At 44.6% G+C, this 57,671-nt stretch carries 57 protein-coding genes and 4 riboswitches (1 of these 61 running past the window's edge); of the genes, 37 read left to right on the plus strand and 20 right to left on the minus strand.

Features of this window, described 5'->3' with window-relative positions; genetic code table 11:
- Positions 1–68: 68 nt before the first annotated feature.
- From RB160_RS19425 to rluF, 3 genes are all read right to left on the minus strand, one after another.
- The gene (locus RB160_RS19425) at positions 69–446 is read right to left on the minus strand and encodes a VOC family protein (protein ID WP_316572096.1); all 378 of its coding nucleotides are present in this window, start codon (positions 444–446) and stop codon (positions 69–71) included.
- Between the two features lie 55 nt (positions 447–501).
- Positions 502–1,362, minus strand: a complete 861-nt coding sequence (locus tag RB160_RS19430) for a helix-turn-helix domain-containing protein (RefSeq protein ID WP_316572097.1) — start codon at positions 1,360–1,362, stop codon at positions 502–504.
- Positions 1,363–1,602: 240 nt separating this feature from the next.
- Positions 1,603–2,310, minus strand: coding sequence for a 23S rRNA pseudouridine(2604) synthase RluF (gene rluF / locus RB160_RS19435; protein ID WP_316572098.1), 708 nt, complete (start codon positions 2,308–2,310; stop codon positions 1,603–1,605).
- Positions 2,311–2,635: 325 nt separating this feature from the next.
- On the opposite strand from rluF, the gene RB160_RS19440 reads away from it, so the two are divergent.
- Positions 2,636–3,013, plus strand: a complete 378-nt coding sequence (locus RB160_RS19440) for a hypothetical protein (RefSeq protein WP_316572099.1) — start codon at positions 2,636–2,638, stop codon at positions 3,011–3,013.
- Between the two features lie 69 nt (positions 3,014–3,082).
- Here the strand turns inward: RB160_RS19440 and RB160_RS19445 are convergent, their stop codons facing one another.
- Together RB160_RS19445 and RB160_RS19450 are read right to left on the minus strand one after the other, a co-directional pair.
- A complete protein-coding gene (locus RB160_RS19445) occupies positions 3,083–4,321 on the minus strand; it encodes an MFS transporter (protein ID WP_316572100.1) in 1,239 nt (412 codons plus the stop codon).
- Positions 4,322–4,483: 162 nt separating this feature from the next.
- Positions 4,484–5,815, minus strand: a complete 1,332-nt coding sequence (locus RB160_RS19450; RefSeq protein WP_316572101.1) for an MFS transporter — start codon at positions 5,813–5,815, stop codon at positions 4,484–4,486.
- Between the two features lie 148 nt (positions 5,816–5,963).
- Here RB160_RS19450 and RB160_RS19455 point away from each other — a divergent pair, with 148 nt between their 5' ends.
- The 15 genes from RB160_RS19455 (at position 5,964) to RB160_RS19525 (ending at position 18,380) form a co-directional block, all read left to right on the plus strand.
- The gene (locus tag RB160_RS19455) at positions 5,964–6,821 is read left to right on the plus strand and encodes a CPBP family intramembrane glutamic endopeptidase (RefSeq protein WP_316572102.1); all 858 of its coding nucleotides are present in this window, start codon (positions 5,964–5,966) and stop codon (positions 6,819–6,821) included.
- Positions 6,822–7,018: 197 nt separating this feature from the next.
- A complete protein-coding gene (locus tag RB160_RS19460; RefSeq protein ID WP_316572103.1) occupies positions 7,019–8,047 on the plus strand; it encodes a YeiH family protein in 1,029 nt (342 codons plus the stop codon).
- 192 nt (positions 8,048–8,239) lie between these two features.
- The gene (locus tag RB160_RS19465; RefSeq protein WP_316572104.1) at positions 8,240–8,458 is read left to right on the plus strand and encodes a spore germination protein; all 219 of its coding nucleotides are present in this window, start codon (positions 8,240–8,242) and stop codon (positions 8,456–8,458) included.
- A 67-nt stretch (positions 8,459–8,525) separates the two neighbouring features.
- Positions 8,526–8,768 carry a spore germination protein gene (locus tag RB160_RS19470; RefSeq protein ID WP_316572105.1) on the plus strand — a complete coding sequence of 81 codons (243 nt, stop codon included), beginning with the start codon at positions 8,526–8,528 and terminating at the stop codon, positions 8,766–8,768.
- 25 nt (positions 8,769–8,793) lie between these two features.
- Entirely contained in the window at positions 8,794–9,036 is a 243-nt protein-coding gene (locus tag RB160_RS19475) for a spore germination protein (RefSeq protein WP_316572106.1), read from the plus strand.
- A gap of 12 nt (positions 9,037–9,048) precedes the next feature.
- Positions 9,049–9,516, plus strand: coding sequence for an Hsp20/alpha crystallin family protein (locus RB160_RS19480; protein WP_316572107.1), 468 nt, complete (start codon positions 9,049–9,051; stop codon positions 9,514–9,516).
- A 47-nt stretch (positions 9,517–9,563) separates the two neighbouring features.
- Positions 9,564–10,025: an Hsp20/alpha crystallin family protein gene (locus RB160_RS19485; RefSeq protein WP_316572108.1), complete on the plus strand. Its 462-nt coding sequence runs from the start codon at positions 9,564–9,566 to the stop codon at positions 10,023–10,025.
- A 28-nt stretch (positions 10,026–10,053) separates the two neighbouring features.
- Entirely contained in the window at positions 10,054–10,560 is a 507-nt protein-coding gene (locus tag RB160_RS19490) for a hypothetical protein (protein ID WP_316572109.1), read from the plus strand.
- A gap of 241 nt (positions 10,561–10,801) precedes the next feature.
- Complete coding sequence (locus RB160_RS19495; protein ID WP_316572110.1) at positions 10,802–12,208, plus strand: sucrose-specific PTS transporter subunit IIBC; 1,407 nt, start codon at positions 10,802–10,804, stop codon at positions 12,206–12,208.
- 93 nt (positions 12,209–12,301) lie between these two features.
- Complete coding sequence (locus RB160_RS19500; protein WP_316572111.1) at positions 12,302–13,768, plus strand: glycoside hydrolase family 32 protein; 1,467 nt, start codon at positions 12,302–12,304, stop codon at positions 13,766–13,768.
- Between the two features lie 175 nt (positions 13,769–13,943).
- Positions 13,944–14,125: riboswitch (Lysine riboswitch) on the plus strand.
- Between the two features lie 103 nt (positions 14,126–14,228).
- Complete coding sequence (locus RB160_RS19505) at positions 14,229–15,074, plus strand: transporter substrate-binding domain-containing protein (protein WP_316572112.1); 846 nt, start codon at positions 14,229–14,231, stop codon at positions 15,072–15,074.
- Positions 15,075–15,146: 72 nt separating this feature from the next.
- Complete coding sequence (locus RB160_RS19510) at positions 15,147–15,881, plus strand: amino acid ABC transporter permease (protein WP_316572113.1); 735 nt, start codon at positions 15,147–15,149, stop codon at positions 15,879–15,881.
- 24 nt (positions 15,882–15,905) lie between these two features.
- Complete coding sequence (locus tag RB160_RS19515; protein ID WP_316572114.1) at positions 15,906–16,646, plus strand: amino acid ABC transporter ATP-binding protein; 741 nt, start codon at positions 15,906–15,908, stop codon at positions 16,644–16,646.
- A 111-nt stretch (positions 16,647–16,757) separates the two neighbouring features.
- A riboswitch (cyclic di-GMP riboswitch) is annotated at positions 16,758–16,846 on the plus strand.
- A 66-nt stretch (positions 16,847–16,912) separates the two neighbouring features.
- On the plus strand, positions 16,913–17,344 hold the full coding sequence (locus RB160_RS19520; RefSeq protein ID WP_316572115.1) for a coiled-coil domain-containing protein: 432 nt from the start codon (positions 16,913–16,915) through the stop codon (positions 17,342–17,344).
- Between the two features lie 109 nt (positions 17,345–17,453).
- Positions 17,454–18,380 (plus strand): HD domain-containing phosphohydrolase, encoded by a 927-nt coding sequence (locus RB160_RS19525; RefSeq protein ID WP_316572116.1) that lies wholly within the window; start codon positions 17,454–17,456, stop codon positions 18,378–18,380.
- A 97-nt stretch (positions 18,381–18,477) separates the two neighbouring features.
- Here the strand turns inward: RB160_RS19525 and RB160_RS19530 are convergent, their stop codons facing one another.
- Entirely contained in the window at positions 18,478–18,975 is a 498-nt protein-coding gene (locus RB160_RS19530) for a hypothetical protein (RefSeq protein WP_316572117.1), read from the minus strand.
- Positions 18,976–19,006: 31 nt separating this feature from the next.
- A riboswitch (cyclic di-GMP riboswitch) is annotated at positions 19,007–19,090 on the minus strand.
- 465 nt (positions 19,091–19,555) lie between these two features.
- On the opposite strand from RB160_RS19530, the gene RB160_RS19535 reads away from it, so the two are divergent.
- Positions 19,556–20,488, plus strand: coding sequence for an ImmA/IrrE family metallo-endopeptidase (locus tag RB160_RS19535; protein ID WP_316572118.1), 933 nt, complete (start codon positions 19,556–19,558; stop codon positions 20,486–20,488).
- 19 nt (positions 20,489–20,507) lie between these two features.
- The gene (locus tag RB160_RS19540; RefSeq protein WP_316572119.1) at positions 20,508–20,846 is read left to right on the plus strand and encodes a helix-turn-helix domain-containing protein; all 339 of its coding nucleotides are present in this window, start codon (positions 20,508–20,510) and stop codon (positions 20,844–20,846) included.
- Positions 20,847–20,909: 63 nt separating this feature from the next.
- Here RB160_RS19540 and RB160_RS19545 read toward each other — a convergent pair whose 3' ends face one another.
- The 4 genes from RB160_RS19545 to RB160_RS19560 all read right to left on the minus strand — a co-directional run bounded on the left by RB160_RS19545 (position 20,910) and on the right by RB160_RS19560 (position 24,613).
- Positions 20,910–21,722 (minus strand): ABC transporter permease subunit, encoded by an 813-nt coding sequence (locus RB160_RS19545; RefSeq protein ID WP_316572120.1) that lies wholly within the window; start codon positions 21,720–21,722, stop codon positions 20,910–20,912.
- A complete protein-coding gene (locus RB160_RS19550; protein ID WP_316572121.1) occupies positions 21,719–22,606 on the minus strand; it encodes an ABC transporter ATP-binding protein in 888 nt (295 codons plus the stop codon). The genes RB160_RS19545 and RB160_RS19550 overlap by 4 nt, the downstream gene beginning before the upstream one ends.
- A 404-nt stretch (positions 22,607–23,010) precedes the next feature.
- Complete coding sequence (deoD, locus tag RB160_RS19555; RefSeq protein ID WP_316572122.1) at positions 23,011–23,715, minus strand: purine-nucleoside phosphorylase; 705 nt, start codon at positions 23,713–23,715, stop codon at positions 23,011–23,013.
- A gap of 181 nt (positions 23,716–23,896) precedes the next feature.
- Positions 23,897–24,613 (minus strand): Crp/Fnr family transcriptional regulator, encoded by a 717-nt coding sequence (locus RB160_RS19560; RefSeq protein ID WP_316572123.1) that lies wholly within the window; start codon positions 24,611–24,613, stop codon positions 23,897–23,899.
- 254 nt (positions 24,614–24,867) lie between these two features.
- On the opposite strand from RB160_RS19560, the gene RB160_RS19565 reads away from it, so the two are divergent.
- The 10 genes from RB160_RS19565 (at position 24,868) to RB160_RS19610 (ending at position 37,304) form a co-directional block, all read left to right on the plus strand.
- On the plus strand, positions 24,868–25,887 hold the full coding sequence (locus RB160_RS19565) for a BMP family lipoprotein (protein WP_316572124.1): 1,020 nt from the start codon (positions 24,868–24,870) through the stop codon (positions 25,885–25,887).
- Between the two features lie 67 nt (positions 25,888–25,954).
- A complete protein-coding gene (locus RB160_RS19570) occupies positions 25,955–27,499 on the plus strand; it encodes an ABC transporter ATP-binding protein (RefSeq protein ID WP_316572214.1) in 1,545 nt (514 codons plus the stop codon).
- Entirely contained in the window at positions 27,483–28,550 is a 1,068-nt protein-coding gene (locus RB160_RS19575) for an ABC transporter permease (RefSeq protein WP_316572125.1), read from the plus strand. Before RB160_RS19570 ends, RB160_RS19575 begins: the two co-directional genes overlap by 17 nt.
- 3 nt (positions 28,551–28,553) lie before the next feature.
- Positions 28,554–29,507, plus strand: a complete 954-nt coding sequence (locus RB160_RS19580; RefSeq protein WP_316572126.1) for an ABC transporter permease — start codon at positions 28,554–28,556, stop codon at positions 29,505–29,507.
- A 62-nt stretch (positions 29,508–29,569) separates the two neighbouring features.
- Positions 29,570–30,856, plus strand: coding sequence for an NCS2 family permease (locus RB160_RS19585; RefSeq protein WP_396954749.1), 1,287 nt, complete (start codon positions 29,570–29,572; stop codon positions 30,854–30,856).
- 303 nt (positions 30,857–31,159) lie between these two features.
- Complete coding sequence (locus tag RB160_RS19590; protein ID WP_316572128.1) at positions 31,160–32,443, plus strand: NCS2 family permease; 1,284 nt, start codon at positions 31,160–31,162, stop codon at positions 32,441–32,443.
- Positions 32,444–33,091: 648 nt separating this feature from the next.
- Complete coding sequence (locus RB160_RS19595; protein ID WP_316572129.1) at positions 33,092–33,823, plus strand: sulfite exporter TauE/SafE family protein; 732 nt, start codon at positions 33,092–33,094, stop codon at positions 33,821–33,823.
- 193 nt (positions 33,824–34,016) lie between these two features.
- Positions 34,017–35,897 carry a molecular chaperone HtpG gene (gene htpG / locus RB160_RS19600; RefSeq protein ID WP_316572130.1) on the plus strand — a complete coding sequence of 627 codons (1,881 nt, stop codon included), beginning with the start codon at positions 34,017–34,019 and terminating at the stop codon, positions 35,895–35,897.
- 86 nt (positions 35,898–35,983) lie between these two features.
- Positions 35,984–36,030: riboswitch (PreQ1 riboswitch) on the plus strand.
- A 127-nt stretch (positions 36,031–36,157) separates the two neighbouring features.
- Positions 36,158–36,658 carry a preQ(1) synthase gene (queF, locus tag RB160_RS19605; RefSeq protein ID WP_316572131.1) on the plus strand — a complete coding sequence of 167 codons (501 nt, stop codon included), beginning with the start codon at positions 36,158–36,160 and terminating at the stop codon, positions 36,656–36,658.
- A gap of 13 nt (positions 36,659–36,671) precedes the next feature.
- Complete coding sequence (locus RB160_RS19610) at positions 36,672–37,304, plus strand: queuosine precursor transporter (RefSeq protein ID WP_316572132.1); 633 nt, start codon at positions 36,672–36,674, stop codon at positions 37,302–37,304.
- A 55-nt stretch (positions 37,305–37,359) separates the two neighbouring features.
- Here RB160_RS19610 and RB160_RS19615 read toward each other — a convergent pair whose 3' ends face one another.
- Positions 37,360–38,694, minus strand: a complete 1,335-nt coding sequence (locus tag RB160_RS19615) for a S8 family serine peptidase (RefSeq protein ID WP_316572133.1) — start codon at positions 38,692–38,694, stop codon at positions 37,360–37,362.
- 133 nt (positions 38,695–38,827) lie between these two features.
- On the minus strand, positions 38,828–40,543 hold the full coding sequence (gene abc-f, locus RB160_RS19620; protein ID WP_316572134.1) for a ribosomal protection-like ABC-F family protein: 1,716 nt from the start codon (positions 40,541–40,543) through the stop codon (positions 38,828–38,830).
- Between the two features lie 427 nt (positions 40,544–40,970).
- Between abc-f and RB160_RS19625 the strand changes: the two genes are divergently transcribed.
- The 4 genes from RB160_RS19625 to RB160_RS19640 all read left to right on the plus strand — a co-directional run bounded on the left by RB160_RS19625 (position 40,971) and on the right by RB160_RS19640 (position 45,265).
- Positions 40,971–42,089 carry an NAD(P)/FAD-dependent oxidoreductase gene (locus tag RB160_RS19625; protein ID WP_316572135.1) on the plus strand — a complete coding sequence of 373 codons (1,119 nt, stop codon included), beginning with the start codon at positions 40,971–40,973 and terminating at the stop codon, positions 42,087–42,089.
- Between the two features lie 252 nt (positions 42,090–42,341).
- Complete coding sequence (gene ypfJ, locus RB160_RS19630; RefSeq protein WP_316572136.1) at positions 42,342–43,196, plus strand: KPN_02809 family neutral zinc metallopeptidase; 855 nt, start codon at positions 42,342–42,344, stop codon at positions 43,194–43,196.
- Positions 43,197–43,235: 39 nt separating this feature from the next.
- Positions 43,236–43,739, plus strand: coding sequence for a cupin domain-containing protein (locus RB160_RS19635; protein WP_316572137.1), 504 nt, complete (start codon positions 43,236–43,238; stop codon positions 43,737–43,739).
- 389 nt (positions 43,740–44,128) lie between these two features.
- On the plus strand, positions 44,129–45,265 hold the full coding sequence (locus tag RB160_RS19640) for an IS256 family transposase (RefSeq protein WP_316572138.1): 1,137 nt from the start codon (positions 44,129–44,131) through the stop codon (positions 45,263–45,265).
- Between the two features lie 577 nt (positions 45,266–45,842).
- Here the strand turns inward: RB160_RS19640 and RB160_RS19645 are convergent.
- The 8 genes from RB160_RS19645 to RB160_RS19680 form a co-directional block, all read right to left on the minus strand.
- Complete coding sequence (locus tag RB160_RS19645; protein ID WP_316572139.1) at positions 45,843–47,522, minus strand: hypothetical protein; 1,680 nt, start codon at positions 47,520–47,522, stop codon at positions 45,843–45,845.
- Between the two features lie 411 nt (positions 47,523–47,933).
- On the minus strand, positions 47,934–48,119 hold the full coding sequence (locus tag RB160_RS19650; protein WP_316572140.1) for a hypothetical protein: 186 nt from the start codon (positions 48,117–48,119) through the stop codon (positions 47,934–47,936).
- Between the two features lie 219 nt (positions 48,120–48,338).
- Complete coding sequence (locus RB160_RS19655; RefSeq protein ID WP_316572141.1) at positions 48,339–48,995, minus strand: BA5345 family protein; 657 nt, start codon at positions 48,993–48,995, stop codon at positions 48,339–48,341.
- Between the two features lie 120 nt (positions 48,996–49,115).
- A complete protein-coding gene (locus RB160_RS19660) occupies positions 49,116–49,310 on the minus strand; it encodes a hypothetical protein (protein WP_316572142.1) in 195 nt (64 codons plus the stop codon).
- Positions 49,311–49,501: 191 nt separating this feature from the next.
- Positions 49,502–49,831: a tyrosine-type recombinase/integrase gene (locus RB160_RS19665; protein WP_316572143.1), complete on the minus strand. Its 330-nt coding sequence runs from the start codon at positions 49,829–49,831 to the stop codon at positions 49,502–49,504.
- A 17-nt stretch (positions 49,832–49,848) separates the two neighbouring features.
- Positions 49,849–50,205 carry a tyrosine-type recombinase/integrase gene (locus RB160_RS19670; RefSeq protein ID WP_396954750.1) on the minus strand — a complete coding sequence of 119 codons (357 nt, stop codon included), beginning with the start codon at positions 50,203–50,205 and terminating at the stop codon, positions 49,849–49,851.
- Positions 50,206–50,454: 249 nt separating this feature from the next.
- Positions 50,455–51,171, minus strand: coding sequence for a YebC/PmpR family DNA-binding transcriptional regulator (locus tag RB160_RS19675; RefSeq protein ID WP_316572145.1), 717 nt, complete (start codon positions 51,169–51,171; stop codon positions 50,455–50,457).
- 247 nt (positions 51,172–51,418) lie between these two features.
- The gene (locus RB160_RS19680; protein WP_316572146.1) at positions 51,419–52,663 is read right to left on the minus strand and encodes a GGDEF domain-containing protein; all 1,245 of its coding nucleotides are present in this window, start codon (positions 52,661–52,663) and stop codon (positions 51,419–51,421) included.
- Positions 52,664–52,933: 270 nt separating this feature from the next.
- On the opposite strand from RB160_RS19680, the gene RB160_RS19685 reads away from it, so the two are divergent.
- From RB160_RS19685 to RB160_RS19705, 5 genes are all read left to right on the plus strand, one after another.
- Positions 52,934–53,263, plus strand: coding sequence for an MGMT family protein (locus RB160_RS19685; RefSeq protein WP_316572147.1), 330 nt, complete (start codon positions 52,934–52,936; stop codon positions 53,261–53,263).
- Between the two features lie 287 nt (positions 53,264–53,550).
- Positions 53,551–54,858 (plus strand): ABC transporter substrate-binding protein, encoded by a 1,308-nt coding sequence (locus RB160_RS19690; protein WP_316572148.1) that lies wholly within the window; start codon positions 53,551–53,553, stop codon positions 54,856–54,858.
- A 243-nt stretch (positions 54,859–55,101) separates the two neighbouring features.
- Positions 55,102–55,962: a carbohydrate ABC transporter permease gene (locus RB160_RS19695; RefSeq protein WP_316572215.1), complete on the plus strand. Its 861-nt coding sequence runs from the start codon at positions 55,102–55,104 to the stop codon at positions 55,960–55,962.
- Positions 55,962–56,777: a carbohydrate ABC transporter permease gene (locus RB160_RS19700; RefSeq protein WP_316572149.1), complete on the plus strand. Its 816-nt coding sequence runs from the start codon at positions 55,962–55,964 to the stop codon at positions 56,775–56,777. The genes RB160_RS19695 and RB160_RS19700 overlap by 1 nt, the downstream gene beginning before the upstream one ends.
- An 89-nt stretch (positions 56,778–56,866) precedes the next feature.
- Positions 56,867–57,671, plus strand: the 5' portion of a protein-coding gene (locus RB160_RS19705; RefSeq protein ID WP_316572150.1) for a LacI family DNA-binding transcriptional regulator. The gene runs 215 nt beyond the window's last position; 805 of the gene's 1,020 nt are visible here — the first part of the coding sequence; it begins with the start codon at positions 56,867–56,869; the stop codon falls past the right edge of the window.

The following is a 57,671-nucleotide window of genomic DNA, read 5'->3' on the forward strand; positions in this document are numbered from 1 at the left end:
AATTTTTGCTTTCTTATTAGTGTCTACTTGACAGGGGTCACTTCATCATGCGGTCTCCTGCTTTATGTTTAAACCTCAAACTCGCTCATCAATGCATGGGTATTGCCTTCTGTATCCCTAAAAAACGCCATCCACGTTTCCGTTTGGCCCATTTTGGCGATAAGGTGCGGTTCGTCAATGAATTCTACACCCTTGCCTTTTAATGCATCGTAGGATTCATTAATATTTTCGACCGTAAAGTAGACAACCGAGCCTGGATGAGCAAATTCTTCGTTCTCCGGAGGGCTAAGGAAGAGGCGAAGGCCTCCGCAATCAAAGAATGCCAGATTGCCTGCCGTAAATAAAAGTGTCAGGCCAAGCTTTTCTTTATAAAACTGGACCGCCCGCTCCATATCCTTGATTGGCACCCCGATTTGACCCACTTTTTGAATTGTAGTTGTTCCCATTATTAATTTCTCCCTTCAAGTACTTTTCAATTTTAAGAATAAGCGATTATTGGGATTAGTTCTTATCCAAAATCACCTTTTTACGGAACTGTAGTGGGGAGTGCCCCGTGTGCACCCTGAACATTTTACTGAATGAAACCGGGTTGGTAAAGCCTAGTTCAAATGTGATATCCGTGATGGAAAGGCCGGGATTTTTTAAAAGCCGCTTTGCTTTTTCCACCCTGAGTTCGGATATGTGCTGATAAGGAGTTTTGCCAAAGAGTTGTATGTATGTTCTTAAAAGATGGTTGGCAGACATGCAGGAGATACGGGCAATATCATCCAGACTGATCGCCGTATCAAAAAACGATCGTATGTATTCATGGGCGATGCTGATTCTTCGGTACAATTCCTCCCGGGTCGAGCTGCGGACCGCATTAAGTGACTCGATCTCCTTGAGAGTTTCCAGCTGGCTAAAAAGAAGAGATTGCATTAACCCGTGGAATTGCTCCTCATAACCTAGGGGATCTTCTTTTAAAATGGTCAGGTTTTCTTTAAAGGCGGATAACCGGGTGGAAAGGCTGGTTGTCGAGGGATATGTTTTCTCAAAAAAGCCGATCGAATCTGAATCCTTAAAAGGATCGGTTAAAAGCGCATTTGAGGAGGTGGACATTGCCCGCAATACCTCTCCCGCGAATCCATCCCCGAAGAAAATGCAGAAGGATTCCACTTCTTCCCTTTGGTCAATCGAAATGGTGTACTCGCCTTCATTCAAGAGCAAGTACCTGTTTGCCTCCACGGCGAAGAAACCTTTATTTGTCTTGTATAGCGCCTTTCCGTTGGAAAAGGTCTTGATGGAAAGCTGCCCGGCGCCCTCCCAATGATATTGATTGCTTTTCGCATGTAAAACAAAGTTTGTTGAATGTTCTTTAGCCATGGCATCGACTCCGGGAGTTGGAATTTTCAGATAACAATAGTATACCATGAGGGGTGGCCAAGCGAGTATGATTTAGAGGAAGTAACTAGTTACATACATATGCTAATAGGGCAATCTATCTGGATGAAGACAGTTTTGGATGCGAAAACCGGATTAAAGTGTCTTCATACCCCGTGATACTCCATTTTCATTGAAAAACCAATAAAAGAGGGTCCGCACACTGTGCAAACCCTAAATCATTCACCATTCCTGCGGTTCATAATCCAATTCCGCAAAAAGGCGCGTTTTCTCTTTCTTTGTTAGGTCCCGCCATTGTCCGACAGGGAGGTTCCCTAATTCAATATTCATAATCCGGATGCGCTGCAGCCGGTATACTTCGTAGCCAAGTGCCTCGCACATACGGCGGATTTGGCGGTTTAGCCCCTGGGTGAGAATGATTTTAAAATCAAATTTTGATAGCTGTTCCACTTTGCATGGTAGAGTTTTCGTACCGAGGATTCTGACCCCTTCGGACATGTTTTTTAGAAACTCTGGGGTAATGGGTCTGTCGACGGAAACAATGTACTCCTTCTCATGCCTATTTTCCGATCGCAAAATTTCATTGACGATATCGCCATCGTTCGTCATGAGGATAAGCCCTTCTGAATCCTTATCAAGCCGGCCAATGTTGAAAATTCGCAGCGGGTGGTTGACCAGGTCGACGATATTGCCTTTCACATTCTTTTCGGTTGTGCTCGTGATGCCTACTGGCTTATTTAATGCAATATAAACATGATTCCTGGCAACCCGGATTTGTTCGCCGTTCACCCGGACATCGTCGCCCGGATTAACCTGGCTGCCGATTTTGGCGATTTTTCCGTTTATGGTCACTCTGCCATCCGCAATGAGTTTATCAGCGCCGCGCCTCGACGTTTTACCCGAGTCGCTAATGAATTTATTGAGCCGCAAGATGATACCATCCTTTTGAATGAAATAGTTCGCTTCTTATAAAATACAATGAACCAACTGGAAACGCAAAATTCAGTGTAAATTTAACCTTTCTTTCTCTTTAACCTGCAGCCCTTACAAATAAACTTGTGTTGAAGGATTGCCCTAAAGTCTTGTAGGTAAAGTGAGGTCCTTGCAACCTGGAACATGCCTTTTAAGGCAGCCCTCCCCATGAATAGCTGAACTGGCTTAGTAATGTAATTAAATTGCATAACTTGAAAGGACCAATAATATTAATCTAGTAGGCGAATGGCTTATATTTTGTTAATTGAAGGGGTGGTGTTAATTGAAGTTCCTGCAATCGAAGGCGTGGATTTTGTTGCTCCTCATTCAGTTATTAATGTTAATTATAAGTCTTTCAGGCGAAAATGGACCAGTTGGCGAAGGTTCGGTTTTACATGCCTATTTGTCCAACGACCAGTCGGAAACCGGTATTGAATTAAAGCTGCGTGGATCATTGGTTCTTGGTATGTCATTATTTGGTTTTGCGATTTTATTAAATGCCTTTCGGAAAGGGCTTCGTTGGTCTTGGTACGTTTGCTGGGTATATCCGTTATTCTTTGTCCTCCATATAATTGGGTTTGGAACTTTCATGCCTGACATTATCTTTTTGCTCATTTCATTGGCAGCGCTATTGTTGCCATATAAATTATTTTTTAAATGAAAGAAAGTTTTAAGGCAACCTCATCCATATGTTGGGGTTGCCTCTTTTTATAAAAATTATTCGGTGATGTTACTTCACATGGCCAATCGGATTTCCACGCATTCCGATGCATAGCAGGAACATAAGGATGCTGCAGCAGACAAACAGGCTGGAGACATTCCAAACCTCCGCCCATATCCCTGAAATGAATAACCCTAGTGGCAATGCCAGTTTCATGAGCATGGATGAAGTCCCCGCAACCCTACCCAGAAGGTGGTTCGGCGTAAATTCCTGTCGGAAGCTCAAGTAGTTGACATTGATGACGATGACAGCGAATGTCCTTATGAACTGCGAAATCCCGACAAGCCACCATGTAGTGGCAAAATTGAGGATCAGTGTCCCCGCAAGAACGAAATACATTGCATAAAGAAAAAGCTGCCCCCTTCGGAACCGTTTCTTCAAATGAGGCATAACGAGGGCACCCAAAAGACCGCCAACGGCTCCGATGCTCAGCATGAAGCCTACCTGTTCTTCCGTCGCATGCAAAAGGTCGACAGCATAAAACACGACAATGTTTCCAAGTCCATTAATGAAGTTTAACAATAGGATAATAATGGTCGGCGCCAGCAAAAGCTTATTTTGGATAAGCTCGTCCCAGCCTTCCTTCATTTCGCCACGAATCGAAGCCTTCCCTTTCTGATTTACCGGAATGGCGGTTTTCGGGATAGCTGTAAGCTGGACGAGAATAAGGGAGATCAATAATAAAACCAAATAGACGATGAAATTGGCTTCATAGGAAAGCCAGGCGATCATCATTCCGGCGATTCCAGGGCCAATCATGTTCATTAATGTGTTCGCGAATGAGAAATGGGAATTCGCTTCTGTCAGCTGCTCTTTTCCGAAGATTTGCGGAAATGCGGAATGCTGGGCATTGCCGAAAGCATATCCGGCTGTCGATATAATGAAACCTATCAGGTACATATGCCAGATTTGCAGTTGATCCGATACGAGCAGGAGCACAAGGGCAAGCATGCAGCAAACCTGGACGAGTGTCGTGGAGAACATAACCCCTTTCCGGCTGTAACGGTCAACAAGAACGCCAATGATCATTCCGAACACAATGTTAGGGATGAACTCGATTGCCCGCATTGTCGACATCGCGCTTGCCGATTGAGTCAGCTTGTAAATCAGCAAGGGCAAGGCGACATAATAAAATTGGAAGCCAAACGACCAAATAAGGCCGCTTGTCCAAAGTAGAAGAAAGTTTCGCTGCTTCCAAAGCGAAGGCTTTGGCTGTGGTTCTATTTCCGATTGAAAGGCGATTTCCATGAGAAGTGTATCCCCCTATGTTTTCTATATATTCATAGTGTTATATTCTCGAAAAATGGAAATATCCCTTTTTTAGAAAAAAAACCAGGGGGTTGTGAAACGGGAAAACCCCATTTCACCAGGCGCGAGGCAGGCCGCGCCGCCGAAATGGGGCTAGGAGAATTATTTGCTTACTGTAGCATCCCTCTTTTTCAAAGGGGTTTCGGAACCGGTTCTTAACCAGATAGCCGCAGGTACGAGCATAAGAGAGAGGATGCCGCCTGCGATTGAGAGAATATTGTAGCCTAATTGTGACGCAGCCAAACCGGCTCCTGCACCGGCCAGGGCTCCAGCAAGCGAAATTAAGACATCAACAGATCCTTGTGTTTTCGCTCGGGTATGGGAGTGTGTTGCATCAACGATGAGAGCAGTGCCACTAACCAAGCCGAAATTCCACCCGAGTCCGAGCAAAGCCAAGGCTGTTGTAAGCAGGAACATCGATTCGGGAGGGGCAAAGGCCGCAAGAAGCCCCGCTCCGAGCAAAGTAACGCCGGATGCAATGGCAATCGCACTGCGGCCGGCCTTATCGACGAGCTTGCCGGTAAAAAGGGACGGGAGATACATGAAGCCCGCATGTATGCTGATTAACAGCCCGACATTCCCGAGTCCATGCCCATGATGACCCATGTGGACAGGGGTGATAGCCATGATTCCGACCATGACGCTATGGCTGATAACCATAACGGCTGTCCCGACAAATAGCCCTTTTTTGCTTTGCTGCCTGGCAGAGGTGGCGCTGCTCTGGGTAGTTGCTTCGCTTTTTAGCGGTTCCATCGTTTTTGCCAAGAGGAGCGGATCGGGGCGAAGGAATATGAATAACACAAGCCCCGCAAGCGTAAAGGCGGCCGCCGAGAGGATGAATGGTCCTGCCAAAGGTGGAATGCCGGCCAGTTTGGCAATCCCGCTCATAGTCTGGATAAGGTTCGGCCCGGCAATCACTCCGAAGGTCGTTGAAACCATGACGGTGCTGACGGCTGTCGCACGTTGATTCGAGTTGGCTAGGTCTGTGCCAGCATAACGGGACAATAGATTGGTAGCAAAACCTGAGCCGTAAATAACCAGTGAAAGAAATAACAGGAGAATGCTGTTGGTCACAGCAGCCGCTACTACCCCTGCAGCGCCAAGGCCGCCGGCGATGAATCCCGCTGAAAGCCCAAGCCGGCGCCCATACCGCTGTGAGAGCCTTCCAACCAGAAACGCAGCACCTGCAGAGCCAAGGGTAAACAGGGCGGAAGGGATACCTGCGTAACGATCGGTGCCTAGCATATCCTGGGCAAGCAGGGCACCAACCGCAATGCCCGCGGCAAGCCCCGCACCGCCAAAGATTTGCGAGATAACGACAACCAGCAAGGTTCTCTTATAAAGCCGCTGTTGTTTTTCCGGTGAATCAAGATATGTATTCTTCAGTGCTGATTGGGTTTCTGCAGTATTGGGTTGTTTGGAAGTGGTCAGCATTTTTATCAGCCTTTCCGGAAAACGAATTCAGGCAATTATCCATTTCCGCCTTTTTGGAATTTTTTTAGGTAAAAAATCAATCTTAATTATAAAATTATAATATACATCCTGGTTAGCTGCTTATCTATTTAGGAAAGGAGCTGAAGGTATGAAGTGGGGGAAAATTTTAATCCATTGCATTGTCTTTTTGTCGATATTCCTGGCTGCGGCGATTTTTGTGAACCCGCTGACGGACGGAATAGGGAATGGTACAATCAGAATTCTTGTGAAGGAAAGTTTTCGGCTGTTGATGACTGTTTTATTGTTTTGGCTGTATACGAAGAAGGTGCTGAAAAAACCGAACGCCGGCTTTGGTATCAAATGGCCATTTAAGACGGACAAAGAATGGATTTTGATTGGGCTTGGAATGCCTTTTTTAGTAATCGTATTTTATTTCCTTATGCATTATTCTGTTTTTCAAATTCACGGGGAACTTTCTATCAAAACTGTTTTGACGTTGCTGGTTGGTTCGTTTATAGTTTCATGCTCGGCAGGCATCATAGAAGAAATGCTGTTCAGGGGCTATTTATTCAAACTGATAGAAGGGAAATGGGGAGCACTGGCAGCCATAGCGGCAACCTCGTTTTTGTTCGGGGCCCTTCATCTCCTAACAGCTGGCAGCCTGCAGTTGCTCGATGCATTGGTGATTTTGGCCGCTGGCACACTTGCAGGGGTTCTGTTTTCGTTAATTATGCATAAGACAGGAAACCTATGGAATGCAGCCGCGGTGCATATCCTATGGAATTTCGTTTTTAATCCAAGAATTGTAGGCTTTACCAAGGAAGCGAATGAAACTGGAGTGTCTCTCATCAATGCCCGTTTTGAAACGGACCATATATGGGTCACAGGCGGCGCATTCGGGATTGAAGCGGGCATCCCGTCAATGATTCTTTATAGTGCGGTCATATGGTGGCTTGTTATTCGAAAGCCTGGCTCTGATATAAAAGTAAAAAGCAGCTTAAATTAACGAAGGCTGCCCCTTGGTGTAGGATATATGGAGTATTCGGAGGGTTTTGTAAAACTCCAATTTCGTAAGGGTGGTAAACGTCTTTAACATGTCATAAATACACCTGTTCTTCCTCTTTTGTTAAAATGGTAATTTACTAATACTGATTCTTTCTATAAAGTGAATGTGTACAAACTTACGAAACAGGAAGTGACAGGATGGGGAAGGCATACGGGGAACAAATGAAGCAAAACAAGGCAAACGCCTTTTTAAAAGGGCTTGCGATTACACTTTTGATAGCGCTCGGGGCAAGGTTTTTATCAGGATTTCCGTTCCTGTCGATAATGGGCCAGCTTGTGATTGCGATTCTCCTGGGAATGGCATGGAGGGCCGCATTTGGATTCAAGGAAGAATTGAAGCCTGGAATAACCTTCACGAACAAAAAATTGCTCAGATTGGGAATTATTTTACTCGGAATGAGGCTGAACCTTGCGGACATTTACAATGCAGGGGGAAAGGTATTTCTTTTGGCTTCGCTGAACATTGTTTTCGCCCTGCTTGTGGTGTATGGTTTATGCCGGTGGTTTGGGGTTGAAAAAAAACTTGGCATCCTTACGGCGTGTGGAACGGCGATTTGTGGCGCGGCCGCGATTGTAGCCATTTCACCCCAAGTAAAGGCAAAAGAAGAAGAGACCGCTGTTGCGGCTGCCACTATAGCCATTTTGGGCACGTTATTTACACTCGCGTATACATTTTTATATACGGTTTTGAACTTGACCCCGTCAGGATATGGGGTATTTGCCGGTGGGACATTGCATGAAATCGCCCATGTCGTGGCCGCCGCGGCTGCGGGTGGAGAGGAAGCGGTTGACTTGGCGGTAATCGTAAAATTAACACGTGTCGCACTGCTGGTTCCAGTTGCACTGGCGATAGGCTTTTTCATGCAGCGAAGCGAAAAGGAAGGCGGTAAAAAAGCGATTTCGATGTCAATCATTCCGTGGTTCATCCTGGGATTCCTGGCCATGAGCGGCTTTAATACGCTAGGAATTGTGTCGGAAACCGTTGCAGGATATATCGTAACCGCGGCTTACTTGCTCATCGCGATGGCAATGGCTGCGTTAGGGATGAATGTCGAAATAAAGACATTCCGGAAACTAGGTATGAAGGCTTTTGCGGCTGGGCTTGTCGGCTCGGTACTTTTAGCGGTTTTTGGGTATTTGCTCGTACATTTTTTTCATTTGAATTAAGAAGGGACAAGCCAGGGGTTCTGGCTTGTTTTTTTTTCATGGCAGGCATGCGAAACGGTCAAACTTCCTGCTACTATTCGGCCAACCAGTACTGTTTTTCGTTAAGCCACGCGGACAGGTATACCTACTAACAACAGAAAGGGCTTTGGCATATAGTATTCCAAACCAAATTGTCTTTTAGGATGTGAGCCATTGAGAAATATAGCGATTGTCCACCGCATGAAAACGAATATTATTGCGCAAAACGGCAACATCAACATTGGTTCTACGTTACAAAACAGCCATACTTCCAATTTTAAAATTGCGGGGGCTTCCTTGTCTTTTGGGGATTTTTCTAAGGTTATTGAATATGGGAACAAGACAAAAGCAATCGACATCAATACGGGGCAATCAGGCGGAGAAGACGGGTGAACCTTCTTTTAACCAATTGAAGAACCTGGGCATATATATAACCAACGCCATGTTGGGAGGAGAGAGTATGCCCACGAATATCAATATTTACAGCATAAAAATAAACAACATATCCAATAATGGCTCCCTGAACATTGGAGACGCCCTTCATAACTCCCCTACAGCCAATACGAAATCACAAGGAACCAACTCCTCTTATGGTGATATTTCCCCAACAACATCAGGTATGGAAAATGTATTCATCGATCCGGATGTAAACGATCAAGGGGATGTTGCAAACCCAGCAAATGTGAATGCCAATCAGTATTGATGCGGTATTTTGAAAGGAGTACAAAATGCCTTATTTCATAAATATATTCAGCATGAAAACGAACGGAATTACAACCAACGGAAACCTAGATGTGGGAGCAGTTATTCACAATAGCCATACGGCGAATTCCAAGTATGTAGGTGCAAACATTTCATTGGGTGACTTGTCGCCGACTACATCATTTATGGGGGCTAACAACATTGATACTGATATAAGTGATCAAGATCAAATCGCCAATCCATCGCTCCCAATGACCAATCAATTTTAAAGGAGGGCTGTTATGCTGCCTTTTCCATTTTTCAAAGGCGGGATGCCAAAGTGGCTGAATCAGTCATTCCTCAATAATGACATTACAAAATTCGTGGAGGAGATGGTGGAAAAGTCCATTGCCACCTCCATGAAACATGTTGAAATGGCGGATATCCTGCATGCCGAGCGGGGAGAGGCAATGCAGGTAAATCCAGTAGATTCGTTCCAGGTCACCACGTTTGAAAGCCATGATCATGTTTACGTAAGAATGTATATCAAGAATGGTGAGCAGCTTTCGAATTTAAAAATCTACCATAATACCAATCAATTGATTATTGAAGGGCTGCCTACCCCGGAATCGAGGCATGTCCTTACATTGCCATCGATGGTAAAAATGAAGGATTCGGTTTCCGAATACCGGGATAACTATCTGCAGATCAAAATGAGAAAGAGGATGGACCCGCAATTTACTGAAGTCGCAGTCCCGCCCATGGAGTAATTTTTTCCAGGTGGACATTCTTTTTTTAAAAGAAGGGGGACATACGAATGGAAATGGATAAAATCAAACAATGGATAGAAATGACCCAGCAGTATCAAAACGGGCGGTTTTGGGAGATGGTGTTTGAAGACAATCCCCCGGGGGATACCTTGGAAGACCAGCCTGTACGCCCAAAAAAGGCAAAACAAAAACAAGGAAGTTACCCGAATACGGATATTTTCCTGACGGATAGGGATGTTATTCTGTTGCTGGAAATCCCGGGGGCAATAAGGGAAGACATTGCATTATCTGTTTCCGGCAGCAGGCTTACAATAAAAGGGGTTCTCCAGGCGCCGATGATTAATGGGGTCACCGTGCAAACTGAACGGAAATACGGAGAGTTCCAAAGGATTATTGACCTTCCAGAGCCCGCCGAAAGTAAGGACATCCATGCAAGGTTCGAAAATGGTCTCCTGATTATTACGTATCCAAGAAGGTATGTAAGGGAAGAAACCATCTTGATCCGTTGATTTTATAAAGTTGGGTGGGGGCCAGGTTATGCCTTTTAAAAAATCGGAACAGGAAAGAAAGACGGAAGGTACCGACCATCTTGAAAAAAAGCTGTTCATTTACATCCAAAAAACAGTCAATGCAGAAATGGCCCCAATCTATCAAATGTTGAATCAGTTTGCTCGGCACATTTCGAAACTTGAGAGCCGTGTTTCTGATTTGGAAAAAATGTACGCCGAATGTGCAGCGATCCGTGAACGGTATCTGGAGGATTCCGCTTGCTGCGGCAATGGAAATTCGGGGGGCGCGCCTCCAGTTATTTTTCAAGAAATTAAGGTTGATAAACTGTTCATTGAAAAATTTGACCAGGCAAACAACCTTGGGACTATCGGCATTAAAGAGCTAAGCGGCCATCTGAACATCGGAACCACATACGAAAAGGCAGGCCTTGAAGAAGCAGGAGCGGAAACGAAGGGCGAGTTTGAGGAATTCAAGGAAAAGTATAAGAAAAAGATGGGGGAAATGGAGGAAAATGGGAACAAGGATGGTTCCTGATGAATGCTGATGAAGGTGCATCAGCATTTTGTTTTTTGTAAGTGGAAGCAACGGGCTTAAAACCAAAAAGGCTATTTCCCCCGGTTCATTAGAGCCGGGTTATTTTTTTGACACATATTCTTTTGAAGAAGGATGTCCGGCGGCAATTTATGAACAAAGCGGTGTTTAATTTTTAAAAATTGTTTAAATTGTCGGCTGTTGTGATATTGAATTCATAAGTACCAAAATAGGGGGGAATAAAATGTCGGAAAATCGCAAAATTGCGGAAGACCTGATCGAAGCCGTCGGCGGCAGGGAAAACATCCATTCGGTTGCCCATTGTGCAACCCGCCTGCGCATTATGGTGAACGACAAGGAAAAAATTGATCAGGAAAGAGTCGAGGAGATTGATAAAGTAAAGGGGGCTTTTTTTAACTCAGGCCAGTACCAGGTAATTTTTGGTACAGGGACAGTCAACCGCATTTATGATGAAGTATCCCAGTTTGGGCTGGAAACAAAATCGGCTTCCGATCAGAAGAAGGAAGCAATCCAGTCGGGGTCCAAGTTCCAACGGGCAATCCGGACATTCGGTGATGTGTTTGTGCCGATTATTCCTGTCCTTGTGGCCACTGGGTTGTTTATGGGGGTCCGGGGCCTCGTCATGCAGGAAGAAATTCTCGCGCTCTTTGGGATAACGCCCGACCATGTACCGCAAAATTTCCTATTATTTACGCAAATCTTGACTGATACGGCCTTTATTTTCCTTCCAGCACTTGTGGCATGGTCGACATTCAGGGTATTTGGCGGGACGCCGATTATTGGGCTTGTGTTAGGTTTGATGCTTGTCAGCCCGTCATTGCCAAATGCGTGGGGGGTAGCCGGCGGTGACGTTGAGCCGCTCCAATTCTTTGGATTTATCCCTGTTGTTGGGTATCAGGGGTCGGTTTTGCCTGCTTTCATCGCGGGGATTATCGGGGCAAAGCTGGAAAGGGCGGTAAGGAAGCGTGTTCCTGAAGCACTTGATCTTATTGTTACTCCATTCATCACCCTTCTCGTAATGATTTCGCTTTCATTGCTCGTTATCGGACCGGTTTTCCACACCGTTGAACAAGGTATTTTATCAGTGGCAACAGATGTCCTTTCCTGGCCGTTTGGAATTAGTGGCCTGCTGATAGGAGGCCTTAACCAGATTATTGTCATTACCGGGGTTCATCATGTTTTCAATATGCTTGAAATCCAGTTGCTTGCCAACTATAACAGCAATCCATATAACGCAATCGTCACTTGCTCGGTTGCGGCACAGGGTGGCGCTGCCCTTGCGGTTGGCCTCAAGACCAAAGCGGCAAAATTGAAAGCACTGGCTTACCCATCCTCGTTGTCGGCTTTATTGGGAATCACTGAGCCGGCGATTTTCGGGGTTAATCTCCGTTACGGCAAGCCGTTTATCATGGGGCTCATTGGCGGCGCGGCCGGGGGATTTTTGGCGTCAATCCTTGGCTTGAAAGGTACGGGAATGGCGGTTACGGTTATCCCGGGGGCGCTCCTCTATTTAAATGGGCAAATCCTGCAGTACATCCTCGTCAACCTCGTGGCGATCGCGGTCGCTTTCGCGCTGACCTGGATGTTTGGATACTCGGATAAAGTTAAGAAGGAAATCGAACATCAGTAAGATACACAGGAGGCAGGGCGTTACTTGCCTCCTTTTTCTAAAAAGAAATGCCTTTTCATATTGAAGATGTAAACATCATAAGGAGGTTTGCTGATGACTGATAAGGAAGCTCTCCTCGTCCAAAAAGCGTATGAGGAAGTTGATAAATACAAAGAGCAGGTGGAAAAAGATCCGTACCGTCTTAATTACCACCTTATGCCTCCAGTGGGTTTGTTGAATGACCCGAACGGGCTTGTCCAGTACAAGGGTACCTACCATGTGTTTTACCAGTGGAACCCTTTTGACACGGCTCATGGGGCGAAATTCTGGGGACATTATTCAACAAGGAATATGATTAACTGGCGTGAAGAGCCGATTGCTCTCGCCCCGAGTGAGTGGTATGAGCGGAATGGCTGCTATTCCGGAAGTGCGGTTGAGTGGGAAGGAAAACTATATCTTTTTTATACCGGGAATGTCAAACTGGACGATGGGACGCGGGAGGCGTATCAATGTGTGGCGGTGTCCCGGGATGGCATCCATTTTGAAAAAAAGGGCCCGGTCATCAAACTCCCGGAGGGGTATACGGCCCATTTCCGGGATCCAAAAGTTTGGTGGAAAAACGGCCGCTGGTATATGGTCATCGGTGCCCAAACTGTGAATGGGAAAGGGGCTGTGGCCTTGTTTTCCTCGGATGACCTAATAAGTTGGAGGGAATCGGGAAAGATTGCGGGAGACGGGATGAATGGCCTGGCCGACTTCGGTTATATGTGGGAGTGCCCGGACTTAATCCGTCTGGAGGGGAAGGATGTTTTGCTTGTGTCGCCCCAAGGATTGGATCCAAGCGGCCATTTTTACAATAACTTGTTCCAATCGGGCTACTTTATCGGAACACTTGATTATGAATCGGCCCAATTCAGGCATGGCCCATTTACAGAGCTTGACCGTGGGTTTGATTTCTATGCGCCGCAAACATTTATTGACGATAAGGGGAGAACAATCCTTTACGCCTGGATGGGGATCACCGATGAGAATGAATCGTCCCACCCGACTCTAATCAATCGCTGGGTACATGCACTGACCATCCCTAGGGAGTTGAGCCTTCACGGCGATAAGGTTTATCAGCGGCCAATCTATGAGCTCTCTTTGCTGCGAAAAAATAGAGTGGAAATCGAGAATGTCGAACTGGCCGGAAAGGCAACTCAATTCAATGGGGTCATGGGAAAATCAGTGGAATTGCTGTTGGATAGCCTCAAAGTGAATAACGGAGGGTTCCGTATCCGGTTTAGAAGCGAAGCAGAACTGTTTTACGATTCCGATAAACGAGAGATTAGCCTCATAAGGAAAAATTTTAAAACAGGCGAACCGGAAAGAAGAACATGCGCGCTCTCGGACCTAACCCAGCTAAGGATTTACATGGATCATTCTTCATTGGAAATTTTCGTGAACGAAGGCGAAGAAGTATTTACAGCACGTTATTTCCCCAACATGGAAGACGAAACAATTTCCTTTTATGGAAAGGCTAGCTTCAGCCTTGTAAAGTGGGATTTGGACAAGCTGAAGATTCAACGGTACAAATCTTAAAGTTATGAACGGTGTTATAGCCCCGATTGACTTCCCATTTAAGGCTATATTATTATCCAAATGAATCCTCAAATGGAATCAGTATATAGGCTTTTAGGCGGAAATTAGGTTGACAGATTTGTCGGAATGTTATAGTCTAATTTGTATATAATTTAATAGAACCACCTCACTTTCACAGTGGGGTAGAGGCGCGGTATTTAACAGTCTTTAGTGGAGCCTGAGAAGCATCGAGACTAGGGAGAAGGAAATATCGCCGAAGTGGGCCATATACTCAGTATTGCCTGCTGGGCCTGCAATGAATAATTGCAGGACTGTCTCAATGAACTGCCCGGTTTATTGAGTTGTGCTATCTCATTGGGGTAAGAGAGGATTTGGGCGCAAACTATACATGTTGCGGCCTGAGTTTATCTCAGGCCGCTTTTTGGTGTATTAAATAATAAAATAAAGGGGGAAGTTTAAGGTGAAAAAGAAGGGAACGTTATTTCTGGCATTATTGCTTACCGCAATCCTCGTATTGGCCGGTTGCGGAGGTACAGACAGTTCAAAATCGGGTTCGAATGGCAAGGAAGAAAAGGATACTTTCAAAGTAGGGCTTGAGGCCGGCTACGCTCCTTTTAACTGGTCGCAAAAAGACGATTCAAATGGTGCTGTCAAAATTTCGGGATCATCTGAATATGCTGGCGGCTATGATGTGGAAATCGCCAAGAGAATCGCCGATGGACTCGGCAAAGAACTCGTTATTGTCAAAACAGAATGGGATGGCCTTGTACCGGCATTGACTTCCGGCAAAATCGACGCGATTATTGCAGGAATGTCACCAACGGAAGAACGTAAAGAAACAATCGACTTTTCGGACAACTACTATAAATCGAATCTTGTAATGGTTGTAAAAAAAGGAAGCAAGTATGAAGGAGCGAAATCAATTAACGATTTCAAAGGTGCGAAGGTAACTGCGCAGCTGAATACATTCCATTACTCCGTCATTGACCAAATTGAAGGCGTAAAGAAAGCAACAGCGATGGATAACTTCCCGGCAATGAGGGTCGCGCTTCAATCGGGCATCATAGATGGATACGTTTCTGAGCGTCCTGAAGCTGTGAGTGCTTCAGCCGCGAACGAAAACTTTGCGATGGTCGAATTCGAGGATGGTTTCAAAACATCCGAAGATGACACAGCGATTGCTGTCGGACTTAAAAAAGGAAGCGGCCTGAAGGACAAAATCAATGAAATCCTGAGCGGCATTTCCGAAGAAGACCAAACAAGCATCATGGATGAAGCAATCAAGAACCAGCCGGCGGCAGAATAGAGATAGATTTCGGTGGAAACCGGCTGTGTCTTGCATACAGCCGGTTTCATGATGAAATGGAGGAGGAGAAGCATGAGCATCGAATGGATTGTAAAGATCGTATCGGAAAACTGGGAGATGTTCCTGCGCGGAGCCGGCACAACGCTATGGATTGCGCTCGTTGGGACAATTGCCGGAGCAATTATCGGCTTGATTGCCGGCATCATCCGGACGATTCCTGTTCCTGAACGGGGACTGAAAAAGATTGTATTGGCAATCGTTAATTTTCTTTTATCGGCATATATTGAATTTTTCCGCGGTACGCCAATGATTGTCCAGGCAATGGTCATTTATTACGGCTCCGCATTAGCATTTGATATTAATATGAATGTCATGATGGCGGCACTTATTGTTGTATCGATTAATACCGGAGCTTATATGGCGGAAATTGTCCGCGGTGGAATTATATCAATCGACAAAGGCCAGTTCGAGGCTGCCCAGGCAATCGGGATGAACCATATCCAGACGATGGTCAACGTCGTCTTGCCGCAGGTTGTCCGCAACATTTTGCCGGCAACGGGGAACCAATTTGTCATCAATATTAAGGATACATCCGTCCTTAACGTTATCTCGGTATCTGAATTGTACTTCCTGACAAAATCGGTAGCGGGCAACAATTTCCGTTATTTCGAGTCATTCTTTGTAGCGTGTGTCCTTTATTTTGTCATGACATTTGCTGTAACGAAAATCCTTCGTTATTTTGAAAAGAAAATAGAAGGGCCGGATAGCTACACGGTTGTCGGCGAGGATATCCAGCCTGCGAGATAATAGCTGCAGAAAGGAGGAGAACGTATGGAAAAAGTTATTGATATCCAGCATTTAAATAAGTCCTTTGGAAACCATGAAGTGTTAAAGGACATTAACTTTTCGGTTAATAAAGGGGAAGTCGTGAGCATTATCGGTTCATCCGGGTCCGGCAAATCGACGCTCCTTCGCTGTGTAAACCTACTGGAAATGCCGAGCGGCGGCCAAATCATTTATAAAGGCGAGAACATTCTTGATGACAAGCATGACCTGTTCCTTTACAGGAGAAAGCTTGGCATGGTGTTCCAGCAATTCAATCTGTTCAACAACCACAACGTCCTTGGCAACTGCGTGGTCGGGCAAGTAAAGGTGCTTAAGCGCTCAAAGGAAGAAGCTGAAAAAGTCGCCCTGAACTATTTGAAAGTGGTCGGTATGGATAAATACATTAATGCCAAACCGCATCAATTGTCCGGCGGGCAAAAGCAGAGGGTAGCGATTGCAAGGGCCTTGTCAATGGAACCGGATGTCATGCTGTTCGACGAGCCAACTTCCGCGCTTGACCCTGAAATGGTTGGCGAGGTTCTCAAGGTTATGAAAGATCTTGCCGAATCAGGATTGACGATGCTGATTGTTACACACGAAATGGAATTTGCCCGTGAAGTTTCCGACCGGGTTGTCTTTATGGATAAAGGGGTTATCGCCGAGGAAGGAAGCCCTGAGCAAATCTTCAGCAATCCAACCCAGGAACGGACAAGGGAATTCCTGAAAAGGACATTAAAACAGTACTAAATCGACATCCTCGGGCCTTTTCTCCTATTATTCTAGAAAAAAATTCAAAAAATTTGGATAATAGTTGCAAATAGTTATAAAGTCCTTGTATAATTATGACATATACTAAAATAGACCCAGGGGCAACTTATCTGAAAAGATAAGAACGCAAAGCTAAAGGGGCTAAAGCAGGAGTACTGCCATGCCAGCCAGTTGCATTAAACAAGTCCCTCTTCTATTATTGGGTCTTTTTTGTTGGACTTTCTAAACAGTTGGAGGGAATGGGGATGTTGAAAAAAGTATTATCAATTTTTTTCACGGCTGTCCTGATTTTTGGATTGGGCTCACCGGCTTTCGCGAATGAAGAGAAAGATGTAGCCAAAGCGGTCAGTTTGATTGAAAAGACCAATAATGAAATTTACGAAAAGGTTGAAAAAGCAGTAGAAAAGGCAGACAAGCTGCAAGCCCAGTATCTTGAGGATATTAAAAAACTTCAAGAAGGCGACACTGGAACGCATGAAAAACTAACGCAAAAATACAATGAAAAATTAGATAAAATCATTTCGGATATTTATGAGGAAACGCTGAAAATGTCGGATAAAACGATTGCGAAGGCCGCGGAATACGGAGTAATTGCCGAATGCAGCTGGGTACTTGTCCGTTTTGCTGATAGAGAAGTGTGGATTGACCCAATCCGTATTGTAAAAATATATCCATAATACTAAATTTTATTGAATGAATTATTTGAATACTATATGATAGAAGTAACTTTACGAGTCTAATATTAAAGATAGACTCGTTTTTTTTGTACAATAGGGGGTGGTCTATTTGGCTTTTACTATTGGGAAAAAGGGAACTGCATTGGAGAAAGTTTCACTTGAAGCATTTGATATTAGCCTTCTTGCACGTGGGGATGGAACTGAATTCATGGTCTCCAATATAACAAAAAATAATATTCTCTATATTTACCCTAGCGACTCCCCAAATGTAACGGAGTTTATTTATATTTTGGACGGCCACCTAATCTGCGAACTAAATGGGGAAAAAATAGAACTTGGTCCAGGCGATTATTTTACCGCTACTAATTTAGAGGAACCCATTCATTTCTCGACTATAACAAATGTAGTGTATCTATGGGTTATAACTGAACCAACTTTTTATCAATTAAGTGAGAGTTTAAACAGCTTAAAGAGTATTGTTGAAGAGGTTGAACGAAAGGATAAGTATACAAGCAAACATAGCAATAGAGTTACTGAGTATGCAATGAAAATTGCCAAAAAGCTTATGTTCCCAAAAGACAAGCTCGAAAACTTATATATTGCTTCGATATTGCACGATATCGGAAAAATTAATATACCTACCGAAATTTTAAATAAACCCGATAGGTTATCGAGTGAGGAGTTTGCCTTTATTAAGAAGCACCCGGTTGATGGGGCGGAAATGGTGAAGGACCTCTACTATGAAGATACCCCCACTATAATCGAACAGCATCATGAAAGGCTGAATGGGAGCGGCTATCCCCATGGCCTAAAAGGGGATGATATCCTTTTGGAAGCACGAATCATCGCGGTGAGCGATTCATTTGATGCTATGACCGAGGATCGGGCCTACCGCAAAGCCTATGATATCCAATATGCTGTCAATGAGTTAATCAGCATGGCTGACACCCATTATGACAGGAAAGTCGTTGAGGCGTTTGTTGAGATTTTAAAAGAAGAAGGGCGCCTGGATAACGAAATGCTTAAGGTAAAATGAAAGGAATCAATCGATGGTGATTGATTCCTTTTTTATTTCAGCCAAAGTTTACAGATTAAAGGCTGTATTTCTGTGCCTCCCTAGTTAAAAGCAGTTGTTACTGTAGCAGAACGCCGTTAACATACAAACCGCCTGTTGTGGATACTTCCTCGACGGACGTTACAATATGTCCAGAGTTTCCAGGGTACACATCACCTACAGCAGGGATTTCCGGGTTTTCAATATCTGTTATTTTCATTTCCTTCAAAATAAATCCATTTACCTGTTTTTGATTACGGGCCATATAGTCAATGTCTGCCTTAATAGATTGAGTTTTTTTGTGGGTAACATAATGGGTTTTTTCTCCCCTTGTCCCTTCTCCTGTGGTCCAATATACTTCAACAGCATATACAGTCTCTTCCGCATAAGTAAACTCCAGTTCCTTAGCTATCTTCTGCATTTCTGCATTATTCAATCCCAGAGCGGTTTGAACATCGCCTTTCCCTACAAATCCCGTACCGGTTGCCGAATCGAACGTTACTGCCGCGAATGCGGAACCTGCGAGTACTCCAATTGCCAAAGCCCCTGCTACCAAACCTGATAAAATTTTCTTCATTCTCTTCATCTCCCCTTAGAGTTTAGGTTTGTTTCTAAAGGGCCGGTTACACTATTGGCTCCATATAGCCCAAGTGTCCATGTAAAGGCTATACTTCAACGCTTCCCCTGAGTCGTCCCGATACTATGTACGGAACAAGCAAAAGAAAGATGAGCGGTATTTTCGTTTGCTGAATTCTATATACCGAACATCTTTTATAAGGTTATTATAAATTAAACAATAGTTTAAAACCCAGAATTTCCGGTCGACAATCCCTCCGAAAATCTCGACATGTTTATGGTTAAAACGGGGAAAACTGGACCGCCATGGTTCTTAAAAAAGGACAAAAAAAGAGCACTAACAAGGTTAGCGCTGGCAATGGATCGTGTATACCTAGGAGGAAGAATGTAAAACAAGGGCAACCGCTGCCCTTATTCATTCAAAGTATATAGTAAACGGGAGTTGAAATATACCTTTTTTAATAGACAAATTACGTCAAAAATCGTGGGTATGTAGAAAAATAATGATTAAAAAAACTGTTTTTTTCAAGTAAAATGGAAGGAAGTAGGAAAACTATTACTAGGAAAACAGGTGAACCACCATGAGAAGCGTTATCGGGAAACATGTCAGTCTTGTTTTTCTTATACCCGCGCTGCTTTTAACAAATGCTTTCATAACGATTCCCGCCGAGCTTGAGTGGGACATTTTATTATTTCTCTGTATTATGGTCGTGTTTGATCAGGTTAATTTAAAGGTTTTTTCCGGTTTTGGGTACTCCTTTTTCAATGTCATTTTGTCGCTGATTGTATTTGATCGGTTTTCGATCGTATATGGATTTATTTATCTCCTGGTTGATAGCATAATGTCCATCCTTCTTAAGAAAAGGGGCCGGCTGCAGTCAATCTTATCATTATTGTCGATCTATACCATTATAATCATAGTCTGCAACGAATTGTATAATGGCTATTCCGATATGGATTACCAGGCCCGATATTTAACGTCTTTATTTATGCTATTCCTAAGTGTCCTGCTGAAATATGTATATGTCTATCTTGAAACCGGGGCTGCAACTACAAAGCTTTTCCTGGATCGGTTTGGGCCAATGTTGTTTGAGGTGGGGATAGTTTTCCCAATTCTTGCATTCTATGACCATCTCGAAATTAATCTCGTACTCATTCTTTTCCTATCTTATTACACATTCATTGGGTTCCTGCATAAGAAATTTATCGGAATCAACCAGGCTCATATTGACATAATAACGGAAAAATTTTCAAAAAAATATAAAGTTGAGTTCTACTTTATGGATTTAGGGGAAATAAAAGGCATATGTTACTTCGAGAAAAAAATGATCGCCATCGATGAGAAATTGGATTACCCAGAGCAACTTCAAACGATTATACATGAGTTGCTCCACTTCCATATGAGAAGATTCAACTTTCCAATAAAGACAGAAGAAATGATTATAACTTTTTTCGAGGCGACCATCAGCTGGTACTGTATAGTAACGCTTAAACATAGAATCGAAATCGAATAGGGGAGAGGGAGAGACAAATATGTCTACGCCATTAGGACAGGAACTAAGGAGATTACGACTTGAAAAAAACCTGAGGCTTGAAGATGTTGCCAATGGGACGGGGATCACGCTGCAGTATATTAGCATGTTGGAAAAAGGTGACCGGAAATCTGTTTCTTTCGAAATCATGGCGGATATTTCGAGATTCTATGGGGTGCCTCTTGATTATTTCGCGGCATTCATTAAAGAGGAACAGACCCAGCCACTCTCCGATGTTGAAATTATGCTCTGGCAATCGATTAACGAGAAGGTACGCGATGAAATTTACTACAAGAAAGGGAAATCGCTCAAAGCTATCTTTTCAAAGCTGTTTAATTAAGAGATAAATAGTGGGCGGATAATAAAAGCGCCAGCCCGGGATTTGATGGGCTGGCGTTTTTGGTTACAGTGGAAGATCTCTTTTTTTAAAAGCATATATACCCGCAAAAAAGGCAAGCGCTCCAATTGCGGCAAGAAGCGCCAATGATGGTCCGAGCTTTGCGGTGCCGCTTACAATATCGGAAGGGGCGTACAAAGAATAAATGGTCATGTTCCGGAGCCAGTCGATCTTTTCGCTAATTTTGCCAACCAGGTCAAGGCTGAAAAAGCCTATTGCAATCGCTCCGGAAATCCCCAATGATTTCTTTTCATCATTTGAGAGAGAAGATATTAAAAAGGAGATACCGCCAACTGCAAAGAAAAGAAGAAAGGCCCCGATATTTAGCTGTAGGAAGCGGGCGGTATGGAAGGCGCTGGCATCCTCAATGAATAGATAAAAGCCCGTGAACCCTGAAATGGTGGTAAGGGCCATGATTAGCACAATCCCTGTTATGAGGACAAGTGCTTGGGTAAACGCGATTTTCCCCCTTGTAGTCGGGGTGGCGAGAAGGTAGGCCATTGACCCGTGATCGACGAGTTTGGCGACCAGCTGTGTAGGCAGCATGACACAGAAGATTGTGACAATCAAAGGTAATAGGACCCCGTAATATTCACCGGAGATATACGATTCGAAGCTGCCGAATCCGCTCTCGAAGCCGAAAGCCTTTGTAAGACCGGCAGGCATGGATTTGACAAGCTCATCGAAGGTTTTCGTATTTTCGGCAATGCTAGGATAAACCCAAACCATTAAAATCATATAAAACGCCGATCCAAGGGCGTAGTTAAGCATCCCTTTTATGTTTACCTTCATCATTTGCTTATATAAGGTGAGGTTCATTTAACTACCTCCGGCTGGTTGTAGTAATCCATGAAAACATCTTCAAGATTTTGCGAAAATAGATCGACATTCCGAATGGGGTACTTGGCTGCTTCATCGAGAAGTCGGTTATAATTTCCTTGGATTGCCACCCTGACCCGGTTTTCTCCGCGAAGTTCGCAATTAAGTCCCGAGTGGAGGAAGGAGACAGCATCTTCCCTGTTCTCAAAGGTTACCTCAAAGAGCTTCCGCTGCATACTTTGGAGTTCATGAATGTCCTTTACGGCAATGACCGTGCCGTCTTTAATGATGGCCGCCCGGTCGCATGTCCTTTCAATTTCGGGGAAGTTATGCGAAGACATCAAAAATGTTTTCCCCCTCGCTTTTTCCTCAAGGACAATTTCAATGAAAACCTTCTGCATGAGCGGGTCCAGACCGGATGTAGGTTCATCAAGGATAATCACCTCCGGGTCGTGCATGAAGGCGGCAACGATGCCGACCTTTTGTTTCATCCCCTTGGACATTTTCCGAATTGGCGTTTCTACATCAAATTGGAGCCTCTTAATCAGTTCACCCCGTTTTGTAAAATCGCTCATTCCCTGTAATTCTCCAATAAAATCAAGGAAGGACTTCCCGGTCATTCCCTCAATAAACGCGATTTCTCCCGGCAAATACCCGATATATTTTTTAACCTCCCCTTGCTTTTCCCAACTGTCGAGTCCGTTGACGGAAACCTTGCCTGAATCCGGCTTTATGAAACCCATAATATGGCGGATAGTCGTCGACTTCCCCGCTCCATTCGGCCCTAAAAAACCGAAAACCTCGCCTTTTTTCACCTCGAAAGAGACATTGAAAATCCCTCTCCCGTTTTTAAATTGTTTTGTCAGGTTTTGAATGGCCAGCATGTTCGCACCCCCGGTGAATTCATCTCTTTCATTATAGTACTTTTTTGAGAACAAGAGGGCATTTATGGAAAAGAAGACAAGTAAATTGCATTAGGGATGGTCTCAAGACTATTTCGAGTGGATTTTTAAGTTGAAACGGTCGTGAAGGAGGTTATCAAGACCGTTTCGGGTAGGAATGTAGGTGAAACGGTCCTGAGAGAGGTTGTCAGGACCGTTTTGAGTAAGAACTTAAGGTGAAACGGTCCTGACGCAGGTTATCAAGACCGTTTCGGGTGGGAATTTAAGTTGAAACGGTCGTGAAGGGGTTATCAAGACTATTTCCATTAGGAACTTAAGCTAAAACGGTCTTGACGTATAAAAAAACAGGAAGCCGAGGAGCTGGCTTCCTGTTTTTATGAAAGTAATTAATCACGCACTGTTTCAAGTGCGACTTCAATCATGTCGTTGAATGTTGTCTGGCGCTCCTGTGCGGATGTTTGTTCGCCAGTCAGGATATGGTCGCTGACTGTTAGAAGTGTAAGTGCCTTTACGCCGAATTTCGCGCCAAGGTAGTAGAGGCCTGCGGCTTCCATTTCTACAGCCAAAACTCCGTGTTTTCCAAGGCGGACGAATTCATCCTGACGGTCAGTATAGAAAAGGTCGGAAGACAAAACATTGCCCACGCGAAGCTTCAAGCCTTTTTCTGTGCCTGTATCATAGGCTTTTTTCAGCAAATCGAAGTTTGCGATCTGCGGGAAATCATAACCCGGGAAGCTGTTGCGGATGATGTTGGAATTGGTTGCCGCAGCCTGGGCGACGATGACATCGCGGATTTTAACCTCTTCCTGGATGGCTCCGCATGTTCCGATACGAATCAAGTTTTTAGCGCCGTAGCCTTCAATGAGCTCCTGTATGTAGATCATTGCGGATGGCATGCCCATTCCAGTTCCCTGGACGGAAACACGGTTCCCTTTATAAGTACCTGTAAAACCAAGCATTCCACGTACGTTGTTGTAGCAAACTGCATTCTCCAGGAATGTTTCGGCAATATATTTCGCGCGCAGTGGATCCCCCGGCAGCAATACGGATTCGGCTATTTCTCCTGCTTTTGCTTCAATGTGAAGACTCATTACATTTCCCTCCATAATGTCGAATTGGAAAACGGTTTCATTCGCTGAAAATCTTACCATACAGCGAAGTTTTTATCTGTTAAGGGTCTGGCGTAAAAACTGTGAACCAGTTAACAAAATAACCGTTAAGGCGCTAACTGAAAAATAAGCGCTTTCACTGGTATAGTATCTTCACAGCAGGCTATAGTTTATACCATTTTCGGAGGGTTTGGATTTCTTCGGTTTCCTCGCAAAGTGACTCAAGCTTTTTCATATCCACTATGTAAAAGTACTTCTCGCGGATGTCGATTATTTTTTCATCCTGGAATTCAGTAAGTATTTTTGAAACCGATTCCCTTGTCACTCCGAGCATATTCGCTAGCAGGGTTTGATTGATTTTCATTTCAATTTTGTAACCGTTATCAGTCTGCCGGCCGAAATTGAAATAAAAATCGATGATTAAATTCGCAACCTTTGTCCTTACATCATAGAAAGTCAAGTAGCGGACAAGCCTGTTGAGAATGCGGATCCGTTCAACGAGAATCATATAGGCTTTGCGGAAGACGGATGGATATGTTTCGGCGATTTCGAGAAAATCCTGCTTTCTGATTTGCCAGGTCGTTACTGGCTCAAGCGCTTCAACTGAGGAAATCCTGTATAAATCGTTGGAAAGCGCTTCAACTTCACCAATGATTTCCCCTGGCATTGCAATGCTGAGGACAATTTCCTTGCCATCATGGAGGCGGTATACCTTGAGCATACCGGAACGGATCAGGTAAACTTCATCGCTTTCATCATTTTCAAACATAAGGATGTGGTTCTTTTTAAACTGCCGCTCCTTCAGCAAGGGCATTATGTCTTGGATTGCATCTTCTGGAAGGCCAGAGAATATTGGAAAATCCGAGAGGTTGTTTATCATCTGTGCAAATCCTTTCTATTCAAGAGTAGCCTTCTGCCTTACTCATTTGGGAGTTGCATGAAGTGAAAATGTTTTTCAAAAAAACATTATATCAGAAGTGGACGACTGGAATGGGGCTATTTGATTCAAGAGGGAGATAAACAAGATGTTTACGAATAGTAACGACGCAGGAGGAATGAGCCGTACGCTTAAATGAAAGTGGTTTCATTAGTAGGATTTAAAATATAGAAAAAAATTTTTGGAGGGAATTATCCATGAAGAAATTCGGAAAAATCGCAATCCCAGTTATGATTATCCTGTCCCTTCTTCTAACAGCTTGTGGACAAAACAATGCGGGCAACAAGGGCGGAAATGACGGAGAGGACAAATTAAAGATCGGGATGGTAACCGACCTTGGAAGCGTAAATGACAAGTCATTTAACCAAAGTGCATGGGAAGCGCTTCAGAAACTTAATAAGGACCATGGATATGAAGTAAAGTACCTTGAACCTAAGACAGATGCCGATGTAATGCCAAACCTACTGCAGTTTGTAAAAGGTAATTATGATTTGACCTGGGCGACGGCCTTTACACTCGCCGACGCGGTTTCCCAACTGGCGAAGGAAAATCCGGATGCCAAGTTTGGGATTGTTGATTCGGATTTGGTCATGCCGAATGTTGCCGCTGTTTCCTTTAAGGAACAGGAAGGTGCGTTTCTCGTTGGGGTTATTGCAGGGCTTACAACAAAAACAAACAAAATCGGTTTTGTCGGCGGAATGGATATCCCTGTTATCAAGCGGTTTGAAGCTGGATTCAGGGAAGGGATTAAGGCAGTGAACCCGGAAGCGAAGCTCATTGTGAACTATACTGGTTTATTCAATCGTGTTGATATGGGTAAATCGGCTGCTTCAACGATTTACAACGACGGCGCGGATATTATTTTTCATGCGGCCGGCCTGACAGGAAATGGTGTTTTCAATGAAGCAAAAGAACGTAAGAGCAAGGGCGAAAATGTGTGGGTAATCGGTGTCGATAAAGACCAGTCATTGACATTCGGAGATGACATTACCCTTACTTCTATGATTAAAAAGGTTGACGAAGCCGTTTACAGCGTATCGATGGCACTTGCCGAAGGGAATTTCCCTGGCGGAAAAGTTACATTGATGGGCTTGAAGGAAAACGGTGTCGATATTGCGCCGACATCGAAGAAAAATGTAGCGCCAGAAGTTCTTGATAAAGTTGAAGAATACCGCCAGAAAATCATTAATGGTGACATCGTCGTACCGACAGAATAAGGATCGCTCCGTCCCCTGGCAATCAATTCGTTAGGGGACGGACATTTTTTGGGAGGGAATCACTGTGATGAATGCCGACATCGCGTTGGAGCTAAAAGGAATAACAAAACGATTTCCCGGCGTTGTAGCCAATGATTCGATAAGCTTCCAGCTAAAGCGAGGAGAAATCCATGCCTTGCTGGGGGAAAACGGTGCAGGCAAATCGACTTTGATGAGCATTGTATTCGGCCTTTACCAGCCGGATGAAGGGGAAATAGAGGTAAATGGGAAAAAGGTCATCATCGACAGCCCAAATAAGGCAATCGACCTTGGAATCGGGATGGTGCACCAGCACTTTAAACTTGTTGAGCCGTTCACGGTAACAGAGAACATCATCCTCGGGATGGAACCGAAAAGCGGGCTGAAAATTGACTATAAAGGCGCGGTCAAAAAGGTCAGGGAGCTTTCGGAAAAATATGGGCTTGATATCGATCCGACCGCAACCATTGAATCGATTAGCGTTGGAATGCAGCAGCGAGTTGAAATCATTAAAACCCTTTATCGCGGCGCAGATATCTTGATTTTTGACGAACCGACCGCAGTTCTGACTCCGCAGGAAATCAGTGAATTACTTGAGATTATGAGAAAGCTGATCGCGGAAGGGAAATCAATTATTCTTATCACCCATAAGCTGAAGGAAATCATGGAAATAGCGGACATGTGTACAATTATCCGCCGTGGAAAAGTAGTGGAAAGTGTAAAGGTATCCGAAACCAATCCACAGCAATTGGCTGAAAAAATGGTCGGGAAAAAAGTAAGCTTTAAAACAGAAAAACAGCCGGCGGATCCAAAAGAGGTGCTTGTTGAGGTCAAGGATTTGGTAGTCGCGGGTTCATCAGCCAACAGGCATGCGATTGACCATCTCTCCATGACTGTCCGTGCCGGTGAAATTGTCGGGCTGGCAGGCGTCGATGGGAACGGACAAACGGAATTAATTGAAGCTTTGACAGGCATGCGTTCTGTTGAATCTGGAGGGATACTTTTAAAAGGGAAAAATATCGCTAATATGACTCCGCGTGCAATCGGGGAGGCTGGCGTATCCAATATACCTCAAGACCGCCATAAACATGGCCTTGTACTTGATTTTACAGTTAGTGAGAACACAATTCTGCAAACGTATTACCGCCCTGAAATTACCCAGCGCGGATTCATTAACCGCAAGGCTATGGACGATATGGCGAAACGCCTTGTAGAGGAGTTCGATGTCCGGACGCCTGGAGTCGAGACGCATGTCCGTTCCATGTCGGGGGGAAATCAGCAGAAAATTATCATTGCCCGTGAAATTGACAGGGATCCGCAATTTCTGATTGCGGCCCAGCCAACGCGAGGGCTTGATGTTGGCGCGATTGAGTTCGTCCATAAACAACTGATCGCGCAGCGGGACGAGGGGAAAGCAGTCCTCCTTGTCTCGTTTGAACTTGAAGAAATCTTGAATGTATCCGACCGGATCCTGGTTATTTCAGAGGGGCGGATTGTCGGTGAAACAACGCCTGAAACAACGAGCGACCAGGAACTTGGTTTAATGATGGCGGGTAAACATGAAGGAGATGAACCAAATGGAATTGCTCACTAATATTTTTAAAAGGAAGTCGTGGGTCGTTCCGTTTGTGGCGATTATCCTCGGCTTGCTCATTGGGGCGCTCGTCATGTTCGCCGGGGGCTATGACCCAATTCTGGCGTATAATTCGATGGTTTGGAAAATATTTGGGAGCAGCTATGATATTGGCGAAGCTCTCAGGACCATTACCCCGCTTGTTATGAGCGGCCTCGCGGTTGCCATCGCATTCCGCTCCGGTCTCTTTAATATCGGGGTGGACGGCCAGATTGTCATGGGTTCGCTTGGCGCGCTGATTGTCGGTACGCAGCTAAGCCTTCCGCCCATCATCCACGGGATTGTTGCCATCTTGTTTGGCGCGCTGCTTGGAGGAATTTGGGGCGGCCTGATTGGTTACATTAAGGCGAAGAGGGGAGTCAATGAAGTTATCACATCGATTATGTTCAACTTCATCGCCCTTTATATCGCCAACCTGATGATCCGCCTTTTTATGGCGCAGGCGGGTACGCAGCGTTCTGAAATGATAAATGAAACCGGGAATATCCAGATTGGCTGGCTTTCAGGCCTTATGGGAGGGGCGCGCATCCACTGGGGCTTTTTCATCGCGATTGGGGCGGTCATTTTCTACCACATTTATATCAACAAGACCAAGTGGGGGTATGAACTTCGCGCCGCTGGCCTGAATCCCCATGCGGCCAAATTCGCCGGAATGAAGGTATCGAATGTCATGGTCCGGGCGATGTTCATTTCAGGTGTAATCGGCGGCCTGATCGGCACTTTCGAGGTTCTCGGCGTTTTCAAGTATGTTGCGATTAGCTCAGTTACATCAGGCCTTGGCTTCGACGGCATCGCTGTTGCATTACTTGGCGCGAATTCCGCTTTCGGCGTGCTTCTGGCCGGCGGACTGGTTGGGGCATTAACTTATGGTTCCCAAGGTATGAGCTTTGGCGCAAACGTACCTGGTGAAATTGTCCGGATGGTAATAGGGTTCATTATTTTCTTTGTCGCGGCGCCTGGCATTGTCAGAACGATCCTCCCGGGATTTCTTAAGAAGAAGAAGGAGGCATAACCAATGGATATTCTTGCAAATCTTCTGAACGGGACGCTCGTTTTCTCGACAGCACTGATTTTTGCCGCGTTGGGCGGGCTTATTTCCGAGCGATCAGGGGTAATTAATATCGGGCTGGAAGGTTTCATGGTCTCGGGGGCATTTTTCTCAGCCATCATTTCATATTATGCCGAAACAGCCGGAATGGGCGCCCTTTCGCCTTGGATGGGATTGCTCGGGGCGTTTGTCTTTACAACCATCTTTTCGTCAATCCATGCTCTAGCGTCTATCAAGTATAAGGCGAACCAGGTGGTTAGCGGGGTCGTAATCAATATATTGGCCGCGAGTTCAACATTCTTTTTTGTAAAAATGATCTTTATGGGTTCGGCAGAAACGCCAATGCTTGCACAAGTATTCCATAAAGTTTCGATTCCGTATTTAAGCGATATCCCATTCTTCGGAAAGGTTCTATTCAACGCGTATCCAACAACGTATCTTGCAATTGCAATTGTGCTAGTTATATACTATGTCATGTTCAAAACTTCTGCGGGCCTCAGGCTCCGTGCCGTCGGTGAGCACCCGAGCGCAGCAGATACGGCCGGAATCAAGGTCAACCGCACCCGCTATCTTGCTGTTATCCTAAGCGGGTCGCTTGCCGCATTGGGCGGGGCGACAATCGTTCTGACATCGAACAGCAACTTTGCTTTTAACACCATTTCCGGGCAGGGATACATCGCGCTTGCCGCTGTAATTTTCGGAAAGTGGCATCCTGTAGGGGCTATGCTTGCGGCATTGTTTTTCGGGCTGGCACAGGCAATCAAGGACCAATTCCAAATATTTGAGTTTGCCCAGAGCATACCGAATGAAATTTTCTATATGCTCCCGTACGTCTTGACACTTCTTGTCCTCATTGGAGCGGTAGGGCGTTCCCGTTCGCCTAAGGCGCTTGGCGAACCGTATGATGTTGGAAAGAGGTAAGTGATTTTTTTAAAGTAAAGAGCTGGCGTCTTGAAGGACTCCGGCTCTTTTATGCATTAGAGGTGAAGGTAACTGTGAATAAACTTTTTTCTATACAATCAGAACAGGCGAATATCCGGACGGAAATACTCGCCGGGCTCACATCATTTATGACGGTGGCCTATATAATCGTCGTGAACGGCGCAATTTTGAGCATGGCTGGTATGCCGTACGAAGCGGTTACTCTTGCCACGCTAATCGTATGCTTTGCCGGCTGTATGTTGATGGCGCTATGGGCGAATTCACCGCTCATTCTTGTCCCTGGGATGGGGGACAACGCATTTTTCGTGTTCACGCTTGTCCTATCGTTTGGCCTGACATGGCAGCAGTCGCTTACTGCTGTTCTATTCGCCGGAATTGTCTTTGCTTTGGCGGCCTTTACGAAGGGCGCCGTCTATTTATCGCGATCCATCCCGCAGTCAATGATTCATGCCATGACAGCCGGGATAGGGCTGTTTATTGCCTTCCTCGGTTTGAAAAATGGCGGGCTGATTGTTGCGAGTGAAGGGACATTCGTAACATTAGGCGACTTTGCGAACCCACATGCCCTGACAACGGTACTTACCCTCCTGATTGTGCTGCCACTGTTCCTTAGAAATATAAAAGGAAATTTCCTGATTGGCATTATCGCGGGAACGGTAATCGGGGCTTTGCTCGGGATTGTTGATTTTTCCTCATTGCGCGACTTCAGCATCTCCTTCAAAGGATACGATTCCATCTTTGCGGCTTATGATTTTAGCGAAATCGGAACAGTTAATTTTTGGACAGCCGTCTTTTCACTGTCAATGGTCATCATTTTTCAAAACATGGGCGCCCAGCTGGGGATGCTGCCCGATAAATCGAAATTCCAGCGGTCGTTTCAGGCCAATTCGATGTCGGTCATTGCCGCATCGCTGTTTGGCTGCAGCCCGGCGACAACTTCAGCTGAGTCGGCGACAGGCATCGCGGCTGGTGGAAGGACGGGGCTCACTTCGTTTACGGCAGGACTATTGTTCATCCCTGCATTGTTTCTCATTCCGTTTTTTAAAGTCATTCCGAACGAAGCGATCGCTCCTGTCCTCATCATTGTCGGCTGCCTGATGGTACAAAGCCTGAAGCAAGTTCCTTTTGATGATTTTACAGAGGCGTTCCCTGCTTATTTAATGCTTGCGATCATGCCGTTGACCTTCAGCATCGCGAACGGGATTGCCTTCGGGTTTATCGCCTATCCGATAGTAAAGCTCGTGACAGGAAAAAGAGCGGAAGTATCCGCGACAATGTACGTTATCGCGTTTTTCTTCCTCTTGTATTTCTTGCTTGGATCTATCTAGAAAAGCGTAAGCGCCCCTATAGCGCGTTTCCAAAGGAGTTTGACAAAGAAAGACAGCCGGTTTGCCTTTTTAAAGGGCAGGGCTGTTTTTTTTGATAATCCGGGGACGGAAATCGGAAGAAAGCCGCATTTTTGTCGCCGATGATGAAACAATCTGTTGTTTTTAAAAATAAAACCATTGGATTGGAAATAAAATACGAACATTCCTTGTTGACTTGAACTAAACATTCGTTTAATATTTCATATGGTTCTAATAAACATATTCTTCCTTCATATGAGAGTGGGAATTTTTTAGGAGGCTATCATGGAACGCCTTTTTAAGCTGAAAGAATTAAAAACAAACGCAAAGACCGAGGTTGTGGCAGGCATGACAACGTTCATGGCCATGGCGTATATCCTTGTTGTAAACCCAGCAATTCTATCTTCTGCGGGTGTGCCGTTTAACCAAGTATTCATGGCAACGATTATTGCCGCCTTAACCGGGACACTGATTATGGCCCTATTTGCCAATTACCCAATTGCTATTGCGCCGGGGATGGGGTTGAATGCATATTTTGCCAGCGTCGTTGCAACACAGGGCGTGAGCTACCAGATTGTTTTCGGAACGGTCTTCTTGGCAGGGGTCTTGTTCCTGCTGTTGTCTATAACGAAACTACGGGAAATGCTGATTGAATCGATCCCGGAATCGATTAAGCACGCGATAACATCAGGGATTGGCTTGTTCATCGCATTCCTAGGGCTCAAGATGGCGGGCATTGTAGCAGGAAACAAAGAAACATTGGTTTCAATAGGGAACCTCCATCAGCCGGGGACTCTTCTGGCCATTGCGGGATTGTTCATAACCCTAATCTTGCTTGCGCGAAAGGTGAAGGGGGCTCTCTTTATCGGGATGCTTATGACAGCGGTAATCGGCTATTTCATGGGCATGCTCAAACTGAACGGAGTTGTTTCGGCTCCGCCGCCGCTTGTTTTCTTTGATATGGATATTTCAGGCGTCTTCTCACATGGTTTGTTCACCGTTGTGTTCGCCTTCCTGCTTGTAACGCTATTTGATACGACCGGAACTTTGATTGGCGTGACCGAGCAGGCGGGACTGATGAAAAACGGAAAGCTGCCGAGGGCTAAAGCTGCCTTAAGCGCTGATGCTGTTGCCACTACAGTCGGTGCCGCGCTTGGGACAAGCCCTTCCACCGCTTATATCGAATCATCAACCGGGGTTGCGGCAGGCGGACGTTCCGGGCTAACAGCTTTGACCACCGGGGCGCTAATGCTTGTTGCTATGTGCTTCTCGCCGCTCGTATCGGCGATTGCTTCCTTGCCTGCAATTACCGCACCTGCCCTGATCATTGTAGGCTGCTACATGATGGAGGGGCTTGCCAAAATTAATTGGCGTGAACTTGATGAAGCCTTTCCAGCTTTCATCACAATTCTCGCAATGCCGCTGACTTCAAGCATCGCAACTGGAATTGCCCTAGGTTTCATCACCTATCCGATTATCAAGCTGGTAAGCGGAAAGGGCAAAAACGTCCACGCGCTAATTTATGTATTCGGCATCCTTTTTGCGGTTCAGTTGTACTTCTTTTCCTAAGCCTGTTTCCCGGCTGCTTTCGAGTATGCCGGGGCAGGCTTTTTTGTTTTTGCCGACCTGCTCCGCCATCTGACACAACTTCGATTTTTAATCCTTTTTATGTCCAAGCTAGTACAACATTGAACAAAGCTTCGTTTTTTAATCCTCTTATTCCAAATCGGACTCGCATTTGGACCATTGGCAATGCATGTATCCTGTTTCTATGTCCCAATCGCCCCCTGATTCGGACAGTGGTACCACGATTCCCTGTTTCTATGTCCGAATCACCCCTTGTTTCTGACAGTGGCACCGCGTTTTTCTCTTTCTGTGTCCGAATTGTCCCCCGATTCTGACAGTGGCGTCGCATTTTCCACTCTCTTTGTCCGAATCCACCCTTGTTTCGGACACCGGCACTACGATTTGCTCGGTCTATGTCCGAATGGCCCTTTATTCTGACAGTCACCCCGCTTTTTCCTCTTTCTATGTCCGAATCCCTCATCTATAACAATATTAGAGCCGGTTTTCTTCCTCTCTACGACTCTTTCTTCCTTCACTATATCCCGGCAATGTTCGACAAATTCAATAAGGAAAACTTATGTATTTTTATAAAAACAATAAAATTTCCTAAAGTATATTACTGTACTATACTAAAGGAAAGAGGTGGTTGAATTGGAATATATTATAATTTTTCTTACCGGAATATGTGCGACGACGATCGGTACATTGGCAGGGGGTGGCGGGTTAATCAGCCTGCCGATTATGCTTCTGCTTGGTATGCCTGCCCACTCGGCCATCGGGGCGAACAAAGTGTCAAATACAGTCAGCTCATTCTCAAGCTTTTTTCATCTATACCGGACGAAGCGGATTACCTGGAAGGAAGCGTATTGGATTATTCCTGTCAGCATTTTCGGAGGGATGAGCGGCGGTTTTCTTGCGTCAAGGATACCTGCGGATAAAATGATGGTCCTTGCCCTAATTCTATTAACCTTTGCTTTTATTACTTCATTTATCGGAAAAGGAAGTTTCACGGGGAACGGAACGCTTAAAATCAACAAAATAAGCCTTCCGGGTCTTTATGGAATTGGCATATATGATGGGCTTTTTGGGCCAGGGCAGGGCACCCTCATGCTTTACCTGTTTGGCCATTTGAACATCTCCTATCTTCGGGCTGTCGGCTTCGTGCGGCTGGCCACTTTTTCAAGCTGCATTGGGGCGGCGGCGATGTACATCGCTTCAGGAAAAATCATTTGGCCGATGACGCTCGCCCTTATGCTTGGGTCGGTAACAGGGGCTCAGCTTGGCGTCCGGATTGCAGAAAAACTGAAACCACAATTAGTAAAACCAATTCTGCGCTTCGCCACAGTGGCACTAATCATTCAATTGTTTGTAAGAGCCATTTAGTAATTACCCAATTCTTATCCGCTTGCCTTGTGCAAAAATCCCATGTGAAAGCATTCCAACCTATTTTACATGAAATTGAATCCAAGTTATTGACAGTTTTCAAACCTGTGTGATAAATAAATAGTGGGATTAGCACTCACATAATAAGAGTGCTAAAATAGATGTGGACATGCACTGGAAAGGGGATATCATTATGGAAAAGAAACAGTTCCAGGCCGAGTCGAAACGGCTTTTGGAAATGATGATCAACTCCATCTACACAAAACGGGAAGTGTTTTTGCGCGAGCTGATTTCCAATGCCAGCGATGCGATCGACAAGATTTACTACAAAGCGCTGACAGATGATTCACTTGTTTTTGATAAAGACAATTACTACATAAAAATCGTTCCGGATAAAGAAAACCGGACATTGAAGATTATTGATACCGGGATCGGAATGACGAAGGAAGAGCTAGAAACGAACCTAGGGACGATTGCGAAAAGTGGTTCACTCGCGTTTAAGAAGGAAACGGAATTAAAGGACGGGCATGACATTATCGGCCAATTCGGGGTCGGGTTCTATGCGGCTTTCATGGTTGCCGATGTTGTAACAGTGATCAGCAAGGCGCTTGGCAGTGATGAGGCGTACAAGTGGGAGTCCACCGGTGCGGACGGATACATGATTGAGCCGGCAGAAAAGAATGGCGTGGGCACGGAAATTATTTTAAAAATAAAGGAAAATAGCGAAGATGAGAACTACGACGAGTTCCTTGAGGAATACAGCCTGAAGTCAGTTGTCAAAAAATACTCCGACTTTATTCGCTATCCGATTAAAATGGACGTCAGCACAAGCAGGAAAAAGGAAGGCAGCGACGATGAGTGGGAGACTATCAAAGAAGAGCAGACAGTCAACAGCATGGTGCCTATTTGGAGAAAGAATAAGAGCGAGCTGACCGACGAGGATTACACGAATTTTTACAATGAAAAGCATTATGGTTTTGACAAGCCGTTGAAGCACATCCATATCAGTGTCGATGGGGCTGTCCGTTATAACGCCATTCTATTCATTCCGGAAAACATCCCGTTCGATTACTACTCGAAGGAATTCGAAAAAGGGCTGGAGCTATATTCCAACGGGGTTCTGATTATGAACAAGTGTGCCGATCTGCTTCCCGACCATTTCAGCTTTGTAAAAGGGATGGTCGACTCCGAGGATTTGTCCTTAAACATTTCGAGGGAAATGCTGCAGCATGACCGCCAGCTGAAGCTGATTGCCAAGAATATCAGCAAGAAAATTAAGAGCGAGCTGCTCGCCCTCCTGAAGGACGACCGGGAGAAGTATGAAACATTCTATCAATCGTTTGGGCGCCAGCTGAAGTATGGCGTGTACAGCGATTTTGGCGCGCATAAAGAAACCCTGCAGGATTTGTTGATGTTCTATTCATCAAAGGAAAAGAAGCTTGTCACCCTAGATGAATACGTTTCGAGGATGCCGGAAGAACAGAAGTATATTTACTATGCGGCAGGCGAATCGATTGAACGGCTCGAAAAGCTTCCTCAGGCTGAGCTTGTGTCGGAAAAAGGGTATGAAATCCTTTATTTCACAGAGGACATCGACGAATTCGCAATCCGCATGTTGATGAATTACAAGGAAAAGGAATTCAAATCAATCGCAAGCGGCGATCTCGGCATTGAGTCGGATGAGGAAAAGAAGGAAGCCGAAGCTGAAGCCGAGGAAAACAAAGAGCTGTTTGATGCAATGAAGGACGTTCTTTCCGGAAAAGTAAAGGATGTGAGGATTTCAAAGCGACTTAAGTCCCATCCGGTCTGCCTGGCAAGCGACGGCGACCTGACAATTGAAATGGAAAAAATCCTCCGCCAGATGCCGAACAGCCAGGATGTAAAAGCGGAGAAAATCCTTGAAATTAATCCGAATCACGAGGTGTTCCAGTCGCTCAAAGGTGCGCTTGAAAAGGACAAAGAGAAGTTTGCCCTTTATACGAACCTTCTTTACAACCAGGCGCTCTTGATTGAAGGGCTGCCAATCCAGGATCCGGTTGAATTTACTAATGATGTCTGCAAGATTATGGTGTAATGAGCATTATTTTGCCGGAAAAATATGTTTGACGTTTGCGTGCCTTTTCTGTAATATATGAAAAGGAATTGAATACCCGTGCCTTAACGGGAGAGGTTCATAGCTGATACCCTCTATAAAAAACTATGGATACATGACTATCTGCCATGTCCATAATCGGACATGGCTTTTTTATTGGTTATTTCCATTGTTTTTAATAGCTTCATTGGCTTAGGCTCTCTTGTAAAAGGGCGGGATACTTTTACAAGGGGGTTTTTTTCATGTCTGGACGAAGCCATGAGGAAGGTTTGAAGGATTTGACGCTATTGGGTAACCAAGGGACCCAATATGCTTTTCAATATGCACCGGAGGTTTTGGAGGCTGTCGACAATCTCCATACAAACAGGGATTACTTCGTCAAATTCAATTGCCCTGAATTTACAAGTCTGTGCCCGCTGACCAATCAACCCGATTTTGCCACAATGTATATTTCGTATATTCCGGATAAAAAAATTGTTGAGAGCAAATCGCTCAAGCTTTATCTTTTCAGTTTCCGGAACCACGGCGACTTTCATGAGGACTGCGTCAATATCATCATGAACGATCTGATTAAGCTGCTTGACCCGCGCTATATTGAGGTTTGGGGAAAGTTCACTCCAAGAGGAGGCATTTCCATCGATCCGTGGTGTAACTATGGGAAACCGGGGACGAAATACGAGGAAATGGCCAATTTCCGCTTAATGAACCATGACCTTTACCCTGAAAAAATTGACAACAGGTAAGGAGGCTCACTGGATGATTTTATACCTGAATGGAGCGTTTGTCGGGCTCTTGATCCTTGCGAACGTGGTGGCTGTTAAGCTTTTCAGCATCGGAAATTATGCCATCCTTCCCGCCGCCGTCATTGTGTACGTCTTTACTTACCCAATCATTGATGTAATTGTCGAAGTGTACGGTAAAAAACAGGCCCAGAGGACTGTCAAGGCTGGTTTGATTACTCAAATCCTCGCGCTGGTTTTCATTTCGGCAGCAATCGCACTGCCGTCCGCGCCTGTGTTTTCAGAGCAGCAGTCATTTGAAACGATTCTGGGAGGAAGCTTCCGCGTGATTGTTGCGAGTCTGATTTCTTATGCTGTCAGCCAGAATCTCGATGTGCTGGTTTTCAACAAATTGAAGAACCGCCATGGGCAAAAAAAGCTTTGGCTCCGCAACAATGCTTCAACGATGCTGAGCCAGCTTGTTGATACGGCCATTTTCATCGGGATTGCTTTTTACGGGGTCGTGCCGGCGGCGATACTAGGGACAATGATTATTACCCAATACATCTTTAAATTTTTTGCTTCCATTGCGATTACCCCGCTTGTATACCTGCTTGTAGGAATCATTAGGAAAAAAGAGGGGACAGACGGGGCGGTTGCCCTTGATTAACAAAAAAGAACTCCGCATTGCTACTCTACTTCAGCAGGCGGAGTTCTTTTTTATTTTACTGTACAGCTGAAGCTTTTTTCACAGCTTCATAGGCGTTTACATAGCCCGCGCCAACTTCATGGTACTGATAACCCGGCATTGGCTCAGCCGTTTCGCCCAAAAATTCATGCGCTTCCCGGGGGGTAAGATCCGGCTTAGCTTCCTTCATGAGGGCAACAACCCCGGAAATATGCGGAGCCGCCATGCTTGTGCCACTAGAAGTTGTATAGAACAGCAAATGTTCTGGATCAATATACGAAATGTCCGTTGCCGTTCCGAGCACATTCATGATGAGGCCTGTTGAAGACCTCGTGGCAACGATGTCCACTCCCGGAGCTGTAATGTCAGGATGCAGAAACGCATCACCTGCAACACCGCGCGATGAAAAGTCAGCCAGCTGCTTATCCTTTGTGCCAGCAGCAACACTGATTACCCATGGTGCTGCCGAATAAGGGTTCAATGTATTGTCCCCAGGGCCTTCATTGCCCGCTGCGAAAACAACTGTCATCCCGGCATCGTGGGCGGTTTTCGAAGCTACGTTAATTGGATCGTTCGGTGAGTAGTCACCAGTTGTCCCCCAGCTGTTGCTAATCACGTCGATTCCATACTTGTCTTTGTTTTTAATGGCATAATCAAAGGCTTCAAGCGACCATAGAATATTGATGCCTTCACCAACGCCAAGGCCAACAAGCTTTGCCTCCGGTGCCACCCCTTTATAAACTCCGGTGCTCGCCGTGCCGCTGCCGGCAATGGTTCCAGCTACATGGGTTCCGTGTCCCGAAGTGGTATCTGTGTTAACAACGTTCTCAAGGTAAAGCGGTGAATTGCCAAAAAGATTACCGACAACAAACTTTACGTTCTGGACGACCTTTTCACCGAATTTTAGATCCTGGTGAGTCGCATCAATGCCGCTGTCAATGACGGCAATGGTGACTCCCTTCCCGGTATAGCCAAGATCGTTCCAAACCGATTCAGCGCCAATCAGCTGGCGGCTGTCCCGAAGGAAGTACTGAAGTTCCTTATTTTCATAGACTGAGAGAATATTCGTGGATGAGAGAAGGAGGGTAGTCAAGGCGGCAATTTTGCCCTTGACTGCAATCATAGGCAGGTTTTCAAACGTTTTTGTTTCAAAGCCTAGAGCCTTTAGAAGCTTGATGTCTGAGAGGGCTGGATTCTTTTTGTAGGTAATAATAGCTTCAGCCTCGCTGTCCGATAAAGTAGAATTTAGCAGTTTTGTAATCGCTGGACTTACTTCGGCAGTAAGGCCAAGTGCCTTAGGCTGGGACGAAAAGGATGGGCTTAACAGGGTGAAAAGCAAAACAAGCAGGACAAGGAATTTGAATTTTTTCATAAGGACCCCCTAAATGATTTAAAATCTTACCTATTCTATTTATCCAGCAAGTTAGTTAGCAAACATAATTGAGGTTGGGAAAATTTTTAAGGGGAAATAAAGAGGGCTGCCTGCGATTGGCAGCCCTCTTTATTTAGAGCAGCGATTGCTTTTGCTGGATGAGTAAGTTCAGTTCCTTATCGACTTTGGAATAGTCATCGCTTTCGGGCGTTAGCATGCTGATTTTACCTAGCAGCTCGGTTATTTTCGTATCAAGCAGGGCAATCTCTTCCTGCAGGCGGCGATTTTCCGGCCGCACTTGGGTCATTTGCCGTTCTTCGTATTCAAGCAGGCCTATCTCAATTCGCTGAATCCGGTTATTCTCAATCACTAACAATTTATCGCAAAGCCGTTCAATGAAGTACCGGTCGTGCGAAACGATTAGAAGGGTGCCGGAATAGCTCGCCAACGTTTCCTCCATTTGCTCGCGGCTTGGCAAATCAAGATGGTTGGTTGGCTCATCAAGGATAAGCATATCGTATTCCTGCATAATCATATGAACAAGCTTGACCCTCGTCCGTTCACCAAGGCTCAGGGCTGAAAAGGGATTTGAAAGCTTCTCTTCCTTCATGCCCATATTGGCAAAAAGGGTCCGCGCTTTTGTGCGCTCCTCCATGCTTACTAAGCCCATGAACTCAAGGACGGTCCGGTCACCCGGTAGGTCGCCCACATCCTGGCTTAAATAGGCAATCCGAACCGAATCGCTTATCCAAAGTGTTCCCTTGGAAGCCCTCAATTCTCCCAGCAGCATTTTTATAAAGGTTGTCTTTCCGGCTCCGTTAGATCCAAGCAGGGCAATCCGCTCGCCGTGTTTAATGTAAAAATGGCTTTTTTCAAATAGAATTCGTTCCGTAAAAGATTTGCCCAATCCGCGGGCTTCAAGAATACGCTTCCCGCGGTTTCCAGCTGCTTCAAAGTCAAACCGGACAGATAGTTCATCTTTTGGTTTTTCAATATTCTTTTTGGATAGTTCATGATTTAGACGCTTTAGCTTGGATTTGACTTGGACGTCTTTTTTCTTGGCTTGGACCCGGCCGTATTCCTTTAACCCTGCTTGCCGGTTTTCAGAGGGAGTCCTGCCTTTTCCGGCTTCCCGATGCGACTTTTCGGACCACTGCTTTAGCTGGGCAACCTGATTGTTAATGAGTTCTATGCGCTGTTGCTGCTTTTGATATTCCCTTTCTTGCTGCTCATGCTTCCGTTTCTTCTCGGTCCGGTAATCTGTATAGTTGCCCTCATAGACTGTGAGTTTTCCGTCTTCAAGCTCGAAAATCTTTGTAACCGTCTCGTCAAGGAAATGCCGGTCATGAGAGATAATCATCGCCGCCTGATCCGAATTTTTAATGGATTTGATCAGCCAATTTAAACCTTTTAAATCCAAATGGTTTGTTGGTTCATCTAGGATAAGGAGCCCGGGGTTTTCAGCCCACACACCGGCAAGAGCAAGCTTCAGCCGTTCTCCGCCGCTAAGGTTGCCAAGACGTGAGTCCTCCCATTCCTGCATTTTTTGAAGGCCTAGCTGGCTAGCGGCTTCAAGAAGTGCTTTTCCCTTTTCGTTCTCCAGGACAGACAAATCATATTCAGTTGATTGAGGCAGGTAGCCGATCCGCAAACTGGAATTTCTTTTCGCGATAGTTCCTCCATCAGCTTCCATTTCGCCTATAAGTAGCTTCACGAGCGTTGTTTTCCCGGATCCATTCCAGCCAACCAGCCCAATCTTTTCCCCATCTCTTATATCAAAAGAAACATCCACAAGCAGTTCACGTTCTCCAAAACTCTTTTTTATATTTATTGCCTTGATTAGTTCCATACAAATCACCTCAGTAATTTTTGTTAATATCACATTGAAGACTGAGCCGAGTTTGAAAAAATCATAAGAAAAACCTCCCCGGGAACCCGAAGAGGCTGATTGTATGGCAAATTAGTCCTTCTCAACCCTGCTTTAAAAAATACACCTAAAAAAGCGCGCAAAAAAGCATCGGCTGAAAAGCAAAAAAGGGCATACGAATCCTATTCTTCAGGTTTCCTCACTTTATTTGCATGAGTCTACTCCCAAAAAATAAGATTATAACTTCATTGCCCCAGTACCATCCTTTTAAAGTATTCATATTTCATCATAAGTATAGGCAGGAGACGGGATGTATGTCAATGTTCACGGAAGAAACCGCCTGGCTTTGAGTAGGAAAGCGAACTCCGGTAGAATGAAATTATGAATACAGAGAAAAAGGTGCATTTTGATGAAGAAGTACGTTGTGATTGGAGCCGGAATACTTGGGGCATCCGCAGCCTACCATCTGGCAAAAGCGGGCGCCGATGTAACGGTTATTGACCGGCGTGATGCCGGGCAAGCAACCGATGCGGCTGCAGGCATTATCTGTCCGTGGCTGTCCCAGCGGCGGAACAAAGCATGGTATGCGCTTGCAAAGGAAGGTGCGGCCTATTATTCGTCGCTTATCCAGGAGCTAGAGGAAGATGGCGAGAAGGAAACAGGCTATGCACGGGTAGGGGCCTTAAGTTTGCATACAGATATGGACAAACTTGCGAAAATGGAAGAGCGGGCCCTGGCAAGGCGTGAGGATGCGCCTGAGATAGGTGAAATCCGCCAGCTTGATATGGGTCAGGCCGCGCGGCTGTTTCCACCTATTTCGGAAGAGTTTGCTTCGATCCATGTTGGCGGTGCGGCCCGCGTTGACGGGCGTGCGATAAGGAATGCGCTGATGAACGCCGCCGAAAAGCATGGCGCGAAGGTTATCGATGGTTCGGCAAAACTTGAGTTTGCTGGTGGTTCCATAACGGGGGTGACGGCAGGCGGCAAACACTATGAGGTTGATACAGTTATTGTTGCGGCCGGTGCCTGGGCGGAAGAATTATTGAAGCCCTTGGGTATCAATTTAAAGCTTTCGGCGCAGAAAGGGCAGATTGTCCACCTCCGTATTGACGGACAGGATACCGGTGTCTGGCCAGTCGTTATGCCTCCAAGCGATCAGTACATCCTCGCATTTGACGGTGGTAAAATTGTCATCGGGACAACACATGAAGAAGACAAGGATTTTGATATGAGGGTTACCGCTGGCGGGCTGCATGAAGTGCTCAATAAGGCCTTGACTACTGCGCCTGGGCTAATGGATGCTGAATTTGTGGAAGCCAGGGTTGGATACAGGCCATATACGCCAGGCTTCCTTCCTGTAATCGGAAAGGTGCCTGGGTATGGGAATCTTCTTTTCGCAAATGGGCTCGGGGCATCCGGACTGACTGTCGGGCCGTTTCTTGGTGGGCAGCTTGCGAAGATGGCACTTGGACTGGAAGTTGATATTGATTTGAATCTTTATGATATTGGCGGGTTAATTGGCGATTAAAGGAAGCGTGGGTCTGAAGTACCCATGCTTTTTTTGTGTCAATTAATAAGTTTATTGTATCAAAAACCTTCATTTTATATAATAAAAACTTATTAAGGTTAAAAGGACAAAACCGAAATGTTTTCGATGGAGAACGAGGCGGAGCCGTTTTCAGAAAATAATCCCAGTGAGGATTAATTTTAAAAATAGATAGATCGGGGTAAAAGGGTAAAAATGATCGTTGCTCATTTATACTCCAAGGAGGAACAACCTATGCAATGGAAAGGTAGACAGGGAAGTTCGAATGTTGAGGATAGACGAGGCAAGGGTGGCGGCGGGATGCTCATGGGCGGCGGAATTGGCGGGATTGTCCTTGTTTTGATAATGACGCTTTTAGGCGGCGGCAATATAGGAGACGTGTTTAATAACCTCGGCGGTGGCGGGACTGGGCTTGAATCCCCGCCGCCATACCAGGAAACGGCCGAGGAGAAGGAATTGGCGCAATTTGTTTCTGTTGTCCTGGCCGATACGGAGCAGGCCTGGACGGAAATTTTCAAGGAGGAAGGCATGGAATACAGGGAGCCGACTCTTGTTTTGTACTCAGGAACTGTCCAGTCTGCCTGTGGGGTGGCGGGATCGGCAGTCGGTCCATTCTATTGTCCAGGTGATGAAAAACTTTATATTGACCTAAGTTTTTACCGGGAGCTTCAGGACAAGTTCCAGGCTCCAGGTGATTTTGCCATGGCTTATGTGATTGCCCACGAGGTTGGGCACCATGTCCAGACATTGTTGGGAACATCGGAAAAAATGGCATCTCTCCGGCAGCGGCTTAGCGAGAAGGAATACAATAAATATCAGGTGCGGATGGAATTACAGGCCGATTATTTTGCAGGCGTTTGGGCAAACCGCGCCGAGAACTTAAACCTACTTGAGGAAGGGGACCTGGAAGAAGCACTGAATGCTGCTTCCGCAGTGGGTGATGATACAATCCAGAAGCGATCACAAGGATATGTAGTTCCCGAAAGCTTTACCCATGGTACTTCCGAGCAGAGGAAACGCTGGTTTTACAAAGGCTTCAAGACGGGTACGATTGAAGGAGGGGACACCTTTAATGCCGGCAATCTATAAGGGTTTGGTGAATCATTTATAAGAAAGGGGAGTCTCATTTTGGCAGCAGCAAATGAACGATCTTTTTTTCTGAAAGATGACGGACAAATCCCAAATAATCCTTACTTGCCAGTAATTGTTTATCAGGCTGTTTTTAACGACAATCCGAATGGAATAGAGGAAACATTTAACCGCCATAATTGGACCGGCAGCTGGTCAGACGGTATCTTGGGCTATCACCATTACCATAGCAACACTCATGAAGTGCTTGGAGTTAAATCCGGCCAGGCAACCGTCCTCCTTGGCGGCGATGCCGGTGAACGGGTTGACTTGAAGGCTGGGGATGTAATCCTCTTGCCAGCGGGAACCGGCCATAAGCTGGTTGAAGGAAGCGAGGACTTTGAGGTGATAGGGGCCTATCCTGAAGGGACTAGCCCGAATATGAAGGAGAAGGATCCGGCCGGCCGCGCTCAGGCACTTCAGGATATCCGGAATGTACCGGTTCCTGAGACAGATCCGGTTTACGGAGATACAGGGCCGCTTCTCCGGAAATGGGTAAAATAAAGAAAGAGCATGGAAAAGCAGGACACACCAAAAACACGATGAGCCGAGATTCGCTCATCGTGTTTTTAGTTAAAATTATCTAGCGGCTCTGCCACGATTGCAAAAAGGTCGGTGACAACCGGGTGCCAAAATTGCGTTCGGTTGTCACGTAAAGTCCTAAATCGTGACAACCAAGTGCAAAATCCTGGTTTGGTTGTCACCAAAAGCCTTGATTCGTGACAACCGGGAGCCAAAATCCGGCAGGGTTGTCACGTAAAGTCCTGATTCGTGACAACCATATGCTAAATCTCGATTAAGTCCGTATAATTGTGTAAAAGAAAAGGGTCATAAATCGTGAGCCGTGATACAATGTTTTTCGACCAAGAAAACCATTCACGGAGGACACGATTATGACCCAAATTAATATTACTATAAACTTAGAAGATCTCAAAGACAAAATCCAAAACAGTTCATTAGAATCACCTGTTAAGGCATCATTAACGCTTATTTTAAATTCTTTGATGGTAAAGGAACGGGATGAGTATATTAATGCTCTGCCTCACGAAAGAACGGAAGATCGTAGAGGGCATCGTAACGGCTATTATTCACGCGAATTAATTACTGGTGTAGGTGGCCTAAAATTAAGGGTTCCACGTACTAGGGACGGTGGATTTTCTACCTCAGTCTTTAATAAATACGAGCGCTGGGAACAGGCATTGATCCTCTCCATGATGGAGATGGTGGTAAACGGTGTTTCCACCCGAAAGGTTTCCAAAATTGTCGAAGAAATATGCGGAAAATCGGTCTCAAAATCATTTGTATCAGAGTTAACTAAGGGACTGGATCCAATCGTTAATGAGTGGAGAAATCGCCCACTAAATACGTTGTATTACCCATACATCTTCGTTGATGCCATGTATATAAAAGTTCGCGAGAACGATAAAGTCGTTTCGAAGGGAGTCTACTTGGCTTCTGGGGTCAATGAAAATGGATCCAGAGAAATCATAGGGTTACAGGTAAATCATGCTGAATCTGCAGAAAACTGGTCCATCTTTTTTGATTATTTGAAGTCACGAGGTCTACAATCACCTAAATTAGTTATTTCTGATGCCCATTCCGGCCTGGTCAAATCGATTAAGCAATCATTTCTAGGAACATCGTGGCAGCGATGCACGGTCCACTTTCTACGAAACATTGTTGAGGCTTTGCCTAAAAAGAATACCCAAGAGGCTCGTGAAGAGCTTAAGGATATTTTTAAAACATCACAGCTCACTGTTGCCCGGGGATTGAAAAAACAGTTTATAGAAAAATACCAAGATCAGAAAGGATTTCAAAAGGCGATTAATACTCTGGATGAGGGATTCGAGGACGCTATGCAGTTCCATTCTCGACCTGTTTCTCACCATAAGCATATTAGGTCTACAAATATGCTGGAACGCCTGAATAGGGAGATAAGGAGAAGAGAAAGGGTCATTTCGATATTCCCAAATGACCAATCCGCTATAAGGATTATTGGCTCAGTACTTATGCACATTGAAGAAGATTGAGGTGGAAAGACTTTTCTAAAGAATGCGAACCAGAATTAAGGACAATGAGTAGTGCATATCTGGTCCGCTAGGTTTTCAATTGGCGGCTTTTCCATGGTAAATCCCGCTCTTCGAAAGATATTGTCTAATACTTATAGACGATTATGTTCAAGGAAAAAATTACAAAATTTATTCAGTCAGGGGAGGGGCTTCCTCGCCCCTCCCCTGACTGAATATTCAAACATCCCACAACCTAGTAATACTGGTTGACAAACATTGTTTCCCTTTTACACAAAAATAAGGACTTGACTAAAATCCGGTTTGGTTGTCACGTAAAGTCCTGAATCGTGACAACCATATGCTAAATCTCGGTTTGGTTGTCACGTAAAGTCCTGAATCGTGACAACCATATGCTAAATCTCGGTTAGGTTGTCAGGCAAAGTCCTGAATCGTGACAACCATATGCTAAATCCCGGTTTGGTTGTCACGCAAAGTCCTGATTCATGACAACCAAATGCCAGAATTGCGTTCGGTTGTCAGAAAAAACCCACCGGATTAGCTGGCATGCCTATCCAAGCCGACCCAATGGGTTTTCATTTCAGTTTAGGCCTTCTATTTTAACCTGGACTGCCGGGAGGAAATTTTCGCCTGTATCCTGGTAGGTTAGCTGTACTTTGTCGCCTTCTTTCAGGTAAATCGCCAGCGGCTCGCGTTCCGAAGAAATAATATAGCTCTGCTTATTGTCGAGCAGGAAGGAAACGGCTGTATAGTTGCCGGACTTTTCCTTATATACCCGGAGGACGGTTCCGCTGACCTGTTTCTCCTCGGCTTTCGACCTACCGTCAAGGCCGCCACCTCCGCGCTGCAGTTCTAGCTTATATTGCCTGAGCGCATCGTTAGGGGTTGATCCGTATACCGATGTTTCAGGATTTGCCGCCGAGACGATAAAGTAATTTTGCAAAAAGCCGTTCGAATCAAGGACTGGCGTCAGCCAGCTTGCTTCACCATAAAAATTGTAAAGGACCGGCATTTTGCCTTTCCATTTCTTTTCAATGAATTTTTTCTCGATGATTTGCAATGCGCCTTCTGAATCCATATACGATTCTTCGAGGTTACCGGTGTAATAGGTTGCTTTACCGGTTCTTGAGTCCGTCAAAGAGTATCCGAGCATCGAATCTACGCCTTCCTTTGGGCTTGAGAAGTCGGTAAAATAATACATCGTGCCATTTTCATTGAAAATTGGCGTAACGTTCGCCTCGGTTCCTTCATCCGAAGGCAGCTTTACATCCTTTTTCCCGAAGACGCTGTTCCAGAAGCCATGGACATAGTTGCCGAAATAACTGTTTTGCAGGCTAACCACCTCTGGAGAAACCGCTCCGTCTATAAAATCAGGGATTTCATCTAGCGCGTAATCCGCCGTCTTTCCGCTCTGAGGGTCGACCATCACAATCCCTTTCACATCAAAGCCGTTCCTTGCGGAAATGAAGTTCCCGTAAGAACGGATATAGACCGGCTTGCCACTTTCATCCACTTCCAATTGAACGTCACCGTAAAAAATTGTCCTCGGGTACTGCATCCTGATATGGCGCTCAATGTTTTTTCCAAAATAAGAGGAGGGGGTGTAGGCCATTTCTGATTTCACAAACTTAGGATTTGCTGTCGAGTCGGTGGCGCTCAGCTTAAAATAGCCAGGCGTTGTCTTGCCGTTCCACCATTTGAAGATTCCTGAAAATTCAACGGGCGCGATATACACATATTCGCCATTCACCTTTTGGATTTGCAGGCTGCCTAACTCGTAATAGCTTGTGTTCGGAACCTGCCCAAATGCCTTTCTCATCTTATTGCGTGCAAATTGGGGCGGTACACTCGCCGGCGTTTTCGTTTCATCAAACGTTTCAATTTCCGTCCGCTGGTCCATTTTTGCTGTTTCATACTTATCATTTGCGTTAAAAAGAAACGCCGTCAACATGTAGAGGCAGAATACAAGGCTGCCTAAAAACAACAATGCTTTGACAAGTTGTTCCTTTCCGGTGGAAAACAGGGCTCCGATAGCGGAAGAAACAAGAATGAAAAGCCATAGGGAAGAAAGGTTTCTGTCAATGTTAAATAGATAATAAATAATAAAAACCAGTACCGCGAGGAGGATAGCCAGATTAATATGCGCTATCAGGCTTGATTTTTTTCCTCCCTTTTTCCCGCCCCGAAACCCGAAAAATGGTACGACTAAAATAGCCATCAGCAATCCGGCAATCAATGAATACAAATAAATATTTCCCATAAAACTTCTCCTTCCCGGCCGCGAAACTTATGCGCCCGCATTAAACAAATACGTTGGGAGCGGCAAAAAGATTCACCGTTGCCAACAAAAAACAGGCCTTCCTGACCGGAAAGCCTGCATAAAGAATGGATTTGCCTATTCTTCCAAATCAACATTATGATACACTTGCCGGACGTCCATTCTAATGGAATTGAAATCCGCATTAAATCAACGTTTGCTCGTCCTTAACTGGTGAATAAAATTGTTCTGTATATCATAACGAAAACAATAACATAAATCAACCTAAGGAAGTGGTATATCCATATCGGAAAACCATTGCCGTCACTGGGTTGCGGTCTTTTTGTTTGCTTTGTTTTCCTTTAAATACAAAATAAAAACGTCAGCTCACGGATGCTGACGCCTTAAACGATATTAGTCTGTTTCAAGTGTAGAATCCCAACCATGAAGTTTAGTCATTTTCACATAATCCTTCAAAAAAGCTGGGTCATTTGTATTTAAGTGAACAGGCTTTAAATGCACCATACACCAATTATCCTCATAATGTATTTCGACACTTACTACTTCCGGTTCCTCATCAGCTTTCCATACGCTATCCAAAATAATATCGCCCTTGTGAGGAATTATATTGGACTCAAAGCTTTTTTTATCGTTGTCCAGCCTTTGTTCATTGGTTCTAAACGAATTAATTGTGATAATATCACTTCCATAATTTTCACCTCCATTTCTTCCCTCCCAATATTCGACAGCAACCTGTCAATTCCTTCTAGGTAAATAAAAAGAAGCACCAATCGGATGAACTGGTGCATTTTAACTATATTATTCACCTTGCTTTTGTTTTCTTTCTTTATTTCGCTCCTTATTATTAATAAATTCGTTAAGGAACATTCCCATAAAAGCGTGAGTTTTGGAGGAATAATACCAATAATTGAGCAAATTAATAATAATTAATAAAAATATTATGGCACCAAAAAAAATTTTATCTCCCCAAAATATGTTCATTTCTTTTAATGCAAACAAGTTAACAAGGAAGGAGCAGCTTAAGCTCACAGTTAAAACTCCTAAGCTGTGGGTGGTGGACAATAAATGTCGATAACGTTCAGCAATGTAATCACGATGATCTTTCCCCAGCAGGCTCAATTCACTTTGCCAAAGATACTCCAAATAAAAATATTCTTCATCTACATCTTTTTCACGATACTTTCTTTTATATCCGTCTATGTGCTGGATTATCATTTCTATTCCTTTTTTTTTAGACATAACCCAAAAGCGCCCAAAATATATTTGATGAAAAATGTAGCCGACTGGAACACCAATACTTGCTACAGCGACAACAAAGCTTATTAATTTCACAGGGTCAGTAGTAAAAGCAGAAAAGAATTTGTTATTATAAGTTCCATATAAAATCAATATGCTCAACAAAAACACCCAACCAGGAATACCCCAGCGTATTAAATATTTTGTTTCATATTTCATTTTTTCACCTCCGATTATAATTCCATAATTCTTCAGTTAATGGCAAATTCCTCCTCAGCCAAATAAAAAAGCACCTAGAAAGGCGCTCCTTACATTAAAACGGTCTTGGTTTTACAGTGCTCATTTATATTTAAACACAGAAATATGAGCAACTTTGCTCAAAACGATTCTGTGAAGAAATCCTTTTTCATCATAAAATTCCTTAATGCCAGACGTTTCAATTTTATTCAAAACTTCTTTTGGGTCATTACCATCAACAAATTCAGTGATTTCTTTGCCACTGTCTAAAGTATAAGTAATTCTGTACTTATTCATAATTTCACCTCCATTTAACATAATTCGCCAAAAGAAATCAAAATCCTTCAAAAAAATAGAAAACTCGCTAATCAGTCAAGGTTAGCGAGTTTTGGTCGATTATTGATTGGCAAGTATTTCGGCGCCACGATGATAATACTCCGAAATTTGCTTCCAATTGTCTTTTGTCCTTCTTGTTTCGTTAATCATTGTTAAGTGCAGATAATATGAATTGCCATCATTTGGGCGAATGTATGCCGTAGACTGTGCGGAGAGATTCGTATATTCCGAGTGATTTTAGCACGTTCCCCAGCAATCTTAACCACCCGTTCCACAGCAACAACCGTCAAAGGTTTGCCATTTTGAGAAAGAAACAGGTTGTCATGCTTTCGGAAATCATTCTTCATGAATTGCTCCCTAATGCGATTATATTTAATCAAATACTTCTTCAGCTCAGGGAAGATTGGCAAATAACGTTCTTTATTGCCTTTGCCGACAATCCTTATGGTTGTTTCCCCAACATTGCGTTCATCATGTGACACAATTCCAAATTTCTTACTCAAGTAAAAGCAAGAGTCATGATAATGAGTTTGTTGCGAGCTTCAAGATAAGTATTCATTTTGAAACCGTCAATCATGCTACGGACTTCTTCCTTGGTGAAAGAATTGATTACGACCTTCGGCTCTTTTAACCACTTGATGTTTGCTGTTGGGTTATGTTTTTCTAACAGATAACCTTCTTCAACGCTATAACGGAAAAAGCCACGCAATACCTTGTAAATGCTGTTTATGTACGTTTCCTTCCGTCCTTGTTTGGACAGGATTATTCCGTATTGTTTAACATGCAAAGCTTTGACTTCTTCTAATTCGGTAATCTTGTGCTCGTTCTCGAGGTAAGCAATAAATTTTTTTGACATTGTTTTACTGCTTTGTTGTGTTCGAGGGCTAAAGCCTCTAATCTTCATGTGAAACAGAAATTCCTTGTGTAAATCGTCTAATAGCACAAAAATGCTCCTTCCGTATTGAAATTCAATTCATTCACGAGAAGGAGCAAACGTATATCATCGCCCAAGATGATGATTGTTGAAACGTATATCATCAACTTTGACGATTTTGATTATTTTGCTTTAGACAAAAATGTTGGCAACGTTGATACTATGCGATTTCTAATCCAAATCAACATTATGATACACTTGCCGGACGTCCTCCAGGTCTTCAAGCACATCAATCATTTTTTCGAATTTGGCTTGCGCGTCGGCCGGGAGGGTTACATCGTTTTGCGCCAGCATTGTCAATTCCGCTACCGTAAACTCAGTAATTCCCGCGTTTTTGAACGCTTCCTGAACGGAATGGAATTGATCGGGTTCCGCATAGACGATGACCGAATCATCTTCTTCAAGGATATCCCGTACGTCAAGGTCTGCTTCCATCAACAGTTCGAGAACTTCATCAGCTGTTTTCCCTTCGACTCCGAAAACTGCTGTCGCATCGAACATATAGGCCACAGATCCGCTGACTCCCATATTTCCGCCGTTTTTGCCAAACGCCGCGCGGACTTCCGAAGCGGTCCGGTTCACATTGTTTGTAAGGGCATCGACAATGACCATTGAACCGTTTGGCCCAAAGCCTTCATAACGCAGTTCGCTATAGTTTTCTTCGGAACCGCCCTTTGCCTTTTCAATCGCACGGTCAACAATCGCTTTGGGCACATTGTATGTTTTTGCTCGCTCGAGGACGACCTTGAGTGCCTGGTTCGATTCGGGATCCGGCTCGCCCTGCTTGGCAGCTACATAAATCTCGCGGCCAAACTTGGCATAAATACGGCTTGTATTCGCATCCTTGGATGCCTTTTTCTCCTTGATGTTATTCCATTTGCGGCCCATTCTGAACACACTCTCTTTCCTAATAAATATCCATGGGATGATGGGATGCCATTACCAAAATAAATATCCTTACTCCTATATCTTGATCGGAAAACAATAGCCGAAAAAAATCACCACGAATTATTATACAACAATTTTATCAAGAAATTAAATTGCAAAATGTTAACAAGTTCCAAAAAGTTTTTCTGACGAACGGGAAATAAAAAACGCTGATTCGGTGTTAAATCAGCGTTTTATTAAGTCCCCTTTAGTTTTTTACAAGAACAGGCTTGCAAGCATTGCTGCAACCGTTTACAGCGGTAAGCCGGTTACGGCCATCCTGCTTTGATTCTAGTAGCAGCTGGTCGGCAACTATATACCCTTTTTCAAGGGGAACCTGTTCGGATATTTTATAAAAATAAAGCCCGAAAGATGACGTATAGGAGATGGGAACTGTTTCAGAACCGAATTCAACTTCGACGGTGCTGTTTTCCACCCTACGCAAAATTCTTTCAACCAAATCTACACATTGGGCGTAATTCCTGTTTCTGAGGAACAGTGTAAATTCTTCACCCCCGCTCCGGAAGAGGCTGTCGTTTACATTCAGGTAACTTTTCAGTTGATTGGCAAAATGCCGGATGACCTGGTCGCCGACGGAGTGGTTGTAGTTGTCGTTGATGCTTTTGAATTTGTCGATATCAGCGACAACAACGCCGATATACTCCTCGGTCTGGCTCAGCTCTGTCATCTTCTTGTCCATAAAGGCCCTATTATTGATGCCGGTTAGGTAGTCTGTATAAGCCATCTGTTCAAACTTGTCCCTCTCATATTTATCCTGGATACTTTGGGATTTTGAGAAGAATGACAAGCTGACAAGGTAATTCAATAAGAAAAGGGCCAATAGTGTCCCCCATTCGGCTTGATGGATGAAAAGAAGCAGCAGGCCATTCGTTAATGCCGTTTTCCCCGTATCGATCAGGCTTCTGCTTTTGTAAAAATCATACGCATCCCCAAAGGTTTTCACATCACCAAGCATATAAAATACGGTAATCAAAAAAGTATCTATTAGAAACGAAGTAACAAATACGAGCAAAAATAGTAAAATCCAAAACCCAAATGGCAGGGGTTCAAAGAATGGAATCAACAGATTGTACAAATAGTAGGCAGCCGAATAAGCAAGCGAAAATGATCCAATGTTATAGAACGTATCCCAAAACTCTTCCGGGTCAGCTGTTTTTGTCCGTTTCCGGTTAATGTAAACCGTAAACCGGTAAATCGTTTCAAAGATGAACAGGCCAAGCGGCCCAGCAAAAATTCCAAACGACAAGCTGTAGCTTATCCCATAATCGACTGTCGTATTGCCAGTTTTTTTGACGACACGCAAACGATGGTAGAGGGTTGAAAAAGCCCAAAACAAAAACAATGCTTTAATAAACAGGTTTACTTCGACATCCAAGCCCCGCGTTTGAACGGCTATTGCCAGCGCGGAAAAAAACAATAAAAAATCAAACAATCTTGCTCTCCACATTGCAGTTGCTGCCCCTTCCCAATCCTATACCTTTAATAATACTTTAAAGTTGATATCGTTTGCATAATTATTTTTAGAGTAATCAGAAACATTTGTTTTATATGGTAATATTTTCAATAATATTATTGATTCTGTCAATGAGTAGATTAGTTGTATGGTAAACTATCTTTTAAAGAAAAGGGGCTACCCTTGGCCCTAGTTAAGTCCCCTTACATAATCTAAACAATAACAGTCCTCTAGAAAGCGAGACAAAAAATGACACCATTCACAAAAAGAACAATCGAGATTATCCGTGCCATTCCAGAAGGAAAGGTGGCGACATATGGACAAATCGCAAGACTTGCGGGGAGTCCGAGGGCGGCACGGCAGGTCGTCCGGGTACTCCATTCCATGAGCAAAAAGCATAATCTGCCCTGGCATCGGGTTGTAAACGGCCGAGGCGAAATTGCCATCCAGGATGAAGAAGCGCGTTTTCAGCAAACTTTGCTGCTTGAATCAGAAGGGGTGGCCGTAGCGGGAAACAGGGTCAACCTGGGGTCTTTCGGACATCAGCCCGATCCGATCGATGACTTTTGGGAACCGTAACGAACGAGATTTGTTAAATTTTGAAAATTAAAAGATTGTCAGCCTTATTGAAGACGTGATACGATAAATAGGTAAGTTTGTGCAAACGTTTTCCTAAGTTAGAAAGGGGGTTGTGCGGTTAAATCATTGGTATATTGCTTGACTGCGCTTTTTTTAAAAGCCTTAGTGCAAACGATTTCACAAAAAGTTGTGCTTGTATTTACCGCTCAATAGAGGGCGGAATTTTTTAGAGGCGTGCGCAAACGCTTTCATTGGTGCGCTTAACATTTAATTAACGGGGGTTTGTCATGAAACAGAAAAAGCTTTTTTCAAGCCTGTTCGCAGTTGTCCTGTTGCTTAGCCTTGTACTGGCCGGTTGTTCATCTTCATCGGGCGGTTCCAAGGATACAGACTCAAAGAAGAAGGACGTTACACTGGATATTTTCCAGTTTAAAGTAGAGTTTAAAGATCAGTTTGAAGCGGTTGCGAAAGAATATGAAAAAGCAAACAAAGGCGTAAAAATTAATATCACCACAGTTGGCGGCGGTGAAGATTACGGCGCCGCGCTAAGATCCAAGATTGCATCAGGCAAGGAGCCTGCCATCTTCAATGTCGGCGGCCCTCAGGACGTTGAAGACTGGAAGTCCAAGCTTGCTGATTTGTCAGACACAAAAGCCGCGGAGGCCGCACTTGAGGGAACTCTTGATGGCGTAACAGTCGACGGTAAAGTAATGGGTCTCCCATTCAACCAGGAAGGCTATGGCTTAATCTACAATAAGGCCGTTTTCGAAAAGGCAGGCATCAATCCTGATGATATCAAGAGCTACGCCGCTCTTGAAGAAGCTGTGAAAACACTCGACAGCAAGAAGAAAGAGCTGGGGCTGCAGGCAGTATTTGCTCTTCCTGCAAAGGAAACGTGGGTCACGGGCCTTCATTTATCCAACGCTTTCCTAGCGGGTGAGTTTGACGGCAATGTTTTAAAGGCTTTTGAAGCAAAGAAGGTTGATTTCACATATGGCGACAGCTTCAAAAAGGTCCTTGACCTTCAGAATACGTATTCTGTACAGCCTGTTGTAAGCCTTGACTATTCCAAACAAGTTGAAGAATTGTTCTCGCTTCAAAAGGTCGCAATGATCCAGCAGGGTAACTGGGTATACGGGTCAATCGCGGGCATCGACCAGGAATTCGCCGATAACGGCATCGGCCTCCTGCCAATCCCTGTTGAAGGCTATAAGGAAGATTCTATTCCTGTCGGTATCCCTATGTACTGGGGCATAAACAGCAACAAGGATGAAGCAACAATTAAAGAAGCGAAGAAGTTCCTTGACTGGCTCTACACTTCCGACGAAGGAAAAGAAGCAGTCCTGAACGATTTTAAATTCATTCCTGCCTATGGCGGCTACGATTCTTCCAAAATATCAGATCCGCTTGCCAAGGATATCTACAAGTATGCCGAGGAAGGCAAGACGATTGGCTGGACATTCATGGGCTATCCAACAGGATGGGGACAGGACACCCTGGGCATCGAAATCCAGAAATATGTAACAGACAAGGCTAAATGGGATGATGTTGTTAACGTATCAAAAGAAGCATGGGAAAAAGCAAGGAATAAATAGATTAGGCAAATGAAACATATTCAGGTACCACATTCATGAGACAAAGGGTCTGATTCAATAAGGCGAACACCTTATGGGTCAGCCCCTTTGTTAATAGTAGCGATTAGTTTCCATTATTTATAAATTTGAAAACGATGGCGGCTTGGCCATTTGGCGCCGTTTTAGATAAAGCGAAGCTTCAGTTGCCTTTTTTCTGAAAAGTTATAAAGGAGAACGAGCGAAAGATGTGGAGGGTTATACATGCTGCGAACGAAGGATTTATCTTACTGGCTTTTTCTTGCCCCAGTCCTTTTGGCGTTGTCGATGGTTGTTATTTTGCCGCTCGGCCTTGGTATCTATTATTCTTTTACAAATTGGAACGGCATCGAAACAGGCGGTTTCATTGGTTTTGAAAACTATATCAATATATTCAGTGATAAAAAGTTCATGGACGCCCTGTGGTTTACGGTCAAGTTTTCGGTCGTTTCGATTATCATGATCAATCTGATCGGCCTATCGCTAGCGCTTATTGTTACATCAAGGATTAAGTCCAGCAATTTTCTTAGGACAATCTTTTTTATGCCAAATTTGATTGGCGGACTTATTCTTGGTTTCATTTGGCAGTTTATTTTTATGAAGGTGTTTGACGGGATTGGCAGCCTAATGGGAGTGGAAAGCCTGCAGGGCTGGCTGTCCACCACAGAAACAGGCTTTTGGGGGCTTGTCATCTTAATGAGCTGGCAGATGTCCGGATATATCATGGTCATCTACATTGCCTATTTAGAGGGCGTACCGCACGAACTGCTGGAAGCAGCCGAGATTGATGGTGCGAGCTCATTCCAGCGCCTTCGCTATATCGTTCTTCCGCTTGTCGCGCCAGCCTTTACGGTAAGTATGTTCCTGACTTTGTCCAACACGTTTAAGCTGTATGACCAAAACCTTTCCCTCACTGCCGGGGGGCCGTACAATTCGACGCAGATGGTCGCGATGGAAATTTTTAAAACGGCGTTCGTTGAATTGAATATGTCTTACGCGCAAGCCAAAGCGGTTATCTTTTTCATTATCGTGGCAATTATCTCGCTGACACAGGTTTACATTAACAAGAAAAGGGAGGTTGAGCTTTAATGAAACGCAAAGCCAAATTGCCAATCGAATTCCTCGGGCTTTTTCTTGGGCTTCTGTGGCTTTCACCCTTTTATCTGATGATTGTCAATTCATTTAAAACAAAGCGGGAAATCTTTTCCGATACATTAAAGCTGCCGGAAATATTTAGTTTTGAAAACTATATCGTCGCCTTTACACAGCTCGATTTTCTGAAGACATTTATGAACTCGCTCATTATTACCGTTGCGAGTGTTGCAATCATTATTGTGTTTTCGTCAATGGCGGCATATGCCCTTTCACGGAACAAAAGCAAAACTAGTACAATTATCTTTTTCATGTTTGTGGCGGCAATGCTCATTCCGTTCCAGTCCGTTATGATTCCGCTCGTCACAATTTTCGGAAAGATTGATATGTTGAATCGGAGCGGCCTTGTCTTTATGTATCTCGGTTTCGGAGCGAGCCTGTCGATTTTCCTTTATCATGGTACGCTGAATTCAATCCCGAAATCGCTCGATGAAGCAGCCACGATTGACGGAGCGAACAAATTCCAGATTTTTTGGTATATCATTTTCCCAATGCTGAAGCCCATTACGATTACGGTGGGAATACTGAATACAATCTGGATTTGGAATGACTATCTCCTTCCATCACTTGTCATCAACCAGGAGGGCATGGAAACGATTCCGTTGAAAATGTTCTTCTTTTTCGGTGAATACACGAAGCAATGGCATCTTGCCCTCGCTGGCCTGACGATTGGGATTATTCCGGTCATCATTGCGTATTTCTTTGCGCAAAAGCAGATTATAAAAGGGATATCAGAAGGGGCAGTTAAATAATCGGCATTGGCAGCAAGCCTAATATCATGCTATAAAGATGAGATGGAGAATTAGAAGCTAGATGCATTTGAGTACCGGGAGGAAGCAGGATGGTTACGATAAAAGAGGTTGCAAAAGAAGCAAATGTGGCGCCTTCCACCGTGTCAAGGGTTATTGCCGACAGTCCCCGGATCAGTGACAAGACGAAGCGGCGTGTTAAAGAAGTAATGGAACGGCTTGGCTATTACCCGAATCTCCAGGCAAGGAGCCTTGCTGCTAAAAGTACGAGAACTATCGGGGTGATTATGCCTGCCTCCGCGGAAAAAGCCTTTCAAAACCCCTTCTTCCCGGAGGTGTTAAGGGGGATCAGCAAGCATGCCCATGCAACAAAGTATGGAATCTACCTTTCAACAGGCTCCACCCAGGCTGAAATCCATGAAGAGGTTGTGTCCATGGTAATGGGCCGGCGGGTAGATGGGCTTATTCTGCTGTATTCAAGAATGAAGGACCGGACAATGGAATACCTAATGGAAAGCGGGTTTCCTTTTACATTGGTGGGAAGGCCGTATAAAAATAAAAATTCGATTACGTACGTCGATAACGACAATGTTGGGATAACGAAGCAGTTGACCGAGTATTTAATCGGCCTCGGCCATACAAAGATTGCTTTTGTTGGCGGGGATCCCGACTTCGTGGTGACAATTGACCGGCTTAAGGGATACCGGGAGGCCTTGGCGGAGGCTGGAATTCCTTATGTAGAGCAGTACACATTTACAAATGATATGGTTGCGGGGAACGGGAAGGATGCGGTCAAGGCTCTTTTGGATATAGAAAGACGCCCAACAGCTGTCATCACTCTCGATGACTTGCTTGCGCATGAAATGATTGGCTGTCTTGAATCATACAACATTAGGG

It is taken from the genome of Neobacillus sp. YIM B06451 (assembly GCF_032667185.1).
Classification (GTDB): domain Bacteria; phylum Bacillota; class Bacilli; order Bacillales; family Cytobacillaceae; genus Bacillus_D.

Coding starts and splice junctions, on each gene's coding strand:
- RB160_RS19425 (WP_316572096.1), bottom strand. CDS start 446: ATGGGAACAACTACAATTCAAAAAGTGGGTCAAATCGGGGTGCCAATC.
- RB160_RS19430 (WP_316572097.1), bottom strand. CDS start 1,362: ATGGCTAAAGAACATTCAACAAACTTTGTTTTACATGCGAAAAGCAAT.
- RB160_RS19445 (WP_316572100.1), bottom strand. CDS start 4,321: ATGGAAATCGCCTTTCAATCGGAAATAGAACCACAGCCAAAGCCTTCG.
- RB160_RS19450 (WP_316572101.1), bottom strand. CDS start 5,815: ATGCTGACCACTTCCAAACAACCCAATACTGCAGAAACCCAATCAGCA.
- RB160_RS19455 (WP_316572102.1), top strand. CDS start 5,964: ATGAAGTGGGGGAAAATTTTAATCCATTGCATTGTCTTTTTGTCGATA.
- RB160_RS19460 (WP_316572103.1), top strand. CDS start 7,019: ATGGGGAAGGCATACGGGGAACAAATGAAGCAAAACAAGGCAAACGCC.
- RB160_RS19470 (WP_316572105.1), top strand. CDS start 8,526: ATGCCCACGAATATCAATATTTACAGCATAAAAATAAACAACATATCC.
- RB160_RS19475 (WP_316572106.1), top strand. CDS start 8,794: ATGCCTTATTTCATAAATATATTCAGCATGAAAACGAACGGAATTACA.
- RB160_RS19480 (WP_316572107.1), top strand. CDS start 9,049: ATGCTGCCTTTTCCATTTTTCAAAGGCGGGATGCCAAAGTGGCTGAAT.
- RB160_RS19485 (WP_316572108.1), top strand. CDS start 9,564: ATGGAAATGGATAAAATCAAACAATGGATAGAAATGACCCAGCAGTAT.
- RB160_RS19490 (WP_316572109.1), top strand. CDS start 10,054: ATGCCTTTTAAAAAATCGGAACAGGAAAGAAAGACGGAAGGTACCGAC.
- RB160_RS19495 (WP_316572110.1), top strand. CDS start 10,802: ATGTCGGAAAATCGCAAAATTGCGGAAGACCTGATCGAAGCCGTCGGC.
- RB160_RS19500 (WP_316572111.1), top strand. CDS start 12,302: ATGACTGATAAGGAAGCTCTCCTCGTCCAAAAAGCGTATGAGGAAGTT.
- RB160_RS19510 (WP_316572113.1), top strand. CDS start 15,147: ATGAGCATCGAATGGATTGTAAAGATCGTATCGGAAAACTGGGAGATG.
- RB160_RS19515 (WP_316572114.1), top strand. CDS start 15,906: ATGGAAAAAGTTATTGATATCCAGCATTTAAATAAGTCCTTTGGAAAC.
- RB160_RS19520 (WP_316572115.1), top strand. CDS start 16,913: ATGTTGAAAAAAGTATTATCAATTTTTTTCACGGCTGTCCTGATTTTT.
- RB160_RS19530 (WP_316572117.1), bottom strand. CDS start 18,975: ATGAAGAAAATTTTATCAGGTTTGGTAGCAGGGGCTTTGGCAATTGGA.
- RB160_RS19535 (WP_316572118.1), top strand. CDS start 19,556: ATGAGAAGCGTTATCGGGAAACATGTCAGTCTTGTTTTTCTTATACCC.
- RB160_RS19540 (WP_316572119.1), top strand. CDS start 20,508: ATGTCTACGCCATTAGGACAGGAACTAAGGAGATTACGACTTGAAAAA.
- RB160_RS19545 (WP_316572120.1), bottom strand. CDS start 21,722: ATGAACCTCACCTTATATAAGCAAATGATGAAGGTAAACATAAAAGGG.
- RB160_RS19550 (WP_316572121.1), bottom strand. CDS start 22,606: ATGCTGGCCATTCAAAACCTGACAAAACAATTTAAAAACGGGAGAGGG.
- deoD (WP_316572122.1), bottom strand. CDS start 23,715: ATGAGTCTTCACATTGAAGCAAAAGCAGGAGAAATAGCCGAATCCGTA.
- RB160_RS19560 (WP_316572123.1), bottom strand. CDS start 24,613: ATGATAAACAACCTCTCGGATTTTCCAATATTCTCTGGCCTTCCAGAA.
- RB160_RS19565 (WP_316572124.1), top strand. CDS start 24,868: ATGAAGAAATTCGGAAAAATCGCAATCCCAGTTATGATTATCCTGTCC.
- RB160_RS19570 (WP_316572214.1), top strand. CDS start 25,955: ATGAATGCCGACATCGCGTTGGAGCTAAAAGGAATAACAAAACGATTT.
- RB160_RS19575 (WP_316572125.1), top strand. CDS start 27,483: ATGGAATTGCTCACTAATATTTTTAAAAGGAAGTCGTGGGTCGTTCCG.
- RB160_RS19580 (WP_316572126.1), top strand. CDS start 28,554: ATGGATATTCTTGCAAATCTTCTGAACGGGACGCTCGTTTTCTCGACA.
- RB160_RS19590 (WP_316572128.1), top strand. CDS start 31,160: ATGGAACGCCTTTTTAAGCTGAAAGAATTAAAAACAAACGCAAAGACC.
- htpG (WP_316572130.1), top strand. CDS start 34,017: ATGGAAAAGAAACAGTTCCAGGCCGAGTCGAAACGGCTTTTGGAAATG.
- queF (WP_316572131.1), top strand. CDS start 36,158: ATGTCTGGACGAAGCCATGAGGAAGGTTTGAAGGATTTGACGCTATTG.
- RB160_RS19610 (WP_316572132.1), top strand. CDS start 36,672: ATGATTTTATACCTGAATGGAGCGTTTGTCGGGCTCTTGATCCTTGCG.
- RB160_RS19615 (WP_316572133.1), bottom strand. CDS start 38,694: ATGAAAAAATTCAAATTCCTTGTCCTGCTTGTTTTGCTTTTCACCCTG.
- abc-f (WP_316572134.1), bottom strand. CDS start 40,543: ATGGAACTAATCAAGGCAATAAATATAAAAAAGAGTTTTGGAGAACGT.
- RB160_RS19625 (WP_316572135.1), top strand. CDS start 40,971: ATGAAGAAGTACGTTGTGATTGGAGCCGGAATACTTGGGGCATCCGCA.
- ypfJ (WP_316572136.1), top strand. CDS start 42,342: ATGCAATGGAAAGGTAGACAGGGAAGTTCGAATGTTGAGGATAGACGA.
- RB160_RS19640 (WP_316572138.1), top strand. CDS start 44,129: ATGACCCAAATTAATATTACTATAAACTTAGAAGATCTCAAAGACAAA.
- RB160_RS19645 (WP_316572139.1), bottom strand. CDS start 47,522: ATGGGAAATATTTATTTGTATTCATTGATTGCCGGATTGCTGATGGCT.
- RB160_RS19655 (WP_316572141.1), bottom strand. CDS start 48,995: ATGAAATATGAAACAAAATATTTAATACGCTGGGGTATTCCTGGTTGG.
- RB160_RS19660 (WP_316572142.1), bottom strand. CDS start 49,310: ATGAATAAGTACAGAATTACTTATACTTTAGACAGTGGCAAAGAAATC.
- RB160_RS19670 (WP_396954750.1), bottom strand. CDS start 50,205: ATGTCAAAAAAATTTATTGCTTACCTCGAGAACGAGCACAAGATTACC.
- RB160_RS19675 (WP_316572145.1), bottom strand. CDS start 51,171: ATGGGCCGCAAATGGAATAACATCAAGGAGAAAAAGGCATCCAAGGAT.
- RB160_RS19685 (WP_316572147.1), top strand. CDS start 52,934: ATGACACCATTCACAAAAAGAACAATCGAGATTATCCGTGCCATTCCA.
- RB160_RS19690 (WP_316572148.1), top strand. CDS start 53,551: ATGAAACAGAAAAAGCTTTTTTCAAGCCTGTTCGCAGTTGTCCTGTTG.
- RB160_RS19700 (WP_316572149.1), top strand. CDS start 55,962: ATGAAACGCAAAGCCAAATTGCCAATCGAATTCCTCGGGCTTTTTCTT.